49 protein-coding genes (1 of these 49 running past the window's edge) are annotated in these 57671 nt (G+C 37.6%); 36 read left to right on the top strand and 13 right to left on the bottom strand.

Annotated features, from left to right (window positions below; genetic code table 11):
* From OCK74_RS12095 to OCK74_RS12050, 10 genes are all read left to right on the top strand, one after another.
* On the top strand, positions 1–133 hold the 3' end of the coding sequence (locus tag OCK74_RS12095) for a helix-turn-helix transcriptional regulator (RefSeq protein WP_279297305.1). The gene continues 161 nt to the left of window position 1, outside the view; the window shows 133 of its 294 coding nt (coding positions 162–294); the start codon falls outside the window, past its left edge; the stop codon is at positions 131–133.
* Between the two features lie 1379 nt (positions 134–1512).
* The gene (locus OCK74_RS12090; RefSeq protein ID WP_279297304.1) at positions 1513–1767 is read left to right on the top strand and encodes a hypothetical protein; all 255 of its coding nucleotides are present in this window, start codon (positions 1513–1515) and stop codon (positions 1765–1767) included.
* Positions 1768–1784: 17 nt separating this feature from the next.
* Positions 1785–2069: a hypothetical protein gene (locus OCK74_RS12085; RefSeq protein ID WP_279297303.1), complete on the top strand. Its 285-nt coding sequence runs from the start codon at positions 1785–1787 to the stop codon at positions 2067–2069.
* Positions 2070–2333: 264 nt separating this feature from the next.
* Complete coding sequence (locus tag OCK74_RS12080; protein WP_279297302.1) at positions 2334–2831, top strand: hypothetical protein; 498 nt, start codon at positions 2334–2336, stop codon at positions 2829–2831.
* A 195-nt stretch (positions 2832–3026) separates the two neighbouring features.
* The gene (locus OCK74_RS12075) at positions 3027–4601 is read left to right on the top strand and encodes a hypothetical protein (RefSeq protein ID WP_279297301.1); all 1575 of its coding nucleotides are present in this window, start codon (positions 3027–3029) and stop codon (positions 4599–4601) included.
* Between the two features lie 5 nt (positions 4602–4606).
* On the top strand, positions 4607–5338 hold the full coding sequence (locus OCK74_RS12070; protein WP_279297300.1) for an Ig-like domain-containing protein: 732 nt from the start codon (positions 4607–4609) through the stop codon (positions 5336–5338).
* Between the two features lie 5 nt (positions 5339–5343).
* Complete coding sequence (locus tag OCK74_RS12065; protein ID WP_279297299.1) at positions 5344–5586, top strand: hypothetical protein; 243 nt, start codon at positions 5344–5346, stop codon at positions 5584–5586.
* A gap of 390 nt (positions 5587–5976) precedes the next feature.
* On the top strand, positions 5977–7377 hold the full coding sequence (locus tag OCK74_RS12060) for a Dyp-type peroxidase (RefSeq protein ID WP_279297298.1): 1401 nt from the start codon (positions 5977–5979) through the stop codon (positions 7375–7377).
* Positions 7378–7402: 25 nt separating this feature from the next.
* Positions 7403–9295, top strand: a complete 1893-nt coding sequence (locus OCK74_RS12055; protein WP_279297297.1) for a hypothetical protein — start codon at positions 7403–7405, stop codon at positions 9293–9295.
* Positions 9288–10352 (top strand): ferritin-like domain-containing protein, encoded by a 1065-nt coding sequence (locus tag OCK74_RS12050; protein WP_279297296.1) that lies wholly within the window; start codon positions 9288–9290, stop codon positions 10350–10352. Before OCK74_RS12055 ends, OCK74_RS12050 begins: the two co-directional genes overlap by 8 nt.
* Before the next feature lie 383 nt (positions 10353–10735).
* Here the strand turns inward: OCK74_RS12050 and OCK74_RS12045 are convergent, their stop codons facing one another.
* Positions 10736–11227, bottom strand: a complete 492-nt coding sequence (locus OCK74_RS12045) for a hypothetical protein (RefSeq protein ID WP_279297295.1) — start codon at positions 11225–11227, stop codon at positions 10736–10738.
* Positions 11228–11748: 521 nt separating this feature from the next.
* Entirely contained in the window at positions 11749–12615 is an 867-nt protein-coding gene (locus OCK74_RS12040; RefSeq protein ID WP_279297294.1) for a hypothetical protein, read from the bottom strand.
* Between the two features lie 395 nt (positions 12616–13010).
* Here OCK74_RS12040 and OCK74_RS12035 point away from each other — a divergent pair, with 395 nt between their 5' ends.
* The 8 genes from OCK74_RS12035 to OCK74_RS12000 are packed head-to-tail and all read left to right on the top strand — an operon-like array spanning position 13011 to position 23517.
* Positions 13011–14114: a serine/threonine-protein kinase gene (locus OCK74_RS12035; protein WP_279297293.1), complete on the top strand. Its 1104-nt coding sequence runs from the start codon at positions 13011–13013 to the stop codon at positions 14112–14114.
* Between the two features lie 53 nt (positions 14115–14167).
* Positions 14168–14497, top strand: a complete 330-nt coding sequence (locus OCK74_RS12030) for a DUF805 domain-containing protein (protein ID WP_279297292.1) — start codon at positions 14168–14170, stop codon at positions 14495–14497.
* Between the two features lie 43 nt (positions 14498–14540).
* Complete coding sequence (locus tag OCK74_RS12025) at positions 14541–16766, top strand: hypothetical protein (RefSeq protein ID WP_279297291.1); 2226 nt, start codon at positions 14541–14543, stop codon at positions 16764–16766.
* Positions 16767–16820: 54 nt separating this feature from the next.
* The gene (locus OCK74_RS12020; protein ID WP_279297290.1) at positions 16821–18863 is read left to right on the top strand and encodes a protein kinase domain-containing protein; all 2043 of its coding nucleotides are present in this window, start codon (positions 16821–16823) and stop codon (positions 18861–18863) included.
* Positions 18864–18896: 33 nt separating this feature from the next.
* On the top strand, positions 18897–19640 hold the full coding sequence (locus OCK74_RS12015; protein ID WP_279297289.1) for an FHA domain-containing protein: 744 nt from the start codon (positions 18897–18899) through the stop codon (positions 19638–19640).
* A 24-nt stretch (positions 19641–19664) separates the two neighbouring features.
* Positions 19665–21356 carry a hypothetical protein gene (locus tag OCK74_RS12010; RefSeq protein ID WP_279297288.1) on the top strand — a complete coding sequence of 564 codons (1692 nt, stop codon included), beginning with the start codon at positions 19665–19667 and terminating at the stop codon, positions 21354–21356.
* Positions 21357–21374: 18 nt separating this feature from the next.
* Positions 21375–22139 carry an FHA domain-containing protein gene (locus OCK74_RS12005; RefSeq protein WP_279297287.1) on the top strand — a complete coding sequence of 255 codons (765 nt, stop codon included), beginning with the start codon at positions 21375–21377 and terminating at the stop codon, positions 22137–22139.
* A gap of 49 nt (positions 22140–22188) precedes the next feature.
* A complete protein-coding gene (locus OCK74_RS12000) occupies positions 22189–23517 on the top strand; it encodes a PP2C family protein-serine/threonine phosphatase (RefSeq protein ID WP_279297286.1) in 1329 nt (442 codons plus the stop codon).
* An 80-nt stretch (positions 23518–23597) separates the two neighbouring features.
* Here the strand turns inward: OCK74_RS12000 and OCK74_RS11995 are convergent, their stop codons facing one another.
* Positions 23598–24020, bottom strand: a complete 423-nt coding sequence (locus tag OCK74_RS11995; protein ID WP_279297285.1) for a hypothetical protein — start codon at positions 24018–24020, stop codon at positions 23598–23600.
* Positions 24021–24275: 255 nt separating this feature from the next.
* A complete protein-coding gene (locus OCK74_RS11990; RefSeq protein WP_279297284.1) occupies positions 24276–27296 on the bottom strand; it encodes a ligand-binding sensor domain-containing protein in 3021 nt (1006 codons plus the stop codon).
* Between OCK74_RS11990 and OCK74_RS11985 the strand changes: the two genes are divergently transcribed.
* Entirely contained in the window at positions 27288–29003 is a 1716-nt protein-coding gene (locus tag OCK74_RS11985; RefSeq protein ID WP_279297283.1) for a clostripain-related cysteine peptidase, read from the top strand. The genes OCK74_RS11990 and OCK74_RS11985 overlap by 9 nt on opposite strands.
* A gap of 37 nt (positions 29004–29040) precedes the next feature.
* Here OCK74_RS11985 and OCK74_RS11980 read toward each other — a convergent pair whose 3' ends face one another.
* From OCK74_RS11980 to OCK74_RS11960, 5 genes are all read right to left on the bottom strand, one after another.
* Positions 29041–29424, bottom strand: a complete 384-nt coding sequence (locus OCK74_RS11980) for a hypothetical protein (protein WP_279297282.1) — start codon at positions 29422–29424, stop codon at positions 29041–29043.
* 150 nt (positions 29425–29574) lie between these two features.
* Positions 29575–30231, bottom strand: coding sequence for a response regulator (locus OCK74_RS11975; RefSeq protein WP_279297281.1), 657 nt, complete (start codon positions 30229–30231; stop codon positions 29575–29577).
* Positions 30231–30869 (bottom strand): sensor histidine kinase, encoded by a 639-nt coding sequence (locus OCK74_RS11970; protein ID WP_279297280.1) that lies wholly within the window; start codon positions 30867–30869, stop codon positions 30231–30233. Before OCK74_RS11970 ends, OCK74_RS11975 begins: the two co-directional genes overlap by 1 nt.
* A gap of 481 nt (positions 30870–31350) precedes the next feature.
* The gene (locus tag OCK74_RS11965; protein WP_279297427.1) at positions 31351–31554 is read right to left on the bottom strand and encodes a hypothetical protein; all 204 of its coding nucleotides are present in this window, start codon (positions 31552–31554) and stop codon (positions 31351–31353) included.
* A gap of 289 nt (positions 31555–31843) precedes the next feature.
* Complete coding sequence (locus tag OCK74_RS11960; protein ID WP_279297279.1) at positions 31844–32152, bottom strand: hypothetical protein; 309 nt, start codon at positions 32150–32152, stop codon at positions 31844–31846.
* Positions 32153–32646: 494 nt separating this feature from the next.
* On the opposite strand from OCK74_RS11960, the gene OCK74_RS11955 reads away from it, so the two are divergent.
* The 9 genes from OCK74_RS11955 to OCK74_RS11915 all read left to right on the top strand — a co-directional run bounded on the left by OCK74_RS11955 (position 32647) and on the right by OCK74_RS11915 (position 47137).
* Complete coding sequence (locus OCK74_RS11955; RefSeq protein ID WP_279297278.1) at positions 32647–35037, top strand: Nal1-like putative serine protease; 2391 nt, start codon at positions 32647–32649, stop codon at positions 35035–35037.
* Between the two features lie 679 nt (positions 35038–35716).
* Positions 35717–37558: an SIR2 family protein gene (locus OCK74_RS11950; RefSeq protein ID WP_279297277.1), complete on the top strand. Its 1842-nt coding sequence runs from the start codon at positions 35717–35719 to the stop codon at positions 37556–37558.
* Positions 37559–37717: 159 nt separating this feature from the next.
* Positions 37718–42553: a RecQ family ATP-dependent DNA helicase gene (locus OCK74_RS11945; protein WP_279297276.1), complete on the top strand. Its 4836-nt coding sequence runs from the start codon at positions 37718–37720 to the stop codon at positions 42551–42553.
* Positions 42554–42568: 15 nt separating this feature from the next.
* Entirely contained in the window at positions 42569–43483 is a 915-nt protein-coding gene (locus OCK74_RS11940) for a restriction endonuclease (RefSeq protein WP_279297275.1), read from the top strand.
* A gap of 21 nt (positions 43484–43504) precedes the next feature.
* Positions 43505–43753: a ribonuclease H1 domain-containing protein gene (locus OCK74_RS11935; protein WP_279297274.1), complete on the top strand. Its 249-nt coding sequence runs from the start codon at positions 43505–43507 to the stop codon at positions 43751–43753.
* Positions 43754–44147: 394 nt separating this feature from the next.
* Positions 44148–44537, top strand: a complete 390-nt coding sequence (locus OCK74_RS11930) for a CAP domain-containing protein (RefSeq protein ID WP_279297273.1) — start codon at positions 44148–44150, stop codon at positions 44535–44537.
* Positions 44538–44705, top strand: a complete 168-nt coding sequence (locus OCK74_RS11925; protein WP_279297272.1) for a hypothetical protein — start codon at positions 44538–44540, stop codon at positions 44703–44705.
* A 130-nt stretch (positions 44706–44835) separates the two neighbouring features.
* The gene (locus OCK74_RS11920; RefSeq protein ID WP_279297271.1) at positions 44836–45915 is read left to right on the top strand and encodes a hypothetical protein; all 1080 of its coding nucleotides are present in this window, start codon (positions 44836–44838) and stop codon (positions 45913–45915) included.
* Between the two features lie 163 nt (positions 45916–46078).
* Positions 46079–47137, top strand: coding sequence for a hypothetical protein (locus tag OCK74_RS11915; protein ID WP_279297270.1), 1059 nt, complete (start codon positions 46079–46081; stop codon positions 47135–47137).
* A gap of 294 nt (positions 47138–47431) precedes the next feature.
* Here the strand turns inward: OCK74_RS11915 and OCK74_RS11910 are convergent, their stop codons facing one another.
* The 3 genes from OCK74_RS11910 to OCK74_RS11900 form a co-directional block, all read right to left on the bottom strand.
* Entirely contained in the window at positions 47432–48883 is a 1452-nt protein-coding gene (locus tag OCK74_RS11910; protein ID WP_279297269.1) for a ComEC/Rec2 family competence protein, read from the bottom strand.
* 406 nt (positions 48884–49289) lie between these two features.
* Positions 49290–50384, bottom strand: coding sequence for a PD-(D/E)XK nuclease family protein (locus OCK74_RS11905; protein WP_279297268.1), 1095 nt, complete (start codon positions 50382–50384; stop codon positions 49290–49292).
* A 416-nt stretch (positions 50385–50800) separates the two neighbouring features.
* A complete protein-coding gene (locus OCK74_RS11900; protein ID WP_279297267.1) occupies positions 50801–51673 on the bottom strand; it encodes a dCTP deaminase domain-containing protein in 873 nt (290 codons plus the stop codon).
* A 5-nt stretch (positions 51674–51678) separates the two neighbouring features.
* On the opposite strand from OCK74_RS11900, the gene OCK74_RS11895 reads away from it, so the two are divergent.
* The 8 genes from OCK74_RS11895 to OCK74_RS11860 are packed head-to-tail and all read left to right on the top strand — an operon-like array spanning position 51679 to position 56799.
* Positions 51679–51963 carry a hypothetical protein gene (locus OCK74_RS11895; RefSeq protein ID WP_279297266.1) on the top strand — a complete coding sequence of 95 codons (285 nt, stop codon included), beginning with the start codon at positions 51679–51681 and terminating at the stop codon, positions 51961–51963.
* Positions 51953–52279 carry a helix-turn-helix domain-containing protein gene (locus tag OCK74_RS11890; protein ID WP_279297265.1) on the top strand — a complete coding sequence of 109 codons (327 nt, stop codon included), beginning with the start codon at positions 51953–51955 and terminating at the stop codon, positions 52277–52279. The genes OCK74_RS11895 and OCK74_RS11890 overlap by 11 nt, the downstream gene beginning before the upstream one ends.
* A gap of 6 nt (positions 52280–52285) precedes the next feature.
* Complete coding sequence (locus OCK74_RS11885) at positions 52286–53146, top strand: ImmA/IrrE family metallo-endopeptidase (RefSeq protein WP_279297264.1); 861 nt, start codon at positions 52286–52288, stop codon at positions 53144–53146.
* A gap of 2 nt (positions 53147–53148) precedes the next feature.
* The gene (locus OCK74_RS11880; protein ID WP_279297263.1) at positions 53149–53889 is read left to right on the top strand and encodes a thymidylate synthase family protein; all 741 of its coding nucleotides are present in this window, start codon (positions 53149–53151) and stop codon (positions 53887–53889) included.
* Between the two features lie 55 nt (positions 53890–53944).
* Complete coding sequence (locus tag OCK74_RS11875; protein ID WP_279297262.1) at positions 53945–55024, top strand: nucleotide kinase domain-containing protein; 1080 nt, start codon at positions 53945–53947, stop codon at positions 55022–55024.
* Between the two features lie 24 nt (positions 55025–55048).
* Positions 55049–55423: a holo-ACP synthase gene (gene acpS, locus OCK74_RS11870; RefSeq protein ID WP_279297261.1), complete on the top strand. Its 375-nt coding sequence runs from the start codon at positions 55049–55051 to the stop codon at positions 55421–55423.
* Positions 55424–55464: 41 nt separating this feature from the next.
* The gene (locus OCK74_RS11865) at positions 55465–56502 is read left to right on the top strand and encodes a thymidylate synthase (protein WP_279297260.1); all 1038 of its coding nucleotides are present in this window, start codon (positions 55465–55467) and stop codon (positions 56500–56502) included.
* A 6-nt stretch (positions 56503–56508) separates the two neighbouring features.
* Positions 56509–56799: a nucleotide modification associated domain-containing protein gene (locus tag OCK74_RS11860; protein ID WP_279297259.1), complete on the top strand. Its 291-nt coding sequence runs from the start codon at positions 56509–56511 to the stop codon at positions 56797–56799.
* Between the two features lie 301 nt (positions 56800–57100).
* Here OCK74_RS11860 and OCK74_RS11855 read toward each other — a convergent pair.
* On the bottom strand, positions 57101–57671 hold a 571-nt coding region (locus OCK74_RS11855), incomplete at its 5' end, for a hypothetical protein (protein WP_279297258.1).

Raw genomic sequence — 57671 nt, 5'->3', positions numbered from 1 at the left:
ATATTTTTCAAAATGCTTTCAGCAGCAATTCAAATTAACGCCCAAGGAGTTTGCGGATAAGAATATCGTAAGCGCACGGGAGGATATTGAGGAGTTGATTAATAGGAATGGTTTTTCAAGTGGCGAATCCTAACGAGATTGTCGCAACAGTGATGCGACAATTAAAATTTATTTATTACCGTATTTCTACGCTTGTTTATTTCAAATAATGTATATATATTCACATATATGAAAATGTGATTACATTTTATTGCAACATTCTTAATGTAATCTTCTACACTAGAAAACTTCTCTTCTAATCCTACTACTCCCTGAATGCAATTATTCAAACTGTAATACTTAATATTGAGTATATGCAATATGTTGGTCATGCCTCTGAAGGTTAGAGTGAAATGCAAAAGGCAAGATTCTGTGTGTATGTATTTAATCAGGCTGTTATTAGGCGCTTTTTGGGGGTGTTATCAAAGCTTGTTTCCGTAGGTTGACGATATCATCAGCGGCGGGCTCGGTTACTTCGTAAGTGTGAACAACGTTGAGTTCTCCAGCCTGTAATCGGACATCAGTTATACCTAGAACGATGCGCGGTTTCTACTGATGTTAAAGATGATGCTGGAGTCCAACTAGAAGGTTCGCGAGCATGTGCTTTTCGGAACTGATTTTTATGTAGTAAGTAATATGATATCAGAGCGAGCATATAGTATCAATATAAGGGCATATTTGGGTGAAGAGTTGTTCAATTAGATAGCGATTGTGAATCCATATAATTTCCTAAGTAACAAGCTGTATAAAGTACGGGGGATGATCATATGAGAAAAAGGTTTTATGATTTTAATAAGAGATAATTTGTGTGCACTATAATAAATAATAAGGTTACGCCCATCAATAATCGAAAATGTGTAGGATTAAAAATAAAATAAAAAATATAAGTTTTTTTGAATGTTAAAATAATTGTATTTATTTTTAGGTAACACTTCTTTAATCCTTTTTTCCGCTCCCCTTGGAACTTTACATAATCCTTTAAAAACACTGGACATTAAATGTGTATATAAGACGTTTTCTTTTATAGAATAATACTCTTATGTCCTTACCTTCTGAAGCCTGAACTGTATTTTGGTTATAAAAACAAAACTTTCTTAGAAAGAAAATTTGCATATATCATTTGCTAGGTTTACATGGCATAGTTATGATTAACTATATGCTCTTGACTTTTTTTTATATTAATAATCCTATTCCATATGAATAGCTATTTGTATTGCATATCCTGAAAGTTATTGATTAGAACTTAAGTTAAACCATTTTTATGTTTCCAATGGTAATGGAAAATTAAAAGGGAAATAAATGATATTCTATGAGCACTAATTAACACACTTATTGTTTAAAATATATTTACTAATAATCAGTTTATAAATATCTTATGTAAGCGTTAATCCGGTTTTTATGCTATAGGAGCATATTCATATTATGTCTCCAGTAAGCTCATGCACTTTTCATAAAAACTTAAAACATAAAAAAATGGACGCTGAGCAACTTTATGCAACAATGAAACAAGACACCTCTAAAGTATGGTACACTTTAGAAGACATAAGTGAAATAACAAATGAGGATGTATTCAATATTGAGAAAGTTTTAAACAAGTCCGACTTGTTTGTAAGGTCGTCAATGTTATCAAAAAATGGCGAGCAATTATACACTACAAAAAATGATTTTAAAAAGAATGCCTCGTTTGCACAAAAAATTATCGGGGCGTTTAAAAACAGAATTGATTAAGTTAACAAGGATTACAAATGGAAAACTTTATTTTAGTACCAGCTATTTCTGGACTAGTTGCCCAGATTTTAAATTTATTAGAAGCACTAAAAGCTGATCCCGCAAGGCAACCAAACTTCAAGGACTGGATTTATTGGTTACCATATTTGATTGGACCAATCTTGGGTGGTTTTGCAGGATATTATTCTTTTCATGATAATCCGAACTCTTTTACTACAACACTTGGTGTTCAGGTAGGAATATCTGCTCCATTGTTATTAAGAGGATTAGCTGCAACAATTCCAACTCCTCAAAGGAATTAAACATTTAATGGCTATAATAGAAGTAAAACATCAGTTTTTATGGCGATTCCAGAACTTATTCCCAAAAAAGATAGCAACGCACTAGTATTGAAATTTTTGTTGAAGATGAAAAAGTGGCAATTATTGATAATATCAAGATAATTCATTAAGAAAAATAGTAGACACATGATGTTTCAAAGATTTTCTTTGTTCAGGCAATTGGAAAGATAAAAGGCACCATGCGTTCATTTGAATCTATTACTGCAATTATTGTAAACAAAAACTATGAAGAAGAGGTTTAGTCTTTTTATTATTACATTATTTATTCATTACTGCTCTCACTCCCAAATTACTCTGGGTTCTTTAACTAAGCAATCGATTAAGATCAATCAAGATATAACATTTACAGGGTCTGGTGGTACTATCACACTAAAAGACTTTTCAATAGAAACAACCGGTATTATCACCTTTACAGATACTACAATTAATCTTGACGGCGTAACGATTAAATGTGACTCTATTGTTAAGTTTTCGAATGCATCACCCACTGTCAATGTCACAAATGTAGTAGATATAAGCTGCAAAACTTTGACTTTCCCTGCTATTCTATTAAGGCTGAATGGCATTGATACCGTTGCTGCAAAAGGGGCTAAAACTGACGCTGCAAAAGCAACTAAAGAAAGTCCTGCGTTAACACTAAGGTTTAGTGCCCTTACTCCCTCGTCTTATAAAATATCATGTAATAAATCATTGTCTTATTCAATCATAAGAAAGGGCGAGTAAATAGAGAATGCAAAAGCTTGTATTAGAATTTACCTAATAGAACAAAGATAAAAGACCTATTGTGGTTTAGTAGGCCATCCATTATACTCTTGCGGCTTTTGACAGAATGCAAAATGCACATTGAAACAATTGAAATATTAGAGATCGCACCAATCATTGGTAAAAGTTTACCAGTTTAGTTTAAAACAGAAAGTGATGAAGGAAATTAATATTATATTGAAGTCAAACCTTTGTATAATTATTTTGCTGCTAAGAACAGGTGTTATGGCTCAATCATCATACCCATACGCTTTAGAAACAGTAACTTTTAACGTTGAAACGAAACGAGTTGATAAGGTGCCATTTGACAAGCCATTTAAGTTAGAAATAGAAAATCTAACTGTACAAGAAATTCAAAACATATTTATTTATGAAATGACCTACAACGGTAATGTAAGGTGCTTTGTAAGAAAACATCATGATATTAAAATTCCTGGAGATAGTGTAAAAAAAGAAGACAAAAAGATATGGTTCTTAATGCCTGCCTTGAAGCCTCAAAAACACTTTGATATAATAATAATAAGTAAAGAGACAGATCCTTATAATAAAACTATTGCATTAAATAAAGCAATTTTTAAAACACCAACAGATAGGACGGCTCTTGAAAATTTATTTAAAAAGCTAAAAAGTTCTTATGAGTTAGCAAGCTATTGCAATAAGCCTGCAAGCAGCGTGGTTCCAGGTACAGTCGATGACTATTTGGATTTGTATAATCAAGGGTTGGATAAGGTAATGAATTCAATAAATAAATTCGAAGGAATTCGCACAACGAACAATATTGATGAAACCAAGTTTGGGAAATTAATTGCATTATCTAAGCAATGTTGTAAAACAATTGATTCCGCTGCCTTTCTTAATTTTTATGACGTAACGACTAAAAATACTTCTATGGAACTTATCTATAGAGGTGTTACCCGATTATCAGACGTTGTAAAACAAGAGGCTGATATATTTGACCTTCAGAAGCGTATTGCAAATTTAGAAAGCTCCATATCGACACTTGGGGTAATAAAATTGCAAGTATCAACAGTTCTAAATGCAATGCAAGGTGGTGATAGAAGCATGCTGAATGATATTGATTTGTTAATTGGCGTACTAAAAGATAATAAGAAAGTTCTGTTTGATTTATATAATAGGGGAACTGCGGTACTTGATGGGCAATTTTATTTCAACAATAATCTAATATCAACAACAGTTGAAAAAGATTTACAAACGGAATCTAACAATCGGTTTCTACTTGATTTGGGATTTGCCAATTTAGGAGTTAAAGATAATAGAGACAAGTTTACTTATATTCCGAAGCTGGCCTACGGTGTAAATATTCTATTCAGACCAGTGGATAAAAACGTACCATTGAACTCTCTTACCGGATCTTTCAGATCTTTATTCAGAAAGGACATCATCATTGATAAAGACACTTTGGGTCTGCTTGCAAAAAAGTCAATTTGGCATTACTTGTCACTTTATGTTGGTTTCACGATAGGTGAAATAAAAGAACCTGAATTTGGTGATTTTTATAATAATACCTCTTTAATGGTTGGCCCAAGTATAAGACTTTATAGGGCTCTCAGATTTTCTTTTGGTCCTGCCTTTTTACGTAGAGTAAATGCTAGCCCCGTCAAATCACGCGAAGAAATTGCGGCAGGTATGTTTGCTACAGCTTCTGTGGATCTTGATTTACTAAAAGCAATAAATTCTATTATTAACCCATTAACTCCATCTCTAAAATAAGTAAAATGAAGAACATTAAATATCTTCTTATCATTCTACTGTTTATTTCCTGTAATAAAAAGGTCGAGTTACAAGATGTTTTTACAAGTTCTGAGGTCATAAATGCAATGTTACCAGCTGATGGATCTTCTACTACAGAAGTAAAAGTGGAGCTACCGGTTGACAGTGATCCCTCAAAAAGAGGTGTGGTTTTCTCAGCAAGTAATGGGAGTATTGTTGGCGCACAACAAGGAAAGTTAGTGGTTAAAGCAAATTTTGAAAATGGAAAACTTATCGCAAAAGCTACCTTCAAATCTTCTTTGAAGCCAGGAGATGCATCTGTTACAATTATCCCCGAACAACAAAGCGCTTATAAAGACTTTAATATTACTAAAAAAATTACTCTCCAACCCTCTTTACCGCATACTGTAAAACTAGAGTATAGTACACCGGCTATACGAAATAATTATCAGAGTGAAATATTCTTAAGAGCTATGGTTTATAATGATATGGGTAAGGGTGTATCAGAAGGTGTTGAAGTAAAATTTGATGAATATACTGAGCCGCTCACGCCTTTTTCTGGTAGGTACAGGTATAGCAATAAAGGAACAACCTCCGGCGATTCTTCTTCTGTCAGCACCTTTTTCAGTGTAGGAAATATTCCAGCTAACATTAATTTCTTTGTTAAGGCAGAAGTATTCGAAAATGGTAACCCAACGGGTAAAAGCGATGTTATTCAATTAACCGTTATAAATTAATATGTATGGGTAAAAAAAAAGTAATTAACGACGATCCACGTTTTGCAGCACTTCTAGATGCTGTGAAAAAGTTCCATGAAGATCAAAGCGACAATGAAGACAAATTACATGTTAAACAAATTGTAATGTCTCTTGCGCCGGAAGTAAATAATCCATGTAATGGAAAGACGTGTAGGAGTGGCTTTCATCCGGAAATATTTATTGACCCTAACACTGGAGATGTTAGTTGTCGTTGTGTAAAAAATTAGCAGCCCCTTTTGCTCAAAATGTAGTAATGTATAAAACATTTATATGTTCTGCTGTCGCCTTCAAGGTGTTTGAATGATTGATTTATGCCAAGCACTTTGCCATAAAGTATCATTAGCTGACTGAACGAAATGGGCAACCGCACATCACCCGCCAGTAATTCAAAGCTAATGGCTGAATAAGCCCATACCGAACTGGCGGAATTTACTCATGCTTCCATTTTGTTTTCAAGATCAGAAAATAAAAGGAAGGTGATGATAATGAATAATGAGATAAAGAATAAGAGGGAGAGAAGACGTTTCATGATTACCGTAATAACCTCGTTGTGAAAGAGGGGAATTCCGGAATTTACAATAAAAACGCATCAAAAACTTTAATGCCATTTTTTAACCATGATCAACTTATCCCAACCTATCGACCTTACGGATCCGGACGCCGAAGCATTTCTCCGCGGTATACAGGGTAATATCATCAAAGGCCATGGCCGTGATCACACCTCACATCTTATTTTAAAAATAATTGGTGAAATACCTGCCGCAAAGAAATGGATTGCTGATTTTTCCCAGAAATTCGTTACGTCTGCCGCTGCGTCAAATAGGATGACTATGAGCTGGAAAGCAGATGTCAATTCCGCTGGCGAACCTTTTTTCATGTTTCTGTTAACTGCCGAAGGGTATCGTAAGCTTGGCTTTACTGATCAGCAGATTCCTTCACCGATGAATATACCTTTTGGCGGTGTTCAATTTGATCCCTATTTCAAGCTGGGCATGAAAGTACAAACTGATAATTCTCTTCCCCGCAAGTTGCCAGACCCTCCCGTTGACCAATGGGAAACTCCATACCAGGATACCATTCATGCAATGGTGCTTTTGGCCGATGACAGCAAGGAAAGGCTGGAACATTCTATCACGGAGATTAGCAACTCTATCAAAGGGATTTTTCAAACGCTTACCATTGAACGTGGTGATGTACTTAGAAAGAAATTCCTCCGCGGCGAACTGGTGGTAGAGCATTTCGGTTTCCAGGACGGCATCAGTCAGCCATTAATGATACGACAGGACATTGATAAAGAAATTGCAAAAAGGGGTAATGCCCACTGGGACCCGTCTGCGCCGCTTTCATTGGTGCTGGTGGAAGAACCTGTGGCACCCGGCAATTATGGAAGTTTCATGGTATTCAGAAAATTGGAGCAAAATGTAAAAAGTTTCTGGGAGTCTGTTGAAGAACTGGCTGGTAAATTAGGCAAGCCTGTTGACGAATCCGCAGCGCTTGCGGTTGGACGTTCGCAAGATGGCATTCCACTGCTGCCAACAGCGGTGATTGTAGACGGTACTGACGCTAATGATTTTCATTACGATCAGGATGACAAAGCATTGTTGTGTCCTTTTCATGCACATATCAGAAAAACAAATCCACGCGGTGATGTGCCGAGGAACTTACCTGCTCCTGCGGAATTTGAACGTTTCAGGAGAGTTGTCAGAAGAGGAATTACTTACGGATACCGGCCGGATATTGGCCTGCCTTCAGGCGGTTCAAGGCCCGAAAAAGAAGTCGGCTTATTGTTCATGTGTTTTCAATCGAACCTCGATCAATTTGTTATCCAGCAGGAAGGTTCAGACGAAAAAGATTTTGTAGTTGAAGGAGTGGGGCCTGATGCAACGATTGGACAAAGTTCTGCACCGGTTCCGCAAACTTGGCCGGGAAATGTGAAGCATACCATGGCCAATTTTGTAAAGCTGAAAGGCGGTGAATATTTTTTTTCGCCCAGCATTAGTTTTTTGACAGGCTTATAAACATCATCATTAAAACCTATAAGCTATGAGTTATCTAAATACATTAAGATTTCACTTTGCAGGAGATTTCTTTTCCAATCCTTCAACAGTGAACAATGACCCTGCCCATTATGAAAACGCACTTTTTGATCGTAGTACTTTGTGGAAACGGCAGGACGCAACAGGTATGAATGGTTGGTGGAATCCCGAAGGTGCGCATGCATTCAGGTTCCAGAATGTGAAAACTACGGCAGCTTTTCATACAGATGGCACTCCTGTGCAACCTGCTTCAGATGCTGTACTCAGCCTGAATGTAGAATCAAGGATTCGAAATTCCGCAAAGATGGTAGACCTTGACCCCGATCAGCAATTGGTATCAATGATCTTTGGTCTCCGAATCAGCCTAACAAATGATGATGGGGATGAATTACTTGCAGGCATTATGGATCCAGCGCCGTTTACTGAAATATGGCAACGGGGCAACACGGGTGCTGGAGATGAGCGCGCCAGCGCAGCTTATCAATCAACAGTGAACGTTACAAGTTGGGGCGACCTGAGTTCATCGCTTTTCCTGCAGCAATTAAAGGCTGCATCGTCGGATGTTTTGTCTATCAAGTTCAATGTGGATGGATATGTTATGTCGTTTGACTCTCCCCGCTTTGCAACAGGAAGAGTAGTTGGTTCTATTGGCACTGCCTCGGCTGCTGAACCGAAACATTTTATTGCAGGCCGGCATTTTGAAACCGCTGCAAGGCCAAACGATATTATTTTCCCCGGCTTTAGGCCTGTAAATGGGATTAACTATTGTGTTGGCATTCATGATATTACAAGAAATAAATTCCGTTTGGACCTTGGGAATGCTTTGCCAGTGACTCCTTCCAAAGGTCCTATAAATACTGCTATTCTTGGACAATTGTTCCTTGGCTGCAAGATGGCGGATGGCACCGTGAAGGAAATTGATGAAATACCTTATGCAGGAGGCAACTGGTATGAAACCTCTGCCGGTATTGTTGAAGTGCCTGCAAACCGAACATTAACAGCAAATGAAAATTCGCTCATCAACAGTTCTGTTGTTTGTATTCTATCACAAACCGCGGAAGGAAAGAAGATAATCACTGAAGAAGCTAATGGCAGTGCATACGTACGGGCAGATATGTTTGTTGCCCGGATGAACCCCGGTGATGCAACTGAAATAAAATTTTTTGCAACGCAGTTTGGTAAACCCCTACCCAAAGCACGTATTTCATTTGCATTTAGTATTCCCAGACACATAGTGGTAGCGGATTTTCCTTCGGGCGGATTGAATTTTCCATCTTCCATTCAAACCGATGCAGCGGGGCTTGCAACTTTACGTCTTCAGGCCATTGATCCAGGCAATGCACGTATTTACTATACTGAAACATTTCCACGGGAGCATATTGATGGGCAGGTTTATCGCATCAATTATGGATTGATTGGCAGAAGAACTCCCAATATTTCAGACTTCTTAAGTGTGTTGGTGTGGAATACATTCACTCCTGATAATCCTATTACATGGCACGGGTCAATGAAGGATGTGATGACGCAGTTTGGGGACATGTATCCCATTATGGCAAACGATCAAAACATTAGCCTTGATTTGGCAGATTACGAGCAAATATCACAGCAACGGTTAAAAATATTGCATGTGGTGAAACTGACCGTGGAAGATCCGATGTACATGCCTGTTACACGGGATTTGTCAAGGACCAGGCAGGAAGCATTGATAAAATGGCTGGAGAATGTTGGCGCAGATGGAAAACCATTACTGGGCACACCGCCTGTTGTTCCTCATTACATAGCAACAAATATCCCATTGACACATTTTTCGCCTGCATCCGATCCCGGAAGTAAAACAATTTTCGGTGAGAAAATGCAGAAGAATTCAGTTAATAAAATAAACCTAGAGTCCAATGATTAAGATAAGCCGGGAAATATTTGCGCTCACGGAAACAGGCGACATAGAAGATCTGAAGAAAGCATTGCAGCATGCCATTGAACTAGAGCATTCCACCATACCGCCTTACCTGTATGCTATGTACTCATTATCTGGTTCTGGCAGTGTGGCAAACCAAAAAATCGCGGCTACTATTATGGACATTGCACTGGAAGAAATGTTGCACATGCTGCTGGTCGGCAATATTCTTAAAGCAATAGGAAGCAGTCCGCAGGTTTTCTCTGAAAATTTTGTTCCCAACTATCCCAGTTCCTTGCCTGGCTCTGTTGGAAGTGTGGTGGTACCACTGAAACCTTTCTCACGTCAGGTCGTTAAAGACATTTTTATGGAGATTGAAGCTCCTGAGAACCCATTGAACTTTGAGATCAAGGAAATTGCGTTTACTCTGGAACCGCCCAAAACCATAGGTGAATTTTATGGCCGCATCAAAAAAGTATTCGAAGAGCAGGGCGACGCTATTATCACAGATACTACTGGCGATACGCAGCCAACAAGCAGTTTTCCTGTAAACATGCGTATCACTTCTGCACAAAAAGCAATAGACGCTATCAATGTTATAGTTGAACAAGGTGAAGGAACTTCCACCACCCCGTTGTTTCCTGATGGGGATGCCAGCCCGGACAATGACCATCTTGCGCATTTTTACCGGTTTGCTGAACTGGTATATGGAAAGATTAAAAAAAATCCTGCACCCAAACCTGGAGATCCACCGGAGAAGCAATTTATTTACGATTCAGCAGATCCTGTTTCCTTTGATGAGCAGCAAGTAATACTACTGCCCGATAATCCAAAAAGCGCTCAATATGCCGAAGGCAGTGATGCCCGTGCGCTTTCTGACGAGTTCAACCGCACTTATACAAGAATACTTAAGTTTATTCACCAGGCATTTAATACCAATCCTAACCGTTTGGACAATGCGGTGAACCTGATGCCGATGCTGTCTGATACAGTGGCCAGGCTGATGAAAATCGATTTGGGCAATGGAAAAAAGGCTGCTCCTACATTTGAATTTTTACCGTAAGATTTATTGAATGCAGGATTTACAACTAACTTCTTTTATGAAAATTACTTTCAGTTCATTATTGCTGCTGATTTGCACTGTAACCGTTCATGCTCAATATTCATCCATTAAAGGATCTGCATAATCAAATGGGAAACCAGCCTAGGGTGTGTCCATTCGTTTGCTAAATACAAACCTGTTTGCAATTACTGATTACGTATTGCAGTTGTTATAGGGATAATATCACGTTTAGAAAGCGGAGCTCCAGCGAGAGCAAAGTAATTCAAAGCATTATGCCTACAATACTTTCACGCCAGAAGAAAGGCTGGTAGCTTTAACATGTTATACTACCTTCCAATGAATGTTGTATTAAGACAGCTGATTTTTGTAAACAACCCCAAATATTATAAATTATATGGGACTATACTTGAACTATCTCGTAAACTTACAGAGACCAAACTAGCGCCAGCATTTAAAATGGAATTTGTAAATAGAGTGGCATATTTTTTATCAATTAATCCTCCTGATAAAGAGAAACTTAGATAAGAAATTCTACCTGATTCCATCATCAATTTCTCTTCGAAAGATTTGTTATCCTCGTAAGCCTTTTTACCAGGTTGAATCGGAAAATTTGCTTTTAACGTAAAGGCGGCATTGATAGGATCTAGAGAAGCATAGGTGGCTACTTCACCAGAACTCGGATTGGAGGATACAAGGATGCTAAATGTTCGGTTTAGTACTTTATTTAATTCATATTGTGTAAGAGGTCGCCGGATGGTAGATGTGTCCTCTCGCCGTCCGGTCACATCCCCTTCTCTAACGATCGTATCATGAACTATGTACTGAGCACTAGTAAATAAAGGCAGGCAAAGTAACACTGCGATAATTTTCTTCATGATGTAATAGGAGTTAAAAAGGCGAAGGCTTTTCGAGGGCGGAATTCACAAAACTCAAAAATACTTAGTATTTATTAAATTACTGCTACTATAAAATTATAAATTTTATAGATTCCTGTTCCTTACGAAAATGTATATGCTCTTTTCCTGTTATTGTTTTGGAAAACTTTGTAATAAAATGTGTGCATTACTCCATTTTGGGTTTGTGTTTGCTTATTTTAATAGAAGTAATTACCTGTGATAATGGCATTTTGATATTAATTTTAGAAATAGTTCGATTTTTACCTGTGTAGATCTTTATCATAAACCCAGAATACAGCAGCTATTATAGATCACTTGCTCGGCAAAACAGACAGAGAATTGTATTTATCTGAACTGGTGAAAGAGAAGTATATGATTATTATATTTATAAATTAGAATTCCTTGTGATTAGCTAATACTATTACAAGATAAACTAAACAACAACGTTGATTCCACTGAAATGCTTAGCGCCTTTAATGAAAAGAGTTTATAGGTTAGGTTTAATTTGGTTTGTTTTTCCCAGTATCAGATGATCCCATATCTACTGAAAAGATAGAGAAGCCTATACCAACTCCTACCCATGGTTTGCTATCATAGCCCCAGTGCCTTCCCATTACTCCAGGTACTTTATCCCAGCCAAGTAGTAGTCCTATATTAAAGCTGTCCTGTTGAAATACTACACCGCTGGCAAATGTAAATGCCCCGGTAGAACTTCCTTTTTCTACAAATCCTTTGGTACTTAAACTATCTACCTGAACGTTTGAAATACTTGTATTGATGAGAAAGTTGAGACTGCGGTTTTTGCGACTGTTGAAACTGTATTTTAAACCAGTACATATACCTATATTGAACTTTTCTTCATAATTGAAGAAGCGGCCTTTATCTTCATTGCCTTTTCGTAATTTAATTGGGATTGTCATCACGCCGAAAGTAAAATCCCACCCTTTTGCATAATAAGGATCTACTTTTGCATTGAAATCATCCAAATCAATTGAGTAAAATTTTTCATCATCTTTTGGGCTGGCATAGTTTGGCCTGTTTATTTGTTGATTGAAGCTTTCTATTCTTTGATAAATGTTGTTAACGCTATCTAATTTAGTCCCCGAAAGATTCTGATTCGTAAAAGGCGAGTTTTTAGTTGTCCACTGCTTCAGGATTAATTTGTTATCTTTTATATCGACTACTCTAAATTTCCAGCCTGTGGGGAAAATTACTTTTCTGCCATCTTCTTTTTCTTTCACATAATCGTAAAATGTTACCACCATATCGGCACTTGTAATAAAGTTCCTTTTGATCAGGTTATTATCCTGAGCCTTGATTGCAATGGTTGCAGTTGCCATCGCAAGGGAGAATACAACTTTTTTCATAACTGTAATTTGATTTAGGGGTGATAAATGAAATGGTGGAATTACCAGACTGTGGAAAAATGGCAGTTGTTGATCACTGACAAAGTACTCGCTTATAAACAGCGATACGTACGGGAAATTTCCCGTTTTCAAGAGACCCTTTTCCCGTTGTTTCCACTTTCTTAGTCATTGAACTTTGGGTTGTCAATTGCAGGTTCGATAGCAAAGGTTCTATTAGAAATTCCTACTGTTATATTCCGCCAGGCTTAGAAAATGATCAATTTTAAAATCTGACACTCTCTTAATTAATACAATTCCCTTTGAAGATCTACAATCCAGCTGATATAGTGAAAACAGCATTGTATCCGACGTTAATCCGACCATAGTATTTATCTATAAGCTAAAACAGGTACATCATGGAGTTCCGAGAACGATATCAATACAATACGAAAACAGACTTTATTGCTAAGGGAGGGTTTTCCAGGGTATATAAGGCTTATGATAAGAAGCTGGGACTTACGGTAGCCCTTAAGGTCTATTCACTAGGATTACCGGGTAAGTATGACCTAACAACAGAAATTAGACATATGATCCTGTTAAGCCATCCCAACATATGCCGGTATTTTGATGGAGAAGTACTCAAAACCGTAACTGCTTTGGGCGAAGAGGAGATCCTGCAGATCGGAGTGATGGAGTACCTGGATGGAGGTACAATCAAATCTTACGTGAAATCTCATCCCGAGCATTTATCCAGGCTCCTGAAAGATGTTTTAAGAGGGTTGACCTATCTGCATCAGAACGGGATCGTTCACCGTGATCTGAATCCACCGAATATTCTGATCGCACATACAGCTTCTGGTCCTATAGCCAAGATCACCGATTTTAATATTAGTAAAGTCATAGATGAAACGGCACCTTTATCTACCCAAATATTGGGCAAGGTCGAATATATGGCTCCGGAGCAGTTTGCTCCCGAAGTGTATGGGATCAACAAGAAGATCAGTTTTAATCTTGACCTCTGGAGCTTTGGATGTGTTATTTATGAACTGCTCAAAGGAGAACCCCTATTTGGATCAGCAGATCAGCAGTTAAGTACACAGCAGGTAGTCAATAATATTTTAACAGGAATCAGTACAGAAAGACTGAATCAGTTGCAGGAGCCCTTTAGATCAGTAGTTAAACGATGTATTGTTAGAGATGCTCGTTCAAGAGCTCAATCTGCGGAAGAGTTGATAGAAATACTTGATAGAGATAGAGATGCTAAGCATATCACTCCAAATCCTCCAATGATTGATCCTATACAGCCAAAAAATAATTATGGTGTTTGGAAGTTTTTGGTGATCGCTCTTGTGTTACCACTATTGATTGCTTTCCTAGTACTGATGGGCAGCGGCAGCAGCCAGACGGATGATACGGGAAATGAGAACTATAACAATACAACATATGATGATCAACAGGCCGCAATCACAGATACTACTGTTACAATTAATTCAACAGACACTCTTGAAGAGTGGCCATGAAATGAAAAGCTTTATGCTTTCCTAATACTTAATCACCACTAAATAACACAATTATGTTTAAAAGCCCTTTTTCCTTCGACGGTCGTATCAGAAGAACCGAGTACGGACTCTCCGTCATCCTCTATTCCTTCATTACCATTGTTCTTGCAATAATGTCTTCGGCTCCGGGAATCTATTATCTCCTTATACTCCCCGGACTGATCTTCTTTTGGGCACAGGGAGCCAAAAGATGCCATGACCTGGGCAATAGCGGATGGTATCAATTGATCCCCTTTTATGGACTTTGGATGTTGTTTGCAGAAGGCGATAAAGGAAATAACCGATTTGGTCCTGATCCTAAAGATCCTTTCAGTAATAAGGAAAACCGCATGATCGTCCGTTAAATCCATATGATATCAAATTTAATGACCCTTAAACTAAGTACAAATGCCAAATACAAATGATCCTATTCATGCTATCATTGATAACCTGACACCCGAACAGGCAAGATCTTTATATAGTGAATTGAAAGTCGCGCAGCGAGTTGCCCAAGGCACTTCGGATCATATCATCCAAAGCCTTGAAGAACGTTCAAAATATATCAGCTCCGTTATAGATGGTAATAATAGTACCGCATCTGAAATCAATGCGATCCGTGATGAAGGTATCAATGATGTTAATATCGCAACAGCCTTATCCGGAGCTAAAATATTGAAAGGCGCTGCAGATACTTTTATGGGAAGCGCTTCTTTGGTTTCAGGACCACTGGGCGAAGCATACAACAAAGTTTACTCTACCGCAACGTCCATTATGGAAGCGCATCAGAATATAATGGATGGCCAGGTTGGTAGTGGGGTAGCTGGTCTTACCAAGAGTGCAGGCGAATTTGGAGAAAGCGATCAATTCAAGCAACTCAAGATTTTGGGAGCAGCAGCTTCCTGGTCGGATGTACATGATAAAAATGATGTTTACGGACAAATCAGGTCAAGTCTTGAAGCTGCTGGCAGCGTGGCTAGCGTGTTCAATGAAGGAGCTGGAAACATTGCCGGCGCATTTGTTCAAGGGGCGGATGGTATGCATACCATGCAGGAAGGTGTTGAAACTGTAAAAGAAGCACTTGACTGGCAGCTAGAACAAAAGGAAAGTATCAACAGTCAGGCGGAACATGCACAGCAAATGATTGAAGCCGCCAATGAACGACTCAATGTTATCAGGAATGATGTTGACTCCCTGAAAGAAAAGATGTTGATCGGACGTAATCCTGAAACAGACAATGTGCTGAAGTTGATGGAGCAGCGATTTCCTGAAATTTCAAACGATATTGATGAAGACCATATCATCTCAAAAGCGCAGGAATACAGGAACATACTTCCCCAGTATATTTCTCCATCAGATAAAGACCCTGTCCAAACTGATTTACAGGAATACAATTTGCAGCAAGAAATGCCCATTGATACACCGGAGCATTTTGAGCCTTTAGGATCATTTAATGAATTGATTCCTACACTTCCACCATCCGGGTCAGAGCAAGACCTTGAAGATGATTCCTCACAAGACACTTCATTGAATACTTTACTGCAGCCTGAATCTGATCTGGCTGAAAATGTCCCTCCAGTCAATGTTCAGGAGCCTGGTTTCAATGATTGGGAGAATGAGACATCCCTTGGCAATTCAGACCAGGCTCAAGCCTGGGAGCAGGAAAATTCAGGATCAGGCAGTCAGGACTTTAGCAGCATCACTGAATATGCAACAGGTACTTCGTATTCTCCAGATCTGGTTTCTCCGGAAGAGGAACTCCCTGGCTCGGAAGAGATACCTGATCTTCCACAGGAATTTTCCGCCAGTGGACCAGAGACTGGTTATCAAGAAAATATCGAAGACAGCACCGCCTTTCCGTCCTATTCTCCAGGTGTAGATCTATACCCTGGCACTATAACAGCTGACCCGGGTTTTGAAAATCAGGCCAGTGGAACAGATGGTACAAGCATTACAGAATACCAGCCATCTGAAGAAGAGAACATGGATGATACGCCCCTTGAAAGCGGAGGTTTTACTTCAAGCTCTGAAGAACTATTAGAATCATCAGCCTATCCGTCTTTGGAGGATAACACATCCAACTATGATTTCAATACCGAAACGGCGGGAGAACTTTCAGAAGGCAGTTATAATCCGGAAGATTCAGCCAATGAGTCAAACACAACCTGGGGCGTTAATATCCAGCCTGATAATTCATTTGATGGGACCGGACCCGAAACAACCTATGACGGTACCGGCCATTCAGATGAATATGATGGCACAGGATCTTCTACAACTTATGATGGTACGGCCCCGGAAAGTACTTATGACGGAACTGGGCCGGAAACCACCTATGATGGTTTAGGATATTCTGAATATTCAGAGCCAGAAGCGAGTGACGGGTCTGAATACTCTACGGGCAGTGAATCCTACGGTGCCGATACATATAGCGCTCCTGAAGAAAGTAGTTCAGAAACTTACAGCGCTCCAGAAGAAAGCAGTGGATATGAAACGAATGTTCCTGAATATGATGCCGGAAGTATAGATAGCTCTTCGAACAGTGGAGGCTACGAATTTACAGACACCGGCAGTTCTTATGAATCAACGGATAGCTTCAGCTCTTCTGATTCAGAGGGCACCAGTGGTGAGGCCATTTAAGTAGCCTGTGAGGCATGATGGAAACCAATCAAGTTCAAATCAAAATTTTCGTTTATGGAGTTTCGAGACCGATATCAGTTTGACACAAAAACTGATTTTATTGCTAAAGGCGGATTTGCCAAAGTGTATAAAGCCTATGACACGATGATGGATCGTACTGTGGCTTTAAAGGTGTACTCCCACGAGGTGTCGAGCAAGTACGACCTGATTGCCGACATGAAAAGAGGCAGCAAACTGGACCATCCCAACCTTTGCCGGTATTATGATGTGGCTGTATTCAAAAAAGAAACAGCTTTTGGAGAAGAAGAAACACAACAAGTAGGTGTCATGGAGTACTTAGATGGCGGCAACATCAAGGATTACCACAAAGCGCATCCGGAACACTTACTGAAGCTGCTGATCGATGTCCTCCAAGGGCTCACTTACTTGCATGAACATGAATTGATACACCGGGATATCAAACCGCAAAACATACTGATCAAAAATACTTCCAGAGGGCCAGTTGCCAAAATCACTGACTTTGGAATCAGTAAAGTTGCGGATTCTTCTGCCACAACAAAGTCCTCCAGCCTTTTAGGCTCTATAGAGTACATGGCGCCCGAGCAATTCAATCCCCATAAGTACGGTATTAATGGAAAGATCAGCTACAATCTTGACCTCTGGAGCTTTGGATGTTTAACTTACGAGTTATTGAAAGGAGTTTCAATTTTTGGAGACAAGTTAGCTGAACTCAGCACCGAACAGATGTTGATCAAAATGCTGGATGACATTGATTTGTCCCGTATCAATTCATTACCTGAACCGTTTCATGCAATCAGCAAATGCTTGGTAAAGGATGCGAATCAGAGAATCAGCAAAGCAGATGATCTTATTGAATACTTTAGCAACTACCTGCTGGAGAATAAAGTAGACATGACGCCCACACCGGAGCAAGATGCAACAGTTGTAATGGAGTCGTCTAAAGAAAAGGAAGATAATGCTCATCTTGAGACTGTAGCTTTAGACACTGGTGATGGTTATGCTTCTGATTCAAATCATGGTAAAGACCTTGGAACGCGTTCGGAGGAAGGCTCTCATGCTGGAAATAAGAAACGGTCTCGCAGGACTTCAATGATCCTTGCCCCTGCCATTGGTCTCCCCGTTATCTTTCTAGTGGCTTTGTTATACTATTACCCGCAGTCACATCCTGAGATCAGTGAAGTGCCTGCTGATGGTAGTAATGCAAAGGTGACAACGACTGATGATTCAACAAAAAAATCTGCTTCTATATCATCTATCGATACTTCAGATTTTTCGTTAGGCCCTTCAAAAAACAAGAATAATAAATTGAAAACGGTTTCAACTCATACGGCTTCATCTGATATGCAGTACCTGTATGGCCTGTACGATCATGCGGGGGATGAATACAACTATTATGGAGAGGTCAAAAATGGCAAGCCGCACGGTTATGGTATTGCAAAGTACACAAAAGGAGACGTTTATGAAGGTTACTATAAGAACGGCAAAATGAGTGGTGAGGGAACATACACTTGGGAAAATGGCAGCCAGTATATTGGACAAAGAAAAAACGACAAACGCGATGGCTATGGCACCTTCATTTATGAAGATGGATCTAAATATGCAGGAGAATGGAAAAATGGTGTTCAAAGTGGAGAAGGAAAAATTTATGATAGTGACGGAAATCTTCTTTATGAAGGAAGATTTGAAAATGGGAAGATGGTTGATGATTTGGTAGATGAAGATGATGATAAAGATCTTACAACATCAAGGAACGGGTATTATGTAGTACAATATGAAGATGGGCTATACGAAGGCAACTTTACCGATGGTCAGATGGATGGCCAGGGGACCTTCACCTGGTCCAATGGGGACAAATATACTGGTACATGGAAAGAAGGGTTGATGCATGGATATGGAACCTATTCTGCTGCAGAAGACCGGCAAATTAAGAACTGTCCTGATTGTTCGGTATATAAAGGGTATTATGTGGATGGTCAGAAAAGCGGTTTTGGCAGATGCTATGATAAAAATGGCCATTTACTTTATGAAGGTCAGTTTAAAGATGGGATGCCAACAGACAATTATCCCAATCAATAAATAGAAAGACTACGCTTTACAAACGACACGTCTATGAAGGATGCTTCTTTTATAGAATCTACTTATAAGGTTGGCAGAGTGACTGGCAACGACATTGTTATCAATGTGCCAACCTTATCTGCTCATCATGCGGTTGTTTCGTGTTTATCTGATGATATTTTCCTGATTGAAGACCAAAATTCTCTGAATGGTACTTTTCACAACGGATTCAGAATCAAACGAGCTGTTTGCAACCGGAAGGATGTCATTTTTTTAGCAAATGCGAGGTTTGACCTGAACAATTATTTCCCCCGCCACCAGATACAGCAGGAGCTTAGAGAAAAGTTTGATATACCCAATCAAGCATCACCAGCTCCTGCTAAGAAAGATCCGAATGATTATACATCAGAGTTTGCCAAACTGGAACTGGTTTATAGGTCCTACAATGAGATCCGGTGTAGCCTACAGGGAAAAGGACAGCTTAAGATGAACGTCCTGAGAGCTGCCCCGGGAGCTGCATTGGGTCTTTTGTTAACATTTATTTTACCGCATGTCGGAGTTCCCTTACTAACACAATTTGCTGGCTATGGATATTCTGTAGGCAGTTCCATTGGAGGCATGCTGGGAATATTTATTTCCAATTCGGCAAACAATCAAGAAAAGATCATAGCGCTGGATGAGCAATTTAAAATGAATTATATATGTCCCAAATGCAAAACCTTCCCTGGTTTTATACCATGGAAAAGTCTGGCTCTAAAAAAATGCTGTGACCGTTGTAAAGCCATTTGGGTTTTATAAACTAATCAAATAAAAAATATTACAATGGAAAAAAATACCACTTCTGCAAACGAGGATGCCAAAAACATTCCTCATGTTTCGAACCAAAATCTCAATCATCCTCCAAATAAGAGTCAGCCCAGAGATGAACGTACAATGGCTGTTTCTGCACCTTCGATGGTTCAACAATATGTACCCAAGTCAAATCAACCACCATCCTCTCCCATCACTGCTGTTCCTCAAAATCCTTTCTTTGAGCTTTCAAAGTCGGATGAGAAAAAAATACAGAAGAAACGGATCCTGTCGGGAGTCATTGCCGGAGGAGCCTTGTTGGGAAGCGCCCTGTTAACCAGTTCTTTCTTGAAGAAGAAAAAAGATGGAGATGTCCTCACGCCAGTAGTGCCGACGGAAACTGGTGCGACCGATCTAAGTACTTCTAATGGTTCAGGACAACAAAAGCAGGTTGTTGTATCAACAAATCATAAGGTATCAGATATTCCTACTGATGATCTGAGTCAGGAGCAGGCAAGAGAAGTGGCCAAAGCAGATATCGGAGAGGGTTTTTTTAAACATCAGGGTGTTATTTTTTCAACCATAACAGAGAATGAGTGGCTAGCCATGAGTGATCAGGAAAAAGCAGAGTTCTTAAACGGATTTACTATCAATGATAACCCGCATGCAGAAGAACCAATAATAATAGGGGACCAGGAATATTCCCTGGTATATCCGATGCTGAGCGAGATTGAAGATATGAAGATATTGAGGGATAATGAAACTGGTGATATTTATTATGCAGACACTCAAAACAACATTCACTACTTGGATAATGTCTCTCAAAACCAATATGGTGACCTTGTGCGGACAGATCCTGTGACGGGGGAAGTGACACAGTTCAATCCATCGGTGATCCTGGAGAATGTAAATGATGGCAGAATAGATGTCAGTATTTACCCTTCAGATGTAGAGATCATCAATGACCAGACCCCTATTGAACAGGCAACATGGTTGAGTACATCTTATGAAGAAGCCAATGGCGAATACAATACAGTAACATCCGGATGGGATATTGACGGGGATGGTATAGTCGATAAAGTACAACAGATCGTTAATGAATACCCTGACGGGACTGTTATCCTTTGTGATGATATGGGTCAGGAGATCATCAATGATCCCTTTATTCCGACAGAGTTACCGGTTGATCCTTCTAATCCTGTAGCCGATCCGGTTGCTGCAGAACAAACGGACTTTGAGCCAGCAAAAGATCCGCTAGCCAGTACTCCGGCTACGGGGACTAGTGAAAGCTCAGAACAGGATATCTTAAATGAAAAGATAAGAGCCGCAGCCCAGGAGGCAGGTATCGATGGGATCAATAAGATCAAAGTTCATGAAACAGATGATGGCTTTGATGTGAAGGTCAAGGGTGAAGATGGTGAAAAGTTTAAGGTTCATTTCAACCACGACGATCTGCAACATTACGGAGCGAATAATCCTGCGACTGACCAGTATCTACAAAAGGAAGGAGAGGATCTGGATCCATATTCTAATGAAGAAATACAAGATGCAGGATCTGGAAGCGAAGCGCCAACTGAACCTGGTAATAGTCCGGAGGTATTTTATACTTCAGCGTCTAATGAAGAGCACATTCCTTATGGGCAATCAGAGAATACTGATTTGGATGGTCAAAACGCTAACCTGTTTGATCATTCGTACCAGGATCCACCCAATACTGATATCTAAATACGTAAAATCATTTACATGGAAATCTTTTGCGGCCGATGTAAAAAGCACTTTGAGTGTAAAGAGGATATGATTTTAGAAAAGAGCAATTCTTTGCTTTACCTGAAATGTCCTTACTGTCAAAAGGTGCTAACCCATCAGAAGGATGCCTCTGTTCCCTTTTTTATCCCGACAATTGTGCGGCAACAATTATACGACCTCGGATACAGTAGGTGGGATGTTGATAACATGACACCACAAACAGCCCAGGAAATCATTCAAAAGCGACTTTGCAAATCCAGAGGCGAGTCTAAGCAGGAAAGTCTATCTGCTGAAGAACGAGGTCAACTTGCGCATGAAATAGTAGGCTGGCTGATCGTTCACGATGAGCAAACAAAGCCACAGACCCTGGAACTCAAGCCAGGACATAATTACATTGGGCGAAAGTCAGAGTCCAAGCCTGTACCATTGGGTATAGAAACTGATGATCTTGCAATGAGTCGCTGGCATTGTGATATTGAAGTGACGTACAATGATAAGCTAAATGATTATGATTTTATCATTCATGATATGCAAAGCAGGAATGGAACGATTCTCAATGGCAGGGTCCAGAGAAAGCTTCATGAGAAGGATTTGATCTATTTGAATAATAACGACACTTTTCAATTAGGTATCACGAAAATTGCTTTCCGCAAAAATTCAGGAATCCAAAAAAAGGAAAAAGTTGTGAAAGAGGTGTTGGACAGTCCATACCAGCCTACTTTAGTGGTCAGCAAGGATAAAATTGAGCATTTATACAAGTGAACAGTAACGTAGAACTGTTACGATTCTATGAACATTTAACTCAAACATCATGTTACAAGCAATCAACGCCTATTGCCTCAATGAAGTAGGAGGCAGGGATCAAAATGAGGATTCTGTATGGCCTGATAAATACCAGGCTGATATTAATACCCGTCTTTTCATGGTATGTGACGGCGTAGGTGGCAGCAGCCAGGGTGAAGTCGCTTCTAGGCTTTGTACTGAAGGATTTGCTGAATACTTTGAAAAACATCTCCTGGCCGGGCAGAAGCCCAATACCAGTTTTGTGGAGATGGCCAGGCAGTTCGCAATGATGCGTTTTAAGCACTACATAGAAAGTCATCCCCAGGCTGAGAGCATGAGCACCACACTAACGCTTGCATATCTGAATGAAAAGAGCATTTTTATCGCTTGGTGTGGCGACAGCCGGATCTATCAGATCAGGGATGGGCAAATTGTATATCAGTCTGAGGACCATTCTTTATTGAATGAGATGATTCGGCGTGGTGAGCTTTCCCCCGAAGACGCACAAAGTTTTTCAAATAAGAATATCATCCTGCGTGCGTTACAATATCGAAAGCCATATTCTGCTATAGAAACCGCAGAACTCACAGATATACGGACGGGTGATTACCTGCTGCTTTGCTCAGATGGATTACTGGAAAACATCACGCCGCAAGTCATCAAACAAATCCTGGGAAGTAGACAAAAGAAAGATCCAACTGAACTTTTTCATCAATATTGTTACAGGCAAACAAAGGATAATTATTCAATGTATCTGATCGAATTGGGAGGTAAAGCTTTTACCGGAATGAAAAGCATAGGAAAAAAGAAATATGTGCCTATATTACTTGCAGGTTTAGCGGGTCTTTGTATTTCCCCGCTTATGAATTGGACAAGTAACCTTTTTGAACCACATGAACAAACAAACCCCAAACCGGCATCTCCCATTGAACAAGAGCACAACAATGCAGTCGTGAATACGGCCTCACCTTCCAAAGAGAACAGGGAGATGAATAATCCTGTTTCAAGTAAGAGCTCCGGTGCATCAACTTATAAAATTGAGAACATAGCAAAAGATCATAGAAAAGACACAAAAAGAGATTCTCTAATCATCCAAAGAAACAAAGTAAGCTCCTCTACAATGCAGAAGCAAAATGATACGCCAAATAACAATCATGGTCATGAAACTAATGCTATTACAAGAAAACGGGTAGACTGGCCCGATTCGAACAAGTTGCAGGAAACAAAGCTGGGTAAAATAAAAGAAGACGTGAAGAAAGAAAGAATTTCAGATGCTAAAGAGCATCCAGATGTAAAAAAGGAGAGCATTGAAAAACAGGTGGAAAGTTATAAGAGGGACTCTACTTTTCTAAACTGAGAGGTACGCCTTTACTTATAGATCACAGATAAAATAACAAAAAGAGGCCCGCACTAGAGCGGGCTTTCTTAGCTTATCGTTCAATTCCTTCGTGTTAGATAACCAGAACCCTGCAGACTCCATACATTATTATCTTCATCCTGCTTAATGTTATTTACCTGTCTTGACCACACAACATATAATTTCTCATCGTTGACATAGGAAAGCATATAGGTTTGGGTTTCGCTCCAGACTTCACTATTGTTCATCCAGAAATACAAGAAATTATTCTTGTTTGATCCATACCTGGCCATGATCGGTGCTACAGGTTCCCATCCGTTCGTATCATTATCGTAAAAGTACTGAGTGATATAGTTGTCTTTGATGGAAATACGTACCCAGAGATCATCGTTACTACCGAGGACGCTAATCTTACCTGACCAATCGCCGTTGAATTTATACGATTGTGCGGATAAACTGGTAAATAGCATGAAGCCTAACAGGCTCAGGAATAAATGTTTCATGATTATTGATTTAAAAGTTAAGTGAATGAACTATCCTGGTTCAGAGGGTAGCTATATAAGAGTATTCAAGAGATACGGTAAACAACATTATAAGAATGTTTTATCCGGAATGTATTAGTATGATCTTTCTAGCAAGATATGCGTTGATGAAAGTTGTTACAATGGGAAATAACTCTTTTGAATACGGGAAAATTCCCTTTAGCAGGAATGCAGAGTTGATTTATGCGGAGAGATGAAAAACTGGTTGAAGTAAATTCACTTCTTTTCAATCTTTACCAATGTACCATTACCTAAAGAAGAAATAATTTCTACTTGATAACCAATTTGCTGTGCACGATGAAAAAGATTTTTCAATCCATTTCCTTCTGAGTTAATACTGCTATCAAACCCCTTTCCATCATCTTTAATCAGGAGCGTTCTTTTATTCTTATGCTGTAGAAAAAGTAGATCTATATTTTTACAATTTGCATATTTAATGCTATTGTTAATGATCTCTTTGGACATCAATAACAGATTTCTTTTCTCTGGTTTAGTTAATAACTGATCATCACTATCTACTTTTACTTCACTTCTGAAATTGGTATCATTTGCCCTAGTAATCGGAATTGCAAACTTTTCAATTCTATCAATCAGCTCACTTACCGTGTCTTTTGAGTCATCCAAGACCCAGATCATATCCCTTAGACCAGTTGTTGCTTCTGTCAACGAGTATTCGATCTGAACCCAATATTCTTCTTTGTTTGTATTACGCTTGGCTAAATGCGTTAGCACTTTTATAGTATTAAGAGTACTCCCAATATCGTCATGTAAATCACTGGATATGTTCTTACGAATAAGGTGCTGTTGTTTAATCTGGCTAATACGATAGCGGTAAAAGACATAGAATAGTGCACCTACGGCAAAAAGAACAGCTATTTTAAAAAATAAAGTCTGGTACCATTTAGGCTCAATAATAAGGATCAATTGTCTTGGATCACTCCAATATCCGTCTTCATTGGCAGCTTTGACTTCCAGTGTATAGGTACCTGGTGACAAGCCGATAAGGTTAATAAAATTCTGACTTCCCTGATTTATCCATGATGCATCTTTCTCTTTTATCCTATATTGATAAACAACACGGTTAGGATTGATATAATTTAAACCAATAAAAGAAATGTTTATTTGAAGCCAATTGTTAGGAACTCTCAAATAATTCATTTTAAAATTAAAAGTATCAATGCTCCGGCTTCCTGTTCCTGTCTTATTCTTTATATGGTAGTTCACATTTGTATAATAGAAAGTAGGGATAACTTTATTCAAACTAAATTTAGAAGGATCAATCACTGTAAAGCCATTTACCCCACCAGCATATATCAACCCATCTTTAGCCAATCCACACACTTCTTCAAATCCATTAGCGTGCAATCCATCTTCTTCAAAGAAACTTTTAAATTTATAATTATTAATATCCAAAACAGATAAGCCATTATTACTTGTTATAAGTAAGTTCTTATTGGAAAGGTTATAGATTTGGTATACTCCATCATTTGACAGGCCATTTGAAGTACTAAAAACTTTTATGATTTTATAAGAAGAGTCTAATTGAAGTATTCCAGAACCATAAGATGTAATCCAGTAATATCCTCCTGCTTCACACATATCAAAAAACAACTTGAAGTGCAATTGTGTATTCTTATCAATGAGCAATAGCTCTTTCTTCCTTTTAAGGTTTTCTGATAAAACACTAATTACATTATCAGAAAGCACCCAAATATCACCCTTTGAATTCCTGTATATGTTATTAACAATATTTGACGAAAGACCGTTTTCACCTGGACCCTGTTCCATTTTTCTGACAGTTTTCCTTGAGGGGTTCCATATTAAAATGCCATTATTATTTTCTGAACCAAGGATCACTAAAGTATCATTTATGAATAAATGGCTGTTTATAGCTACTGAAGAATAGGAAGAAAATTCAGGATAAATTTCTGCAATAGGAACTAATTTACCATTATTGAAAATAAACATTCCATCAGGCCGGGAAACATGTATCAATCCTTTTTGATCCTGATATATGTGATGATATAAATGGCCGGTATCAAACTTTGTATACTTGTAAGATTCTTTGCTTATATGGACAATCCCATTTCTTAGACCGGCAAGAATATCACCATTCCGTAGAGGATAAATTGATCTTACATGATCTAACTTAATATTATTTCTATTATCATAGTTATAGCGTTGAAAAGGATTGATATTACCTGAAACGAAAGCTAGTCCCTCCTGACATCCAAGCCAAATGTTATCTTCGGAATCAATTAATATACTTTGTACTGCATTTAACCAATCAGTTTCTCCCAGCCGACTAGCTTCCTCTAGTACTACATAGTTGGTCAATGTAACATCAAATCTAAACAGCTTGCTAAATCCTGAAATGAGTACATTGCCCTTTTTTTCTAAAGCAATTGACTCAATGCTACTTGTATTTAATACAGGCAGACTTTGACAAGGATAATTATCAACCTTAACATCGTAAAGAGGCGTATAGGAGACTTTTCTTAATCCCTGGTTTGTAGCAAAAAGAAATGCCCCTTTTATTGAGATATAGTTAAGAAACCGAATTTCATTGCTTTTTAGGTGATCATTTAATTCTGATAACCTAATTTCCTTTATAACTTTTTTTGTAAACCCATCATAAATGACAATTCCATACCGATCATAACAAGCCCAAATTTTACCATTTTCATCTTTGGCTAATGAGCGAACGGCAAAACCTATTGAACTTTCTTGTTTTTCAGGGAGTAAAGGGCTTAGTTCGAACTTCTTCTTTGGAATATCATAGATCTTAATGCCTGTAGATGTACCAATCCATATCTCATCCTTGTTTTTCAGCATTGATATATTCCAGTCATCATTATTTGTATACGGAATTCGTGCTGAAACTTTTACGTCACCAGTAATAGAATTGATTGCGTTTATACCCACTTCACCAGGTAACACCCAAATAAGGTTCTGGCTCGTATCTTCAATTAATTCTCTAACATCTGTTCCAGATATTTTATTTTTTTCAGGAGAGCTCTTTGTATAGTTTATAATTGACTTTCCGTCGAACTTGTTTAAGCCATCCTGTGTGCCGGCCCAAATAAAACCCCATTTATCCTGAATAACTTTTCGTATGTTATAACTACTTAATCCGTTTTTTTGGGTAAATTTCCTAACAGGAACAGTTACTCTTCCCTGGGAGTATACAACGAAGCTCAACAGTAGTAAAAAAATAAAATTTATACTATGTCTCATCAAGGAAAAAAATGGGTGATCGTATTTCTAATATATGCAGATTTTAGAATAGATAAGACATTTCCTATGAATGAGGAAATGAAAATAGAACTTGATCTAATGCTCAGAGAAATTTTAACTACTCCTATCAATACCGGAAATGCCCGTTTATATGTAATCCTTAATGGAATTAAATACAAAGTACAGGAAAGCCAAGGAGTACAGATTGAAAATAGAACTCTCTTATATGAAATTATAAACCCTGAAAGAAAATCAATAAATCAATTCGGGTGTTTTCAAATTATTGAAAACATTGTTTATGAACCAGGAAAGCCAAATCCAAATAATGTACAAAACCCAGAGAAACTTAAGCGAATTTTAGAGAAAATAAAAGTAATGGAGAAAGAGGAAGTCGTCTTAATTACATGGGATCATGGTTCTGCTTTTGGAATATTTAGAGAAGAAATTTCAAAACCTCCGACGACAATAAGGAAACCGATTTATCAAGAACTTGATAACTATCCATATCTGAAGGCTTTTTGGGAAAGGGCAATGGAAGAAAGAAGTTTTAGTGATACAATAAATAAGGAAAGGGAAAATAGGGGTGATATAATTATTCAAAGTGGATATGATTTATTTAAACTCTCACTTAAAGAGGACACTCAAAACATCTTTGCTAACTTGTTATATAATATTGAAATTGATAATTTCATAGAGGTCAAAAAGAATGAAATGGAACCTTCTAAATTAGTCTTTAACAAAGAAAAATATTTCAGATCAAATGGTTTAGAAAGACATGATTTTAATATTGAGGAAATGAATCAGGAGTTCTTATTGGAGGAAAATGTAACAGAAATTCTTAAAAATGATGAATTAGCAGAGTCTCTAAGCGATTGGTTAGGTAATAAAAAGGTTGGAGTATTATTAATGATGAACTGTTGGATGATGAACTTACATACAATGTATAGTTTAAGAAAAAGCGTACAATGTCTCATTGCTCCACAGGGCAATATTGCAATTCCTGGTTATAATTATCGAGGCATTCTACGCTACCTTTATAAACCACTTAGTCCTTTCAGGACAAATCAGGCGCTAGCAATAAAATGTGTAAAAACATGTGAAAACAAATATGCTAAAAAAAGAGAAGAGAAAATACATAAAAAGTTAACACAGGTTCATGAAAAAATTGATTCTTGGAAAATCATAGCAATTGACTTACAAAAAGAACAAGATGAGCAATTCTTGTTTGATAAACAAATTACTTTATTGAAATGTATAGTTGAAAGTTTAATTTCTGAAATTAATTCCGCTTCAGAATTCAAATACATGTTCAAATATATTAGATCTGTATCTTTTGATTACACTTCCGGAAAAAGCCGCATGATAGATATTATCAATTGGCTCTTAAGCATACGACATTCAGATCTAAATAGCTTTCCTTCTAAACTCACTGCAACAATAAAACATGAAATCATGAAACTAAAAAATATCACTGTCGGAGATATGAATAATTTACCTATAGTCTTAGCTAAGTCAAAAGGTAAATCTATCTTCAATAATGGAAGTGCTAGTATTAGATTGGAACCAACTGGATATAGTATTTTTTTTCCAGAAAAAAAGATTGATAATGATCCAAACTTAATACATAATATCCGAAGTGATCTTTTTTTAACCGAGTTTCTTACTAATTGGAATACTTTTCTGAATAATATTGATTCTGGCATTTAATATGCCTTAAAGTAATCAAAATACTTTATGGTTTTCACTATTCAAAAAAAGTATTCCCGTGCTCACCTTTTTGTCCACCGGTTAATATTTGTATATCTTGAGAACGCGATTCTATAATTATTGCAGGCTGTAGGCCACCATCTTCAATTATACTAAGAAATAGCTCCTTAAAACGCCCTTCATTAAAGTTGGGGTCATTAAACTTTAGCACACCACATCGATCAAATCTAATTGGGCCAGGACCGACCTGAACAGCATCAGGATTTACTTCAAAAGGCATTGACAAGTTCATTACTACAGTATCATCCTTTCTTGTAAATGTAAGTTCAGCAGCATTAACATTAATTGTAACTCTGACACTTTCATTTAAAGCAAACTCATTCCTATTTAATCTGTCTTTATATGTGATATCGTTTGGCATACGTTATTTTTTTTAATTTTAAAATGTATATTATCAATTATAGTCAAGTTTTTTGATAAAAATAATTTTTGAGGAAAGATGAGTTACATGCATAGTTACTTGAAAAGTAAATAAATCATTTTTAAAGTATAAACACTAAATTCATAATTTTTATACTTCACATTCATCTAAAGAAATAATCCCTCTCCTTATTCCTTCCAGCACCATTCCTACTCTACTCTGAACGTTTAACTTGATAAATAAGCTCTCCCGGTAGCCATCAATGGTCCTTTCCGCTAAGTTCAGTTTAGCTGCAATTTGTTTGTATGTAAGATCACTACAAGCCAACTTTAAAAAAGCCTTTTCTTTTTCCGTAATAGATAAAGCTTCCTGTTCATGTGCTTTTTTAATCAACCTTCGGTAATTCACATTTACAGCATCTGCATTATAATAGCCTCTGTTATAGATTTCCATTAAAGCCTTTTCCAGTTCTTCCGGGTGAATATCTTTTAATAAATAAGCGCAACAACCTGACTTGATCATATTAATGATGGTAGTATCATCATCCTTCATTGATAATGCAACCATTTTAATTTCAGGATATTTATCTGCAATTACTTTTGCAGCTTCAATACCATTCATAACAGGCATATTTACGTCCAATAATAATATATCAGGTCTGTCTTTGGCCAACTCCAGCTTATGTTGAAGGTCTTTACCATTCAGAGATTCCACTGTTACATTACAATTTGGAAAGCTATTAACAAGCACGCTTAATGATTTTAGGAACAATTGGTGATCATCTGCTATGCCTATTTTAACAGTCATTAGCTTTCTTTTTTAACTGGTAATGTAATTATGATCTCTCTGCCTCCCATTATTCCCGAAGGCCAAACAATTACACCTCCTATCAGCTTTAAATAATATTCTATTTTCTTTATACTTTTCTTTGGTATTAATAGTATACGGAAAGGCGTTCCGCCATCTCTTATTGTTACTTTTACATGCTTGTTATATATATCAAGTAAAATTTCATCTTGCTTTGAATGTTCAATATTGCTTTTGATTACCTCTATTATTACATTAAAAAGGATCAATTGTATATGTTGCAAAAGGGGTAAGGATGTTGTAGAAACGGTGAATGTGACATGTGCCTTTTTCCAATGGTTAAAACGCTCTATTTCCCCTTTCAGACTTTCTATCAAACTAAAATTATCAAAACAACGGTCATCTAATGAATTGGATAGGGAATGAAGCTCTTGAATAGCCATAGTTAACGTTCCCTGGGTTGTTTTTATTATATCTGATATAGGATACAAATCCCTATTAGTCACTCCTAACAGCATTTTTATACTGCTAAGTAATTGGCTTATGTTATCGTCTATTTCGCTCCGTAATACACTTAATTTATATTGTTGTATTTCAATTTGTGACGAAAGCAAACCTATCTTCAATTCTTCTCTCATTCAGAATTAGAAATTAAATTAATATAAATAAACCATAAAACCAAATTCTCTTTTTGTAAGCACAATATTGAAAATATATTTAGCATTATAACCGGGAATTTTCCCCTTTTTACGATGCTGGTTACTCCATATTTTACGAGGTGTAAGATCAAACAAGTAAACATTTTTCGGATATTCAGCCAGGATAGATTAGGTGGTTTTGAAGCCTGTTCCTGAAAACATAGAGGTAAATGTTCCTGACAATTTCTTAGTGCACCTTCCAAAAAAGAAACAAATTTTCAATGCATAAGCTCATCCATTGCTTAAGCTAAATTTATTTCTCAACTAATTTCCAGGAGTGGAAAAAACATTGAACGTTGTTCTTCTTCAAATTTGGTGGAAGCTTAACTAGAATCAAAGAAGAGTCGTTTGCGCAGGAGTTCAATACTGGCCCGCCCATACATTTTCCATTCGATGGTCTTTAGTTTATTGATCTGACCCTTCACCTGTCCATTGCTCCAGGGCATTGTCGCTGCATTTTTACTGCTTCAAAATCACTTACCAGCCCTTTAACAAAACTTCGCAACTCCTTAATGCCGGTAGCAACTACCTGCTTGAACCACCTTTTCAACAAGCCTGCTTTTTGTTTTCCATTATTTCCTTGAACTGAGTAGGCAAAAGTGCAGTTGTTTTGATCTTTGGCCATTTGCTGTAAAGATTCGCTACCAGCATTTGTTCACTTTTTGATAACAGCTCCTTTCTACGTAACTGCAAGTAAGCGATTCTGGAAGATAAAAGATACCAGGAAGCCTAAGTTTTGCATTGCGGGGAGCTTTGTTGACATACTCCTGTAAATGCAGGCAGAACTACGTCCCCCATTGTAACCTCTTTGTTTGATTTCTCTATAAAGGTGCACCAGTGGGATGTTCGGTTCTTCTTTCAATCTTCTTCGGATGTAAACATCAAAGCAGGCAATGTTTACCTGAAGCAAAGATCTACGTCAGGGTAGTTTGTGCAAGTGTAGGTATTTTCTTATAGTATGACGGCTCATATGCAGTGCTCTGGCCATGGCTTTGATGGCCACACCCTGACTTTGAAATCTTTTGATTTGCTTCAACTGCTTTTGTCGTAAAGTGTAGTTCACAGTATTTGCCTTGAGCAGTTTCTTTTTTCTTTTGCTTTTTGTAAGCTCGCTGAAGTCTTTGTGTTTCCTTTATCAGGGCATGCTTCAGGAACTGGTAGTTACGTTCTACTAACTGCTGCAGACCATCAAAATGGTTTTTCTGCTGGTGCCAGCGGTCCACTACCTACCGGACACCAGGAAGGACTGCATTAATGGCATTGCCGTAATTGAAGTAACTGTCCCTACTCAGGAGCCCTATAGAATACAGAAGATCGGAATTTGGCCATTTTTCGATAGTTCAAAGAAGCAATGCCGTGGTAAAGACATATAGGAAGTGGTGTACAAAGATGGTGGTGAGAGATGTGCTGTATTGATACCTGAGTAATCATTGAACGTATCGTAAACTATAATATTAATATCGGCTGCTCACCATTGAAACAAAAGGGCTTCAGTGAAGCAATAAATTTATTTTCCAACTTTGTTTTCAAATAAACAGGTCCGATTCAATCAGTTGTGAATTTGTTTATCCGAATAAAAATTGGTTCTGCATGTTGTTGTTTTGAAAATTGAAAAATAAAATTTAAGTTTAACGTAATATCTCGCTGGACGACTATTTTCCTACCTTCTTGTATTATTTGCCTAAACGCAATTATTTCAGATTCAAAATGAATGGATATGCAAAATAAAACTAACAGCCGTTATAATTTCAGCAGTCTTTCGATTAAAGATTTAATCGAGGCAAGAGACACTTTTCACGCACACTTGATTAACAAAAGAAATGTTGTAGCAACGGCCATTGGGCGATACCTGATTAGAGAGGAAGATATCGATATGAACGGTAGCTACCGGCCTTTGCATAGCGGTTCAAAAAGAACTATAGAAAACAGTTGTGTCATAGATATATCCTGGCCGTGTATTCTCGTATTTGTTAATAAATGGGAAGACGACGCAGATTTAATCAAACAAGGAGCTAGCAACATCGTTCCGAGGTCCGTCTTTATGCCGGATGGGCGGGTAGTTCCCATCTGTGTTGTTGAAGCGCCACAAAATAATACTGGAAGTAACTTGGTAAACTTTGATAAACTCATTTTCCCAACCAATTTGGTTGGCGGGGGATTTCCTGTTATTGTCAATGTTCAAGGAAGTGACCATGTAGCGACGGTGGCTTGCCTGGTTACAGATGGGCATTCATATTTTGCACTGACTAATAAGCACGTAACGGGGGAGAGTGCTGAAGAAATAGAAACACTGTTTGGCAACAAACCAATCGTTATAGGTATCAGCAGCGGAAAAGCTATAAGCAAGGCTGAGTTTGCAAGGTGGTATCCAGAATGGGCGGTTAAAAATATGCAAGTTAATTGCGACGTTGGCCTCATTAAAGTTTCCGATATCAATCGGTGGAAAACAGCAATTTTGGAGATTGGCGAATTGGATGAACTTTACGATCTAAACACATTCAATCTTGATCTGTCATTGATTGCAACCTATACATTTAAGAATGGTGAGGATAAAAAAGAAAAATTGCCCGCAGGAAATGGCTTGGTGCGGGGATACGGTGCTATTTCCCATTTAACGGAAGGCCAAATACTTGCCCTTTTTTACCGGTATAAGTCTGTTGGGGGCGTTGAGTATGTGAGTGACTTTTTAATTGGTGGTCGTAATGGCCAAACACTTCGTGTTGACTATGGGGATAGTGGCATGCTGTGGTTACTTGAAACAATAGACGAAAATAACAAACCAAAATTGCAACCATTTGCCTTACATTGGGGCCAGCACCAATTCTTTGTAGGTAATCAAAAGAAACATTTCAGTTACTCAATGTCTACTGCACTTAGCAACATTTGCCGTGAACTTGATGTGGAACTTGTTCGGGGCTGTAACGTAGCCCTTGATTACTCGTGGGGTAAGGTGGGCCATTATTCGGTTGGTAGCTTGGCCATTGATTGTATCCTGAATGAAAATCTTGCAGCTTTAATGAGAGCCAACATCAACAATATCAGTTTTCAATCAAGGAAAATTACCCGAGACTTGGCTGCTAAAGACAATCCAGACCTCTCCAAAAATCCGGACGAAGGTTTTTGTCCTTTAGCAGATGTGCCAGATATTATTTGGAAGCAATCAAAGTCATATATCGATAAAGAAGGGAATCCAAAAGGTTTTGAATGGGGACGCAAAGGTGATGAAAACCCCAATCACTATGCTGATGCAGATTATGTTACAGAGAACGGCAATTTATATGATTTTTGTCCCACGGCTGCAGACCTAACTGTACAGACTTGGCAGCATTATTATAATGAGGTAGATAAAGCAATGGGACATACACCTGATGCGCGTGAAAAAAAGAAACGAGGTCTTCTTTGCTTCAGGGTATGGCAGATATTTGATTACATGGTAGCTGCATTGAAAAACCGTGAACATGACAAGTTTATTTTCGGCGCTGGAGTATTGGCGCACTATGTTGGTGATGCCTGTCAGCCCTTACATAGCTCTTTTATGAGCGACGGTGATCCTGCTGACAATGAAACCATAATGTATACCCCTCCACGTGGCGGCTCGCGTCATCCCAAAGGCATACCGTACGAAAAGATTATAAACCCGGGAAACGGTGTACACGTAGCTTATGAAGATAACATGATAGATGACTTTATTCACGTCATGCTTCCAAAGATTAAGGAAATAATCAATGATAATGAAAGCAGGATCATGCAGGAGCTATTAATACCGATTGGAAATGGTCAGGAAGCAGGTTTTGCGGTCCTGCAGTTGATGAAGGTTACGCAAACTGACATTAATCCAAAAGACATAGTTGAAGTGTATAAAAAAGCTAAGGGGCACCAAAACATCGCCAAGGAGTTGCATGATGAATTTGGCGAACTAACGGTAGAATGTATGGCAAGGGGGTGCCGGGTTTTGGCTGCAATTTGGAATGCTGCTTGGGATGTATCACAAACTACAAGTGAGTATAAACGGTCTATTTCTCAAGATAAACTAATTGCACTTTATCGAAATCCGGACGAGTTGCCCTCATTACATTTAGATACTATTGAAAATATACTGGTCAAATAAAAAGAGCTATAGACCTAACGCTCAATTACCAAAAAACTTTATATCAAAAAGAGAAGAGTTAATCGGCACACTGGAGTCAAAACTATCCAGTATACTTTAAATTGGAAAACGTTTTCAGAAATTTCCAAGGGGCTATTCATCGATTCTTCCCAACTCAGGACGGCAACAGATGTATGAGATGAATGTAAGAGAACTGGAAACTATAAAAAATGAGATTTTTAATCTGATTGAGCTAATTAATGTACTGCAAAAAGAAGATACAACTACAAACATCGAAAATAAGTTCCTTTAATAGAATGTCTTCCAAAAAATCAACAGTGTTTTGATCGCTTTCAAAGTCGAAATTCTTCCAAGCTTCAGGATCAGGAAAGAAGAATATTTTAAGGGCTTTTTTAGACATTGACTTACATGCCAACGTATTTCCCTATAGGAAAGTTTCAGATTATACAACCAAGCTATTTGAAATTGCAGAAATATATTGTAAATTTAATGTATGTATTAACAAGCTTCAAAAATAATTGGTGCTACCCTAAGGAAAAGATTTGGTATGGCAACTTTCTTCTGAACTGAGACTTAATATAGTTCACTTATGCAAAGAGATCTGTAATAATATAATTATTACAGATTTCTAGATTATAAAAGATGTAAAAAAAGCTATTACTATTAAAGATAATAATATATGAGTCTTGAATTTAAAGATGTAGTCTCTCATATTGCTGCTCTTTACCGACAAGGCATTTTAGTTCCATTTATTGGTTCTGGCATGAGTCGCCCTACTTGCACTGATTGGACCCAGTTTATAAAAAAGATTGCAAAAGAAGCAGGTATTGCCATACCGAAAGCATTAGAGGAAAATAAAAGAGTAGAGGCATATGAGTTATACCGAATTGCAGATATTGCAGTAACAGCTTTGCGGGCACTTGATTATGAAAGTCGTGCGGTTAAATATCGTAATGCTCTAAAAGCGTGTGACTCAAAGGAAAAAGATGAACCTAAAATTCCAATCCAAACAAAGGCACTTGCTAAACTCTTTTGGCCATTGGTGTTAACAACAAATTATGATGATCTTTATTGGAGCGCTGCCACTATAGATGAAACTAATAAAGAGTTTCCGCGTAAAAGACCATATCCCGTAGTAATGGGCAGGAGCCTTGAAGACTGTCATCAAGTTCTACGTTCTCTCGATGAAGATTCATACCCAATACTCTGGACTCTTCAAGGATTTTTAGGAGGTCAGGTCGAAAAGCCTGAAGAAATAATAAGAGATCCAGATAGACGCAGATTGCTAATCAATCAACTGGTTGTTGGCCATCAACAATATCAAAGAGCTATTAATGCTGATGAACACTTTAGGCGAGCCTTTTCCGAGGTATTCCGCCGTCGCTCCCTTCTGTTTATAGGATCTGGAATCTTAGAAGATTACTTAGTGAATCTATTTAGTGAAATTATTTATCATCATGGTTCTGGACCGTATCCGCATTTTGCTTTGGTAGATCAGAAGGAAAGAGAACGCTTTGATTCATCATTTCTACAAGCGCGATTAGGAATTATTCCAGTTTTTTATAACAATCATAATGAAATTCCTCAATATCTCGATGCATTGGCAAACCAAGTAAGGTATTGGCCAAGTACTGAAAATTCAATTGATATTCTATCCCAAGGGATCGTACATTTTAGCGAAATTGGCTATACAGTAGCTGCTAATACGCAAACCGATGAGCCAATTCCCTTTAAGGTTATCCTAAATAAGTCGAGGTTGCCATTACCAGAAAACAACAATAAGGAGTGTTCGGTTGTGAGCGTTGGCCGTGAGAATAATTCCCCTAAAGAAGGTGCTCAGGCAGAATCTTTCTTGAAGAAAGCAAAAGAAGCAAATTTATTCGAGAGCTCTTCTGATTGGATTCCCCTGGATAAGCGGCCCTCCTATGTTTTCCGTTATGGCAAGGCTCCAATATTTGCTATCGCAGCACGAAGACGTGATTTAAGAGGATATCATCATGATCGACGTGATCTATCAATAATTCCCGAGGCTATATGTGCAGGTTTGGTTCAAATTGATAATGCAAAGTTTGAAATAGTTCATTTAGGGCCGATCGCGTCAGGACGAAGTAGACCATGGCACCCAATTCATCCTTTTGCTCAAACTATTCGTGGAATAAAACTTTTCTTAAATAACAATGTTGTAAAGAATATTAGGCTGATAAACATTTATGTTGTAGATCAATCTGTCTGGTATCCAATTATTTCAAGGAAAGTGCCTATAGCTGAATTACTTTCTTCAGAGCTCTCTACAAATAGAATAGAGTTGAAAGACACTGAAGGGAATACAGAGAGCTTTTCAATAACACTGAAAGAATCGCCTACACTCAAAGAGTTATTAGAGCTTTGTAAACTGGAACGTGTTAGATGGAAGATAGATATTCGTCCAAAGCCAACAGATGAGAAAGATATAGGGGAGCCTAGCGATGATTTAGTAATCACACCAACTATGACTCTTGTTCTAACTGCAAAAGTAAATTGATAATGTAAGCATACCTCTTTTTCGGTCAGTTTGTAGGTAGAGTTTTGTTAACTGAAATTCTCACTTATGCAATAAAATATTTTATTACATTAGCAAAACCCTGAATCACCCCACAACTCATTGATTCAGAACGAAGTCGCCTAACCGAACTAACCGCCAATGAAAACTGTTGCTTTTTTTGATCTGGAAACAATCCCAAAGACCAGCCAAATCTCAGATATTGGCTGCCTAAAAGCCGACGGCGCTACTTTCCACGACATCTCCGTACCCAAGTTCCTCGAATTCATAAACGGCAGCGATTTCATCTGCGGGCACAACATCTTCAGGCACGACCTTGTTTACCTCCAGCAACACACGGGCAACAATACCTTTGGCATCAACAATGCCATTGATACCCTTTTTCTTTCTCCGCTGCTCTTCCCTTCATACCCGTACCACGGCTTGTTGAAGGACGATAAACTGCAATCGGAAGAAAGAAACAACCCTGTAAACGATTCCAAAAAAGCGAGAGATCTCTTTTACGATGAAGTGGCAGCTTTCAACAAGCTCTCCCAACCCCTTCAAACCATCTACTTCAACCTGTTGCACCAGCAAACCGAATTTTCCTGCTTCTTCTCATTCCTCAACTACGCAAACCCCATTTCTAGCCACGAACTGGAAAGCCTCATCTGCTCAACATTTGAAAATAAGATTTGTCAAAACGCAGATCTCGGAAATCTCATCGCAAAAAGCCCTGTCTCGTTAGCCTATTGCCTAGCCTTGATCAATGTTTCTAACAGGAACTCCATTACACCTTCCTGGGTATTGCATTCATTCCCGGATGTGGACCGGATCATGTTCCTGCTCAAAAACAATCCATGTATTACTGGATGTTCCTACTGCGATGCAGCCTTAGATCCTGTCAAAGCATTAAACCGGTATTTCAATCATACCTCCTTTCGCTCCTATGATGGCAAACCATTGCAGGAAAATGCAGTACGAGCAGCCATAAACAACAAATCTTTACTGGCAGTATTCCCAACAGGAGGAGGTAAGTCCATTACGTTTCAGATTCCGGCCCTCATGAGTGGAGAGAATGCCAGGGCCCTCACTGTAGTCATTTCTCCCTTGCAATCTTTAATGAAAGACCAGGTAGATAATCTAATAGGGAAAGATATAAATGACGCCGTCACCATCAATGGGCTGCTTGATCCTGTTGCACGTCAAAACGCCATAGAGCGCATAGAAGGGATAGAGAAAGATACTGCCATTGCCAACATTTTGTATATATCGCCCGAGTCACTGAGGTCTGCTACCATAGAGCGCCTCTTACTGGGAAGAAAGATAGCCCGTTTCGTCATTGACGAAGCGCACTGTTTTTCCTCCTGGGGACAGGATTTCCGGGTAGATTACCTCTATATCGCAGAATTCATTAAAAACTTACAGGAAAAGAAAGGACTCAAAGAGAAGATACCGGTATCGTGCTTCACGGCCACAGCCAAACAAAAAGTAATCGAAGACATTCGCACCTATTTCAAAGAAAACCTCGAACTGGATCTGGAAATATTCAGAGCCAGCGCTTCCCGTACCAACCTGCACTACAAGGTATTTCCTAAGGAAAGCGATGAAGAAAAGTATGCCGAAGTGCGGCGGCTGCTTGATGAAAAGCAGTGCCCAACCATCATATACGTATCCCGTACCAAAAGGGCCTACCAGCTCGCAAAGCGATTGTGCGATGATGGCTTTAATGCCAAACCCTACCATGGCAAGATGGACAAAGATGAAAAGATAGAGAACCAGGAAGCTTTTATAAAAGGAGATGTGGAAATTATGGTGGCTACATCCGCCTTTGGTATGGGCGTGGATAAGGACAATGTGGGTATGGTCATCCATTATGAAATATCCGACTCTCTGGAAAACTATGTGCAGGAGGCAGGCCGGGCAGGACGGAAGGAAACCATAGTAGCAGACTGTTATGTGCTGTTTAATGAAGAAGATCTGGACAAGCACTTTATCCTGCTCAACCAGACAAAGCTGAATTGTAAAGAAATCAACCAGATCTGGAAAGCAATTAAAGAACTGGCGAAGACAAAAGATAGGGTAACCAATTCTGCCTTGGAAATAGCAAGGAAAGCTGGTTGGGATGATAACATTAAAGATGTTGAGACAAGGGTGATCACCGCCATTGCAGCCCTTGAAGATGCTCGTTATATAAAAAGAGGACAGAACAAACCCCGGGTGTATGCCGATAGTATCCTGGCAAAGACTGCGCAGGAGGCAATTGAAAAGATCAAAGTTTCTGCAAAGTTCAATGATGAGGAAAAGGTAAGAGCCGAAAGGATCATCAAAAAGCTGTTTTCCAGTAAGAGCAAGCGGCTGGCAACAGAAGAAATAGCAGAATCCAGGATAGATTATATCTCCGATCACCTGGGCATAGACAATAAAGAAGTAATCAAAATTGTCAACCTCCTGAGTGATGAAAAGATCCTTGCAGGAGCTAAAGACCTAACCGCCTTTATTCGAAAAGGAGAGAACAGCAACCGTTCATTAGCTGTTGTAGAAAAATACCGGATGCTCGAAGAGTTTTTCTTCAAGACACTGAAAGACGGAGAAGAAGCTACTTACAATTTAAAAGAGATCAACGAACAGGCCAGCGAAAGCGGTTGTAAAGATGTATCACTCAATAAAATAAAAACGCTGCTCAACTTCTGGACTGTCAAGAACTGGATCAAAAAGGAACCACTTGAATACACTAAAAATCTGATTCAAATAATAGTTCTCAGTGCAAAAGATGAACTTAAAGATAAAATGGCCAAGAGGCATTTCTTAGCCCGTTTTATTATTGAATATCTGTACCAAAAGATCAATGACCTGAAAGATTCAAAAATAGACGCAGATGAAGTGCTCATTGAGTTTTCAGAGTTAGAATTGAAAGAGGCTGCAGAGAAAGGATCTGGCCTGTTTAGCATGAAAGTTTCCCTCGACGATATAGAGGATACCCTGTTTTACCTGTCCAGGATAGAAGCAATTAAAATTGAGGGTGGCTTCCTGGTGGTATACAATAAGTTGGAAATTAAAAAATTGCAACAGAATAATAGGATCCAGTACAAGGACTCCGACTACCAGAAGTTGTCCCAGTTTTACCAAAGTAAGGTGCATCAAATTCATATAGTAGGTGAATATGCCAAAAAGATGATTCAGGACTACAAAGACGCCCTGCAATTTGTAGATGATTATTTCCGACTAAACTATACCTCGTTCCTGAATAAATATTTCCCAGGCAAAGAAAGGCAGGAGGAAATCGGAAGAACCATGACGCCTGCAAAGTTCCGGCAGTTGATCCTCGATCTTTCTCCTGCACAACAGAAGATCATTCTGGATAAAACCAACAAGCCTATAGTAGTAGCCGCCGGTCCGGGCAGTGGCAAAACCCGTGTACTGGTCCACAAATTAGCCTCCTTACTCTTAATGGAAGATGTAAAACACGAACAGTTGTTGATGCTTACATTCTCCAGGGCTGCTGCCACAGAATTCAAGAAACGCCTGCTAGCGTTAATTGGAAACGCTGCCAATTTCGTCGACATCAAAACCTTCCATTCCTTCTGTTTTGACCTGTTAGGTAAAGTAGGCAACCTGACTCAGTCAGATTCAATTATCCGGACAGCAATTGAAAAAATAAAGAGTGGAGATATTGAGCCAAGTAAAATCACACGCACCGTATTAGTGATCGATGAAGCTCAGGATATGAATCTCGATGAGTACAACCTTGTACAAACCTTAATTGAGCAGAACGAGGATTTGCGTATGATCCTGGTGGGTGATGACGATCAGAATATATTTGGATTTCGTGGGGCAAGCTCAAAGTATATGCAGCAGTTAATTGAGGCTGGCGCTGTAAAGTACGAGTTAACAACAAACTATCGCTGCAAAGCCAATTTAGTAGACCTGGCGAATCAATGGGCAACAAGACTGCCCAACCGGTTAAAGGATCAGCCTATAGCTCCTCACAAGCCTGGTGAAACAGGGAATATAAAGATTGTTCAATATGCTTCAGATCATTTGATCGCCCCACTGGTTGACGATATAAATGCCACCGGTCTTGCAGGATCTACTTGTGTACTTACCCAAACAAACGATGAAGCAGCACAGCTAACCGGGCTCCTCCTGAAGCAAGGCTATACGGCCCGTCTCATTCAAAGTAATGATAACTTTAAGCTGTATCATTTGAGCGAGCTGCGTTTTTTTACAAATATGGTAAACCAGCAGCAAGAAAATAATCCTGTCATAAATGACGAAGATTGGGAAGAAGCCAAAAACAAATTGAACAAGGAGTTCAAAGAAAGCAACAAGTTGGAGTGGTGTCGGTATATCATTGAAGATTTTGAGCGCATAAACCCAGCCAGTAAGTATAAGAGCGACTGGAAGGCTTTTCTGATGGAGTCAAAGTTTGAGGATTTCGTGCGCATTACGGGTGATGTCATTATTGTCTCTACCATACACAAAGCCAAGGGTAAGGAGTTTGATAATACGTTTTTACTGCTCAATAAGTTTGACATTGCTCCGGATGAAAGTAAGCGTCAGCTGTATGTTGCGTTAACAAGAGCAAAATCCAACCTTGCTATTCATTATACTGGCACTTATTTGCAGGGTTTCCTTGTAAATAATCTTACCTATACAAAAGATAATTTCCATTATCCGTCTGTCAATGCCATTACCTTGTTACTAACACATCACGATGTGAAGCTTGGTTATTTTGAATTTGTACAACACAGGTTAGCTCATTTACGGAGCGGCCATATGTTGAATATTACACCTGAAGGGTTAACCAATAGCAAAGGCGAGACTGTTCTTCAATTCTCAAAGCCTTTTTTGGAAAAGATAAATAGCTTGGCAAGTAATGGCTATAAGATATCAGAAGCTAAAGTGAATTTTATTGTTTATTGGTATAACCTTGAAAAAGATAAAGAAGTAAAAGTTTTACTACCAGAGTTAACACTTGATTTTAAAACGTGTTGATAAAACAGATATAACATGAAAGAACTGAATGATGTATCACCTTCCAGAGCTGTTGCTATAAAAACAATTTCTGAGGCATTTAAGATATTGAAAGAAGAAGGAGGGCAACTTTCTGGAAAAGAAGTATTGGATAAAATTAGTAAGCGTGTCCAATTCTCTGACTGGGAAAAAGGCATTTTGGAAAAAACTGGAAATATTCGATGGCAATCTATTCTACACTTTTATACAATTGATTGTATAAAAGCCGGATATCTTAGAAAAACGAAAGGTATTTGGTATATCACACCAGAAGGAGAGCAAGCTTTTAAAAAGTTTAGTCCTGTAGAGTTTTTAGGATCAGCTACTGTAGCATACCGTAAGTGGAAAGCGGAAAGTAAACAAGTTAGCAAAACAGAGGATGCCGAAATAGAATTGGAAGAAAGTGGCGAACAGGTCCAAAAAGCAAATTTGGATCAGTTAGAAGAGCAGGCAATTGCAGGCATCAAAGACTTTATCAATCAAAAGAATCCTTATGAGTTTCAAGATTTAGTGGCTGCATTATTACGAGCAATGAATTATTATACTCCTTTTGTTTCACCGAAAGGGAAAGATGGCGGTATTGATATAATTGCATATCAAGACCCTTTGGGAGTACAGACCCCGCGATTGAAAGTACAAGTAAAGCATTACCCACAAAATCCAATTGCAGCGGATGCGATACGAAGTTTGAAAGGATTAATCAATAGCGGAGAAGAGGTGGGCCTATTTGTCACTAGTGGCCGTTTTAGTCCTGAGGCAGAGCGCTTTGCCCGAGAGGCAAACGTTCATATTAAGCTGATTGATGGAGATGAACTCATTTCCTTATGGCAGCAGTTTTATAATGAGATGAATGATGAAGATAAAAATTTGCTGCCTTTGCATCCGGTTTACTTTTTAGGAAGCAATGAATAATACATAAATCAAAGTACCTCTATGGCAAAGAAAGTATACGTAGTTTGGGAGGGAATGGAAACTGGTGTTTTTACTGATTGGGTAAAATGTAATAATTCAATAAATGGTTATAAAGGGGCCAAATACAAGTCCTTTAAATCTTTAGAATTAGTGAAAAAAGCATTTGCTGAAGGTTACGAATTATACTGGGGCCAGGAAACAAAGTTTGAAAGTGAACTTTCTGTTCTTTTTGGCTATCTAATGCTTTGGTATATTTATAAGGTAATTTAGTTGCTTTATATACTAAATAGAAAGACACTAATAACAACTTAATAACATTTAAATTTACAATTATGGCAGGTTTTAAAGATCTATGGATGGATGAACAAGAGTCAGAAAGAGATAGAAAGTTAGCAGAGCATTAAGGTATTACACCGGATGAATTAGGTGAACTTGAATACTATTGGGATGAAGATACAGATAATGAAGGAAGTACTATTAACCACGTTATTGTTATCAAAAACGGGCCACAAAATGTTTTAAAAAAAATTAAAGGGCTTAGTAGTGACAAGAGAGTGATTGTTGATCCAAATGTATTATAGGAAGTCGAAGCGGCACATGTGCCGCTTTTTTATTTATATAGTTTTGCTTTAATCGTAATAAAAAAAGCCCACAGCTTTCTTACATGAAAGCTATTCTTTTACTCTGTAATCTTTTATGCATCACATTTTCGACATCTGGACCCAAGGTAGATAAGGGCGAAGCGAGGGCTGCGTTTGTGCTATTGAATAAAATCAGAATCAATCCTAAGGCCTATCGAAACACTTTTCAGCAGTTTGATGATGTACAGCCCAAGCATCAATTAAAGTGGAATGATACCTTGGCCAGGGTAGCCAAAGCCCTCGATATGGCCACAAGGAACTATTTCGCCCATGTGGACCCGGATGGATATGGCATCAATCATTACATTCATAAAGCAGGTTATGCATTGCAGCCTACATGGTTAAAGAATCCTCAGTATAACTATTTTGAGTCCTGCAATGCAGGTGGTTTGACAGGTGAAGATTCTATTTAGATGCTGATTGTTGATGATGGCGTACCCACATTGGATCACCGCAAACATTTGCTGGGTATGGATAGTTGGAGTCATAATCTTGTGGATGTTGGGATTGGTTATGCAAGAAGTAATGGCAATACGCGTTTTAAAACTTATACGTGTGTGATTATTGCAAAGCATCAGTGATTGAAAGTAAATAAGTATGTTTAGAACTTTAAAGAGACTTATAATTTACATTGAGATAACAGATTAGTCAATACCTTAGCGATAAGAAATAACCAAAACAACCGTTGGCGAGTAAGCCTTAATACTTTTTATGGAAAACTTACTTTACTACCCATACATAAATGTTCCAGAGACCGCTTGGACTGCAAGAACCCTATTGTACTATGACAGAGTGGGATCTATTGTACCACAGAGATATTTTTATGAGCCCGATAACTATAACCCATTTATGAGGGAAATGGTACGTAATGAACTAATAGAGCCTATAAACCCAATAGAAGTGTTAGATCATCCTTTGGAAATATCACGGCCATTTATTAAATACTTAAACGATGATGATTTTGATTTGCAAAAGCGAAGAAAAGCTTTCCTAAATGGGAGTTTGGGAAGAATTCACAGAGACAAATTTACTTTGAATAACCCCAGAATTCATGTAGACAAGTTTGATGGTGAAATTTTCTATCAGTTGAAGCAGGCAGGTCTTGCAATCAGGCAAGATGATGAATGGTTCATTGTTGAAAAAAAAACAGCTAATGAACTCATGACATTTCTTGCTTCTGTTTTAGGCGGTAAACTTAAATATCAACCTACCACAGACAAAATACAAAAGAGATTTAAGGCAGTTTTTAAATCAAAGCAAGATTTCAAGATATCAAAGAAGGCAAGCGAGAAGCGAGAGCTAATTTTAAATGAACTTATCCCCTTTCCTGAACAAATTGATATTGTTAAATTACGAGCATTTAAAGACAAGAATTTAGACTTACTTAAAGCGTTCAAAAATAAAGTTGAACTAATTGTTCTAAATCCAAATATGGAAGAAGGTTCAGCTCTTTTCCATGAAGTAGTACAAGAATTAAAAATTAGAAAAGCTGAATTATCGGCAAAAATGAATGAAAGTAAGTTAGGTGGCGTTTTATTTGGAACTATTTGTGGAATAACTGCTGCAGTTATAGGGCTTCCAATCGCAGAAACTGCAGAAACCGCAACGACCGTTGATACTGTTGTGGGTGGGCTTGCAGGATTTGCAAATGCAGTTTATTCCGCTTTACAAATTGAGAGAGCCGAAGATATTTTCGATCAATCAGGCATGAAATATTTGGCTTTAGTTGACAAAAGATTGAGAAAGCCTAATACCAACAAGGATTTTACATTTGTAGAGCTGGATGGATAAATCATAAGCTATGTGCATCCATTGACAGTAATTTCAGTAGATGGAACATAGGTGGATAACTGAATATGTTTTGTACTTAGGCCTTCTTAGAGGTTACAGCTTGAGGACTGATGTTCTTTTACACCCGGTTGAGTGCAAATTTCTAATCGTTGTAGATAACCATATGTTGACGTTTCTTAAAATTCCCGATGTTGCTATCGGAGCTATTGCTGCTGCCATAATTGGTGCAGGTATTTCCGTTTTGACAATTTTGACGAAAGATTATTGGTTTCCTATTCTTACGGAAAGAAGAAACACAAAAGCGAAAAGGAGACAAACTTTTAGAAAGTATGCCAACCCTTTAATGATTTCGTCAATTGTACTACTTTATAGAATCAAAGAAATATTTTATCGAGGGTATTTTCTTCTTGATATTTCACCGAAGAACTATTTTAACGATTACAAATATATAAGCTCAATTTATAGGTTACTTGCTCTTATAGGATGGATAAGAGCTTCTAAAATTGAACTATCTTATATAGAAGTTGAAAAGACCGACGACTATAAATATATCGAAAAAGCTATCACTGAGTTTGAGAAGAGCTTAGCAGATGGAGAACACATTGAACAATCCGTTTTGGAAAATTTGGCGGAGCATTGGAATTTACCAATTAACAGCCTTCAGAAAGAAGACAAAAATAAGCTAGGTGTCAATATTGAAAAGATTATAGACGAATATTGCTTTAAAGAAAAGGTTGAAATACCATTAGAATTATCTGAAGAAACCAAGCAGAATTTAGCGAAAGCAGTTAGTGATTTAATCTGTACAACAATTAAATGTTCAAAGGTTGATAAGGAAATTATCAATGAGACAGTTAAGACTACAATAAAGGAAATGTCAAGAGTTGAAGCATGGATTTTTAGAGATTGGCAATCGGCATTAGGTGACATGATGATAAAAAAGGCTTCAAATGACACTGAAAGAAAGTTTGAAGTAATAGGTTTTAAAGAATTTGAACAATTGTATACTTCTAATGAGCCTGAGGATAGGAAATGGATCGAGCGCATTGACAGATTATTTAGAAATCTTGACGTTTCGTTAAATGACCGCTTTGATGCAAGAACACAACAATTCAAAAATATTTACAAAGCTACCTATGGCTTGCTTGAGGCATATTCTAAGGTGAATACTAGTGATATTGACTTAACAGGAGATGCTTTAAATAAATTAAAGAAACTTTAGGAGCTAATTGCTGTCTATACAAGGTGTTTTACTGCATTCCAAGAGGCCGCATAGTTATTATCTCTTAATTAGCTTCTAAGAGTTCTTTGATACTGCTATTGCTCTGATTAACCGATCACTAACGAGCAGTCTTGATGTATTTGAAAGTCTATCGGCAATAGGCATCAATACAAGAGGTTCTTATAAAGAGGTTCTCTGTATTTGCGGTAATCAAAGAGATTAAAGTGATCATTTTGATCATTGATAAAAGTATCAACCTAATCAATCAGTAAACAAATTTCAGCATCAGCATTTTTAAATAATAAATTCAAATACTAAACCAGAAACCTGGTTTACAGAAACCAGCCTTGAAGAATTGCCGGTAGCTACTAAATCTTTTATTACTCTTTCTGAAGGATGTGCATCTCTATTTCCAATACCATAATTAATGAAATTGTAGCTACGTACTGGTATACTTGAATGAAGTAGTTTATCTCCATTGTTTTCGGAACCATGGTGAGGAATCTGAAATAGCCAGAAATCATTCCAATAATGTTGATACTTATTTAAAAACTCCGTCACCTGTTCCTTTGTTAACAAGAAGGTATCAGCAGTGAGGAGGACGTTTGGATAAAAGAAATGCCCATTATCCAACCATTCTCTATAATGCCTGTAATATCCATTTACGCCAGTCCAAATTGTTTCTAATCTTGAGGAAGAAGGCATGAACTTTTGAATCTGCCGGATGTTTTTGTGATAAAAATCGAAATAATAATCGTACTCCTTATAATCAATTTCAAGAAAGTCGAATATTCCATTTAGATTTCTATGCAATAAACAAAGGGCTGTGGTATTTAAATCATCTATTTTAATTCGCTCTTTGGTAATAAGTACAACATTCTTTGCGGCCTCTTTAAAAATGGCTTTTATAGATGTAGCTGAGTTTATGCCCTTTACTTTTTCAATTGTTTCTTGCAACTTTTCCTTTACCGGTAAAGAATTATCAATACCAAATTTTTTATAAAATAAAATTTCAACCTCTTTAAAAAAATCTTCTTCCTTATTGCTAATGGCTCTTTTGTAAAATAAGAACTCCATTAATTTTGAAATACCAACGGTGCTTTTCAGCTTTCCCTTATTTGTGTCTTTTACTTTATATGCTTTCCCTTTGGTTGGTGAAGAGGTATAAATTAAACTTCCCAAATCTAAATTTTCTTTTGCAGAACGATTAAAATCGAATAAGAATCTTGTTTCATTACTTGAACCTTCGTCGCTTTCACGTGGATCGCCATTGACAGGTGGAATGGGATTGTCTTGATTACTTTCTATAAAGTAAATTTCAGAATCGCCATCTAAATTATCATTTATAGTACCTATTGGATCGATAATAAATCGCAGAGTAAAATCATCTTCTGCTTTAAAGCCCTCAGAATGACATAAATGTCTGGCAACTAAAAAAAGTCGCTCTTCAAAAGTTATAAAGGGCATTACCAATCTTTTGATTTTTATCTCATCCTGGAGCAATAAACCAACATATTTAACGTGGTCGGAATCAAAATGAGAAATAACCAACAGATCAAGAGTTTTCTGATCCAGATAGTCTGTATCTCTATATAATGAAACTTCTGCCTGGCAAGCTTTCGCTGTGTTACTCCCGCAATCAAAAACCATTCGAAACTTAACCTGGCTATTATGATTAATAATACAACTGTAAAATAGTCCTTGCCCAACTGGATGAATAGTAAACTTTTGATGAAATGGTTTCATTGATAGGTTTGAATTTGTTTAATTTATCTCGTGCGTATTTTAATCTTATTGCAAATATCTTTTACCACATCAACACCTTGGTATCAGAACGATTTTCCAGTCTGGGGTCAGCCATCCAAAACTTTGTACGAATGTGTTGTTATCAAACGCTCCTCGTAGTTGGTTGATGATATTAACTTTCGCTGATATTTTTTGAAATGTACCCTGCTTCTTCGTGCTCAAGTTCATACCATTTTCCAACGAAAAAGGGCAAGTGAGTTTTCATAGGAGATTTCTTTTAGCAAGATGTTGTCAGTATATAAGTGTCCATTAGAATATTCATATTGTTATTTCCAGAAACCAACAAACTCTTCGTAGGTGGCTTGTTTGTCAGAGATAAGGGTCACAAATAGTTTTACAAATTCCATCAGCTTTCTATTTCAACAGGTGAGTGTAGAATACCAACTGTCTTTTCCGTTATTTGGGAGAAGTCTTCGTTGATAGCATTAGCAAGGAAGTGGGCTAGGTTAGCCATGTCTTCCCTGGTAATCATGTAAGCCTTTCCAACGTAATGAGCGTAATATGAGTTCTCTTTTGAGCGATGTAATAAGCCTTTTTTCTGTATTTCAGGTAATAAGGTTTTATCTAGTTCGTCTAAGCGTTGTAGATTAGCTCCATTTACTTCTAAAAAGACTCTGATCACTTGTTCATCAGTTAGTAGCTGGTCGTATAAAATAGTGTAAAAAATATTATTAATCTGTGGAAATTGGAAAGTCCGGTAAAAGTCGCTTCTTCTGGCACCTACCTCTAATCCAAGTTGTTCCCCTGCTGCTTCAAGCTGATTAAGAATATATAATGTCGCCTGTTCTCTGGTGGCCAGTATTTTATTAATCTGAGTGATGTTATTTAGAAAGAATAAAACTTGCTCGTTCATATGTAAATCTTTACTAAGGTTTTCTATAGCGGTTGCAAATTGGAAAAACAGGTGCTTCTGTTCTGGTGTTAGATCAATACTTCCCATTTTTCTATTCAATTCACTGAACCATTCTTTGTGGAGAATATTCTTATACAAGTTCCTAACATTGGCTGGGGTGTGGTGTCTACCCACAGTTAATAAAACTGCTGCTTTGTTTTCGTCTTTTCCAGGACAGCTATCCCAGTAGTCTTGTAGATCGTTGTCTAAAATATGATTGACCTTGTTTTCGATTATGAGAAACTTTCCCTCATCCACTCCAGTACCAATGACAAGAATATCAATAAAATTTCCTTTTCGGGTTTGTACTTCACGAGCGACCTTATAATCTGTGAACTTCAGATCGGAATTTAAAAGCGATAACAAAGTCCTTAAAAACAGATCTGAAAGTCCGTGATCTTCTTGTTTATCCAGGAAGTATTCGTACCAACGACTGAACACACGTTCATCATACGTATTGCCAGAAATGTCGAAGATTGTACGAAACCTTGTTGGGGGTGCTGGAACATCGCTACTAACTAGTTCAAGCAATTCAGGGGTGATACTCATTTGCATTAGTTTTAGTTTACGATTTGGTAAACGCTTACGGTTGTTACCTTAAAGTTTCCAAAACATAAAAGTATAAATTCATTTGGTTTGAATTCCTAATTTAAACCATTAATTTTCTATTGTGGGTACGAAATTTTGAGATAGATGCGGTTTTGAACAATTATATCCCGACAATATTTTTCTTAGTTAATTGTTTACTTTCAAATAAGCAAAATATAAGGAATATATCAATCAAGGATTTGAATATTTCAAAATTTTATTTGCCCACCTCACCTAACAAAAATATTTACTACATTAGCACACCCCTGAATCACTCCACAACCCATTGATTCAGGACGAAGTCGCCGAACTGAACTAACCGCTAATGAAAACTGTTGTTTTTTTGATTCTGTGTCGCCAATGGGCTGATTCAATTTTCACTGCCTAACTTTGTTATGCTTGGTTGAATCGGATCGCTGTGTTGTGACTTTTATTAAACTGTCAATCTTGTTACTAAGTATGTTGATGCCTGATTGCATCTTTTTGTACGTGGAATCATGGATAATTTCCTCTGTTTTCTTTTTGTAGCCATAATCCACTGCTTCCTTTAATTTATTTGCGTCAGTACAAAATTTTACCGAAAGGGCAATCATCAAAGTCAAGATTGCCAAAACAGCCCATTCGATTTTTGTTTTCATATGTTTTACATCATCAATTCTTGCACTAAGTACACTAGGTGAAGCAATTTCTCCTTGACTTAAAGCTTCTACGGGTTCATTGGGAATATTAACCTGCTTATCGTGTGTCCCAACATAATCCTGGGATTCATTCAAATCTGCAAACCATATAGGAAAGTATCTTGAGCCACGGCTTAATACAATTGTCGCCGGACCAGCATTATAAACAGAAAACAATAATTTACCTTCAAATCCTGGGTCAACATGAAAGCCAGACACGTTTACGAGCCCTTTGAATTTTATTCCTGCTTTAATAGATATGAAAGCTATTTTGTCCTTTGGAATTTTTACTGTCTCCTCTGTAAGAAGTAATGCAAATTGTCCTGGTTCTATGTGAATTTTTTGGCCGCTGTTCAATGATTTTACTGAACGAGGCTTAGTGTCTGTCTGAAATACCTGATCACCGAGGGATAACTCATAGGAGCCATTTTTTATTCGATCTTGATTAAAAGGTGTAATGATATCCGCACCCTTCAAAAGTTGCAATAGATTTTTTGTTCCTAAAAATGCCATAACAGAAAAATAAAAATTTTGTATGTATGATTTTCTTACATAAATTTGTAAGAAAATCATACAGTATGACTAAACTTGACAATGCTGTAGTCGAAGCAAAAATCATCAAAGCTGTTGATGAAATTAAAAATAAATTGAAAATTGACGCTGTTGTGGTAAATATTGAATTTTGTCCCGGAAAATTTATAAGTAGCCAAATTCTAGTCACTTTAATGGGACGTATAGCCGATTCTTTGGAAGTAAATATCCCTGAGAATTGCTACATTTTTCATGATAAAAAAACTCTAAAACAGCTAACAATCAAAGAAGCTGCTCAAAAACTTATTAAAGAAGCTCAAAATGAAAAATAGCAACATAAGTAATGATCGGGAAAAGATTGCCGCCCGACTTAAAGAGGCAAGAACGCTTGCTGGGTTATCGCAAGAACAAGCTGCAAAGAAATTGGGAATACCACGACCTGCAATTTCAGAGATAGAGGCAGGTAACAGAAAAGTAAGTGCTGAAGAAATAATTCAGTTTGCAAACTTGTATCAAGTAGATAGTGACTGGCTTTTACTTCAAGAATCTGAGAATGAACAGTACAAGTTTGCGGCAAGAGAACTGAGCAAATTAAGTAAAGACGACATTCAAAAATTGCTACATCTTTTAAAAGTCCTACCAAAGTAACAATAAATGAATCAATTATACAGGAAGGCTTTATTGAAAGCGGATGAAATTCGAATGCAGTTAGGTTTAGATATTTTTGAACCAGTAAATATTTTTGATTCCTGCATCAGTCTTGGGGTAACAGTCAGATTTGTTGACATAAATATGGAAGGCATGTATTTGGTTCAGGAGGATGAAACGCACCCTACAATCGTGCTGTCGAGCCTGCGTCCTCTCCCAAGAAGATGCTATACATGTGGACATGAGCTGGGGCACCATGTTTTTAAACATGGCTCCAAGATAGATGGCTTATCGCATACAGAAGAACCATCAACCTCCAACGAAAGCGAGGAGTTTTTAGTGGATTCCTTTGCAGGAGCATTGTTAATGCCAATTGCTGGTATTCAGGCGGAATTTGCGAAAAGAAATTGGACGGCGCAAAATGCTTCTCCTCTCGAATTCTATATGATAAGTTCAATTTTTGGAACAGGATATCAAACATTGATTGTTCATTGTAGGACTAACAAAATTATAAACGAAGCCAAAGCTAGTATTCTGCTGAAGAGCAAACCCGCCAAGATATTTAAAGACTTGTTTACGTGCAGTGCAGACAATTCATACTTCAAGATTTTTGACGGCAAGTCAGAGATATCAGTTATAGATTTAGAGGTATCGAATTATATTATCTTTCCATCAAACTTTATTGTCGAAGGCGACCATTTACAAAAAGTTCAACAAACTTCAATCGGCACTGGATATATAGCAGCTAGGCCTGGAATTGTTCGAGTGACTTCAAATGAAGGAGCGGTCAGCTCTTTCGTGAGAATACAGAACTTCCGTTACGTAGGACTTGTCGAAAATCGGCACTTAGAAAACGAAATAGATTAATTATGAATACACGTCCATTATTATTAGAAGAAGAGAATTTGTCCTATGCCTGGCGCAGAGCGTTGGAAAGTACTCTTAATAATTCGCCTCATGAGATTACTCCATTGATCGTAACACTTACAAAATTCGAGGAGTGTTCCAACGTGAGAGAAATTTTAGATTCACATTTGCAAAGCAATCGATTAGCATCAATCCAAACTGTTTCAGAAACGATTTTCCCAAATTCTCTGTATCAATTTTTGGGGCAAAACAGATCAGAACTTTATAAAGAATATGTTAAAAACTTGCCCCGTATAAAGAAGATAGATTCAAGTAATCGCAACGGGACCTATTTTGAAAGATTGATAGCGTTTGATGGAAAAGACAAAAAAATAAATCAGTTAGAAATTATCATTTCATCATTAAAGAACAAAAACATTAAGCGACGTTCAAAGCTACAGGCATCAATCTTTGATCCTCAAAAGGATCACACTAACAGACCTTTCCAGGGATTTCCGTGTTTGCAGCACATTACATTTTTCCAATCAACGAACGGTGGTCTTGTCATGAATAGCTTTTATGCGGTACAATATCTATACCGGCGAGCTTATGGAAATTGGCTTGGGCTTATAAATCTTGGAAAGTTTGTAGCGAACGAACTACAAATAGAATTTGAAAGATTCAACTGTTATGTTGGTGTTGAACATCTTGATCATTTGACAAAAGTTGAAGCCCAGGATTTACTGGCAAAACTCTACAATTAGCTCGTGCGAGAAAACTATTTTTGTCGAATTGTTCATAGACTAAGAAATTAAAAAAGTGACATCTAAAGCCCAAACATCTGCAGTTAAATCTGCTTTAACGATACATAGTGTACTATCACCTGCAAAAACCACAGAAGTTTATGATAGCTATTGGAGATTTGCATCTATTAGACAAGAAGTATTCTTCAATCGATTAGAAGAAAAACCCTATCCTTGGACATCTGATCCAATTATAAACAAATACAAATTCACGAATGTATATCGCGCTGCCGATCGAGTTAGTCAGTATTTAATCAAACATGTTATTTACAATGAGAATTTACCAGATTCTCCTAAAGAAGTCTTGTTTAGAATTCTGCTGTTTAAACTTTTCAACAAAATTGAAACATGGGAACTTCTTAATTTAAAAATTGGAACTATAACGTTTGAGGATTATGATTTCGACCTGTATGATAGTATTCTTACTGCTGCTATTGCGAGTGGAAGGCGAATCTATTCTGCGGCGTATATAATGCCTTCTGGAAAATCATACTTCGGTTTTGTGAGAAAGCATACCAATCATTTAAAACTAATTGAACTAATCTTAAAAAAACAAACGCATGAGAAACTGATGTTTGCAAAATCAATGCAACAAGCATTTGAAATTATAAAGAATTTCCCAAGCTTGGGTGATTTCTTAGCTTATCAGTTATTAATAGACCTTAACTACTCACCGATAATAAACTTCTCAGAATCAGAGTTTGTTGTTCCCGGTCCTGGAGCAAAAGGTGGAATTAGCAAATGTTTTTCAGACAGTGCAGGCTTAAGCAACGTCGAAATAATTAAGTTAATGACTGATAGACAAGAGAAGGAATTTGAAAGATTAGGATTGTCTTTTAAAAGTTTGTGGGGGCGAAGACTACAGCTTATTGATTGTCAGAACTTGTTTTGCGAGGTGGATAAGTATGCAAGAGTGAAACATCCACAAATCAAAGGAAATAGTGAGAGATTAAGGATAAAGCAAGTTTTTAAAGCAAGTTCAAAGCCCATTAACTTTTGGTTTCCTCCAAAATGGGGTATTAATAAAAATATTCAGCCTCTAAAAAGTAATTCGATCTCTGAAGGATTATGGAGCAATAGCGGTGAAAGCAATTAAGCAGCAAACAAATATTAAATCAAAATGATTGTAGGCATTGGATGTGATATTGTTGAACACAGAATAACGGAACAGCTTGAGTGGCATTCAGACACCAAAGTGTTGAAAAGGATTTTTTCAACCCAAGAACTTGATTTATATGACAAAGAAAAGTCAAGTAGATTTCTTGCTGGAAGATTCGCTGCTAAAGAAGCAGTTTTAAAGTGTATTGGAACTGGGATGCAAGATGGTATTTCTTTATTAGATATTCAAATTCTTCCTAACAGTCTGGGAAAACCTTACATAAACCTGACAGGTCAAATAAAAATAATTTCCGATGAAATGGGTATAAATTTATGGCACATAAGCATTACACATTCGTCAAACAATTCGGTTGCGTTTGTGATTGCTGAGTCTTAATTATAATTGGTTTTAAACGAATTACATTAACCTTATATATCATGTACATACAAGAATTCGATGGTATTAACTCTTTTTTGATAGGAATAGCAAGGTTATTATTAAATAATGGTGAGAGTAGGGTAACAAGAAATTTTGAAACTGTGGAACTCAATCACCCTATTATTATTAAAATAAAAAATCCCCTTTCAAGACTTGTAACCTTGAAAGAAAGGAATTGGAATCATGTGCTTCCCTATGCTGAATCTCTTTGGATATCATCTGGCCGTAATGATATGGGAATGATTGGTTCCTATCTGAAGAAAATGTATGATTTTTCTGATGATAACATCAGTATGAGGGCGGCTTATGGTCCTAGACTAAGATATTTTAGTGGCGTTCCAAATGATTATGAGAACAATCTTAATCAAAAGTCCATCAAAGTGCACATTGAAAAGATCATAGAAGTAGATCAATTTTCTTTTATTGAAAAAGTATTTAAAAAAGATCCTTATACCAGACAAGGAATAATTTCAATAACAGATCCAGCAAAAGATTATTTTGATAACAATTATGAATTAAAAAAAACGAAAGATTTTCCATGCACTAATAATATACAGTTCCTACGAAGAGATAACAGCTTAGACGTAATTACTCACATGCGTTCCAATGATTTCTTTTGGGGAGCTTCAGCAGTAAATATTTTCAATTTCACTTTTATTCAAGAATATTTTGCAAAGATATTAGGGCTAGATGTCGGTTATTATTACCATATTGTAAATAATCTCCATTATTATAAGGATTTCCAAAAGAAAGTTGAAACAATTGCTAATCTTACGGAATGTAAGGACGACTATTTTGCTTATAAAAAAAGCTTTAACAACTTGGCAGAGTTTGATGCTAGAATTGCTAAACTGGAAAAGTTTGAAGATGAGTTGAGGAAGTCAAATACTAAAAAACTGATAACTTTCGACGATGATTTTTTTGATGATTGGGCTAAAGTTCTATTTGCATTTCATACAAAGCAGCCATCAATAAAATTTTCCAATCCACTATTAAATGAATTACACGAACGTAAACAATTAAAAGCAATTCACTGAGTAGTTATGGAAAACTATCACACTTTAGATGAGCAACATCTGAAAAGTATTACAGAAGAAGTAATACAGGTCTTGCTTAAGAAAAATGAGGACTACGGAGGTGCAAGTTTTGACTTAGGACTAAATGGTAATATGGTTCACTTATGGGATAAGGTGAAAAGATATAAGACTCTAATTGAAAAAAAATTATGTCAAGGAGAAGCACCAAATTTTGAGAGTATCCAAGATACTCTAAGGGACATTATTGGTTATGCCTTAATTGGGCTAGTAATCCTAGACTCAGAAAACGGTAAGTGAAACTAGCTCTAAAAAATCCAAGCCTAAATCTTTTGAAACTATTCAACCAAGCCAAAATACGCAGATAGTTCAAAAAAGAGCGAAAAAGCAGATTGGTTTGCTCGTATTAAAATAGAAAAAACCTACTAGGCCTTAGCAAAATATCGATTTGCGCGTGGGCCCTAACTTTATATTGTCTTGTTTCAGCTTATTAGCGCCCAATACCAACTTCATTGCAGCGAAAACCTTTTCATAGGAGTTCCTCGTTGGTTTACTATCCTGCGGCTATGATTACGATTGTTCGGAACAACCACGATACAGTTTACTTGATCAATACCTTCATCAAATCCACTATGGAAACCGCAAACGGTATAGAAGAATTCCTTCCATAGGTATAGTTAGGCAATTTTGTTATATCCCAGTTCATACCAGCAAATTCCATCTCTGCTTCAGAAATAATATCGAAAACCAGATAGAAATCATTTCTAGGATCAGGGTAATTCTTCTCCATCATTTCTTGCTTACTTAATATTCGAGGGCCTTTATCAGATAACTTGAAGAGTTTGCTAGTTTTTGTCTCTCCATATGAGTGAAGCAATAAATACTTAGCGTTCAACTTTTCTAAGCCAAGTCTTAAAGAACCTTTTACATCTCCTATCCTTACGTTGTAAAGATTATTTTGTAATATCCAATCAAGATGGCTTACACCTTTATAAAATCCTACCAGAACATATGTCTCGTCGGGTATGAAGCTCCTATTCATACCAATTGGCTCTGGTAAGGCTTCTTTGAGTTCTTCGGAACGTTTATCCTTATGCACCTCATAGGTTTTCTGTGCCATTTTCTCCCTTTGAGAAGCTCTATTCAAGAAATGATTTACAACTTCGCTTAGA

The sequence above is a fragment of the Paraflavisolibacter caeni genome (genome assembly GCF_025628885.1).
GTDB classification, from domain to species: Bacteria; Bacteroidota; Bacteroidia; order Chitinophagales; family Chitinophagaceae; genus Flavisolibacter; species Flavisolibacter caeni.
Note: the sequence above shows the minus strand (reverse complement) of the source record. Positions and strands in the feature narration are given on the sequence as shown.

Bases quoted from the DNA above. Each gene is read 5' to 3' on its own strand.
- OCK74_RS12090 (WP_279297304.1), top strand. From the start codon at position 1,513: ATGGACGCTGAGCAACTTTATGCAACAATGAAACAAGACACCTCTAAA.
- OCK74_RS12085 (WP_279297303.1), top strand. From the start codon at position 1,785: ATGGAAAACTTTATTTTAGTACCAGCTATTTCTGGACTAGTTGCCCAG.
- OCK74_RS12080 (WP_279297302.1), top strand. From the start codon at position 2,334: ATGAAGAAGAGGTTTAGTCTTTTTATTATTACATTATTTATTCATTAC.
- OCK74_RS12075 (WP_279297301.1), top strand. From the start codon at position 3,027: ATGAAGGAAATTAATATTATATTGAAGTCAAACCTTTGTATAATTATT.
- OCK74_RS12070 (WP_279297300.1), top strand. From the start codon at position 4,607: ATGAAGAACATTAAATATCTTCTTATCATTCTACTGTTTATTTCCTGT.
- OCK74_RS12065 (WP_279297299.1), top strand. From the start codon at position 5,344: ATGGGTAAAAAAAAAGTAATTAACGACGATCCACGTTTTGCAGCACTT.
- OCK74_RS12060 (WP_279297298.1), top strand. From the start codon at position 5,977: ATGATCAACTTATCCCAACCTATCGACCTTACGGATCCGGACGCCGAA.
- OCK74_RS12055 (WP_279297297.1), top strand. From the start codon at position 7,403: ATGAGTTATCTAAATACATTAAGATTTCACTTTGCAGGAGATTTCTTT.
- OCK74_RS12050 (WP_279297296.1), top strand. From the start codon at position 9,288: ATGATTAAGATAAGCCGGGAAATATTTGCGCTCACGGAAACAGGCGAC.
- OCK74_RS12045 (WP_279297295.1), bottom strand. From the start codon at position 11,227: ATGAAGAAAATTATCGCAGTGTTACTTTGCCTGCCTTTATTTACTAGT.
- OCK74_RS12040 (WP_279297294.1), bottom strand. From the start codon at position 12,615: ATGAAAAAAGTTGTATTCTCCCTTGCGATGGCAACTGCAACCATTGCA.
- OCK74_RS12035 (WP_279297293.1), top strand. From the start codon at position 13,011: ATGGAGTTCCGAGAACGATATCAATACAATACGAAAACAGACTTTATT.
- OCK74_RS12030 (WP_279297292.1), top strand. From the start codon at position 14,168: ATGTTTAAAAGCCCTTTTTCCTTCGACGGTCGTATCAGAAGAACCGAG.
- OCK74_RS12025 (WP_279297291.1), top strand. From the start codon at position 14,541: ATGCCAAATACAAATGATCCTATTCATGCTATCATTGATAACCTGACA.
- OCK74_RS12020 (WP_279297290.1), top strand. From the start codon at position 16,821: ATGGAGTTTCGAGACCGATATCAGTTTGACACAAAAACTGATTTTATT.
- OCK74_RS12015 (WP_279297289.1), top strand. From the start codon at position 18,897: ATGAAGGATGCTTCTTTTATAGAATCTACTTATAAGGTTGGCAGAGTG.
- OCK74_RS12010 (WP_279297288.1), top strand. From the start codon at position 19,665: ATGGAAAAAAATACCACTTCTGCAAACGAGGATGCCAAAAACATTCCT.
- OCK74_RS12005 (WP_279297287.1), top strand. From the start codon at position 21,375: ATGGAAATCTTTTGCGGCCGATGTAAAAAGCACTTTGAGTGTAAAGAG.
- OCK74_RS12000 (WP_279297286.1), top strand. From the start codon at position 22,189: ATGTTACAAGCAATCAACGCCTATTGCCTCAATGAAGTAGGAGGCAGG.
- OCK74_RS11995 (WP_279297285.1), bottom strand. From the start codon at position 24,020: ATGAAACATTTATTCCTGAGCCTGTTAGGCTTCATGCTATTTACCAGT.
- OCK74_RS11985 (WP_279297283.1), top strand. From the start codon at position 27,288: ATGTCTCATCAAGGAAAAAAATGGGTGATCGTATTTCTAATATATGCA.
- OCK74_RS11990 (WP_279297284.1), bottom strand. From the start codon at position 27,296: ATGAGACATAGTATAAATTTTATTTTTTTACTACTGTTGAGCTTCGTT.
- OCK74_RS11980 (WP_279297282.1), bottom strand. From the start codon at position 29,424: ATGCCAAACGATATCACATATAAAGACAGATTAAATAGGAATGAGTTT.
- OCK74_RS11975 (WP_279297281.1), bottom strand. From the start codon at position 30,231: ATGACTGTTAAAATAGGCATAGCAGATGATCACCAATTGTTCCTAAAA.
- OCK74_RS11970 (WP_279297280.1), bottom strand. From the start codon at position 30,869: ATGAGAGAAGAATTGAAGATAGGTTTGCTTTCGTCACAAATTGAAATA.
- OCK74_RS11965 (WP_279297427.1), bottom strand. From the start codon at position 31,554: ATGGCCAAAGATCAAAACAACTGCACTTTTGCCTACTCAGTTCAAGGA.
- OCK74_RS11955 (WP_279297278.1), top strand. From the start codon at position 32,647: ATGCAAAATAAAACTAACAGCCGTTATAATTTCAGCAGTCTTTCGATT.
- OCK74_RS11950 (WP_279297277.1), top strand. From the start codon at position 35,717: ATGAGTCTTGAATTTAAAGATGTAGTCTCTCATATTGCTGCTCTTTAC.
- OCK74_RS11945 (WP_279297276.1), top strand. From the start codon at position 37,718: ATGAAAACTGTTGCTTTTTTTGATCTGGAAACAATCCCAAAGACCAGC.
- OCK74_RS11940 (WP_279297275.1), top strand. From the start codon at position 42,569: ATGAAAGAACTGAATGATGTATCACCTTCCAGAGCTGTTGCTATAAAA.
- OCK74_RS11935 (WP_279297274.1), top strand. From the start codon at position 43,505: ATGGCAAAGAAAGTATACGTAGTTTGGGAGGGAATGGAAACTGGTGTT.
- OCK74_RS11930 (WP_279297273.1), top strand. From the start codon at position 44,148: ATGAAAGCTATTCTTTTACTCTGTAATCTTTTATGCATCACATTTTCG.
- OCK74_RS11925 (WP_279297272.1), top strand. From the start codon at position 44,538: ATGCTGATTGTTGATGATGGCGTACCCACATTGGATCACCGCAAACAT.
- OCK74_RS11920 (WP_279297271.1), top strand. From the start codon at position 44,836: ATGGAAAACTTACTTTACTACCCATACATAAATGTTCCAGAGACCGCT.
- OCK74_RS11915 (WP_279297270.1), top strand. From the start codon at position 46,079: ATGTTGACGTTTCTTAAAATTCCCGATGTTGCTATCGGAGCTATTGCT.
- OCK74_RS11910 (WP_279297269.1), bottom strand. From the start codon at position 48,883: ATGAAACCATTTCATCAAAAGTTTACTATTCATCCAGTTGGGCAAGGA.
- OCK74_RS11905 (WP_279297268.1), bottom strand. From the start codon at position 50,384: ATGAGTATCACCCCTGAATTGCTTGAACTAGTTAGTAGCGATGTTCCA.
- OCK74_RS11900 (WP_279297267.1), bottom strand. From the start codon at position 51,673: ATGATTTTCTTACAAATTTATGTAAGAAAATCATACATACAAAATTTT.
- OCK74_RS11895 (WP_279297266.1), top strand. From the start codon at position 51,679: ATGACTAAACTTGACAATGCTGTAGTCGAAGCAAAAATCATCAAAGCT.
- OCK74_RS11890 (WP_279297265.1), top strand. From the start codon at position 51,953: ATGAAAAATAGCAACATAAGTAATGATCGGGAAAAGATTGCCGCCCGA.
- OCK74_RS11885 (WP_279297264.1), top strand. From the start codon at position 52,286: ATGAATCAATTATACAGGAAGGCTTTATTGAAAGCGGATGAAATTCGA.
- OCK74_RS11880 (WP_279297263.1), top strand. From the start codon at position 53,149: ATGAATACACGTCCATTATTATTAGAAGAAGAGAATTTGTCCTATGCC.
- acpS (WP_279297261.1), top strand. From the start codon at position 55,049: ATGATTGTAGGCATTGGATGTGATATTGTTGAACACAGAATAACGGAA.
- OCK74_RS11865 (WP_279297260.1), top strand. From the start codon at position 55,465: ATGTACATACAAGAATTCGATGGTATTAACTCTTTTTTGATAGGAATA.
- OCK74_RS11860 (WP_279297259.1), top strand. From the start codon at position 56,509: ATGGAAAACTATCACACTTTAGATGAGCAACATCTGAAAAGTATTACA.